Origin of the sequence: Oscillibacter sp. PC13, assembly GCF_900115635.1 — a bacterium.
GTDB lineage: Bacteria > Bacillota > Clostridia > Oscillospirales > Oscillospiraceae > Oscillibacter.
Window position 1 is genome coordinate 115,343 of sequence record NZ_FOXE01000002.1, and the last position, 53,862, is coordinate 169,204.

At 54.7% G+C, this 53,862-nt stretch carries 69 protein-coding genes (2 of these 69 only partly in view); 11 read left to right on the top strand and 58 right to left on the bottom strand.

The window, feature by feature from the left end; all coding sequences use genetic code 11:
• Positions 1-1,353, top strand: the 3' portion of a protein-coding gene (locus BMZ81_RS01460) for an ABC transporter substrate-binding protein (RefSeq protein WP_091127838.1). It extends 192 nt beyond the left edge of the window; the window shows 1,353 of its 1,545 coding nt (coding positions 193-1,545); its start codon lies off the left edge, out of view; it ends in the stop codon at positions 1,351-1,353.
• Positions 1,354-1,565: 212 nt separating this feature from the next.
• Here BMZ81_RS01460 and BMZ81_RS01465 read toward each other — a convergent pair whose 3' ends face one another.
• From BMZ81_RS01465 to BMZ81_RS01525, 13 genes are all read right to left on the bottom strand, one after another.
• Positions 1,566-2,621 carry a lipoate--protein ligase gene (locus BMZ81_RS01465; RefSeq protein WP_242942533.1) on the bottom strand — a complete coding sequence of 352 codons (1,056 nt, stop codon included), beginning with the start codon at positions 2,619-2,621 and terminating at the stop codon, positions 1,566-1,568.
• 26 nt (positions 2,622-2,647) lie between these two features.
• Entirely contained in the window at positions 2,648-3,424 is a 777-nt protein-coding gene (locus tag BMZ81_RS01470; RefSeq protein ID WP_091127840.1) for an enoyl-CoA hydratase-related protein, read from the bottom strand.
• Positions 3,425-3,513: 89 nt separating this feature from the next.
• Complete coding sequence (locus BMZ81_RS01475) at positions 3,514-3,978, bottom strand: cupin domain-containing protein (RefSeq protein WP_091127841.1); 465 nt, start codon at positions 3,976-3,978, stop codon at positions 3,514-3,516.
• 74 nt (positions 3,979-4,052) lie between these two features.
• Entirely contained in the window at positions 4,053-4,826 is a 774-nt protein-coding gene (locus tag BMZ81_RS01480; RefSeq protein ID WP_091127843.1) for an MBL fold metallo-hydrolase, read from the bottom strand.
• Between the two features lie 5 nt (positions 4,827-4,831).
• A complete protein-coding gene (locus tag BMZ81_RS01485) occupies positions 4,832-5,296 on the bottom strand; it encodes a PPC domain-containing DNA-binding protein (protein ID WP_091127845.1) in 465 nt (154 codons plus the stop codon).
• Between the two features lie 11 nt (positions 5,297-5,307).
• Entirely contained in the window at positions 5,308-6,693 is a 1,386-nt protein-coding gene (gene lpdA / locus BMZ81_RS01490; protein ID WP_143072721.1) for a dihydrolipoyl dehydrogenase, read from the bottom strand.
• Between the two features lie 17 nt (positions 6,694-6,710).
• Positions 6,711-8,246, bottom strand: a complete 1,536-nt coding sequence (locus tag BMZ81_RS01495; protein ID WP_177187152.1) for a 2-oxo acid dehydrogenase subunit E2 — start codon at positions 8,244-8,246, stop codon at positions 6,711-6,713.
• 63 nt (positions 8,247-8,309) lie between these two features.
• Positions 8,310-9,278: an alpha-ketoacid dehydrogenase subunit beta gene (locus BMZ81_RS01500; protein WP_091127850.1), complete on the bottom strand. Its 969-nt coding sequence runs from the start codon at positions 9,276-9,278 to the stop codon at positions 8,310-8,312.
• 36 nt (positions 9,279-9,314) lie between these two features.
• Positions 9,315-10,277, bottom strand: coding sequence for a thiamine pyrophosphate-dependent dehydrogenase E1 component subunit alpha (locus BMZ81_RS01505; RefSeq protein ID WP_091127851.1), 963 nt, complete (start codon positions 10,275-10,277; stop codon positions 9,315-9,317).
• A gap of 46 nt (positions 10,278-10,323) precedes the next feature.
• Positions 10,324-11,076: an SDR family NAD(P)-dependent oxidoreductase gene (locus BMZ81_RS01510; protein WP_207645601.1), complete on the bottom strand. Its 753-nt coding sequence runs from the start codon at positions 11,074-11,076 to the stop codon at positions 10,324-10,326.
• A 59-nt stretch (positions 11,077-11,135) separates the two neighbouring features.
• Positions 11,136-12,410, bottom strand: coding sequence for a TRAP transporter large permease (locus BMZ81_RS01515; RefSeq protein ID WP_091127853.1), 1,275 nt, complete (start codon positions 12,408-12,410; stop codon positions 11,136-11,138).
• Positions 12,407-12,928 (bottom strand): TRAP transporter small permease, encoded by a 522-nt coding sequence (locus tag BMZ81_RS01520; RefSeq protein WP_091127855.1) that lies wholly within the window; start codon positions 12,926-12,928, stop codon positions 12,407-12,409. Before BMZ81_RS01520 ends, BMZ81_RS01515 begins: the two co-directional genes overlap by 4 nt.
• A 130-nt stretch (positions 12,929-13,058) precedes the next feature.
• On the bottom strand, positions 13,059-14,090 hold the full coding sequence (locus BMZ81_RS01525) for a TRAP transporter substrate-binding protein (protein ID WP_177187153.1): 1,032 nt from the start codon (positions 14,088-14,090) through the stop codon (positions 13,059-13,061).
• A gap of 355 nt (positions 14,091-14,445) precedes the next feature.
• Here BMZ81_RS01525 and BMZ81_RS01530 point away from each other — a divergent pair, with 355 nt between their 5' ends.
• On the top strand, positions 14,446-15,141 hold the full coding sequence (locus BMZ81_RS01530) for a GntR family transcriptional regulator (RefSeq protein WP_091127859.1): 696 nt from the start codon (positions 14,446-14,448) through the stop codon (positions 15,139-15,141).
• A 69-nt stretch (positions 15,142-15,210) separates the two neighbouring features.
• Here the strand turns inward: BMZ81_RS01530 and BMZ81_RS01535 are convergent, their stop codons facing one another.
• Together BMZ81_RS01535 and BMZ81_RS01540 are read right to left on the bottom strand one after the other, a co-directional pair.
• Positions 15,211-15,675 (bottom strand): pyridoxamine 5'-phosphate oxidase family protein, encoded by a 465-nt coding sequence (locus BMZ81_RS01535; protein ID WP_091127861.1) that lies wholly within the window; start codon positions 15,673-15,675, stop codon positions 15,211-15,213.
• Positions 15,650-15,925 (bottom strand): GIY-YIG nuclease family protein, encoded by a 276-nt coding sequence (locus tag BMZ81_RS01540; protein ID WP_091127862.1) that lies wholly within the window; start codon positions 15,923-15,925, stop codon positions 15,650-15,652. The genes BMZ81_RS01535 and BMZ81_RS01540 overlap by 26 nt, the downstream gene beginning before the upstream one ends.
• A gap of 145 nt (positions 15,926-16,070) precedes the next feature.
• Here BMZ81_RS01540 and BMZ81_RS01545 point away from each other — a divergent pair, with 145 nt between their 5' ends.
• On the top strand, positions 16,071-16,274 hold the full coding sequence (locus BMZ81_RS01545; RefSeq protein ID WP_091127864.1) for a sporulation sigma factor SigK: 204 nt from the start codon (positions 16,071-16,073) through the stop codon (positions 16,272-16,274).
• On the opposite strand, the gene BMZ81_RS01550 is transcribed toward BMZ81_RS01545, so the two are convergent.
• Positions 16,261-17,892 carry a recombinase family protein gene (locus BMZ81_RS01550; RefSeq protein ID WP_091127866.1) on the bottom strand — a complete coding sequence of 544 codons (1,632 nt, stop codon included), beginning with the start codon at positions 17,890-17,892 and terminating at the stop codon, positions 16,261-16,263. The genes BMZ81_RS01545 and BMZ81_RS01550 overlap by 14 nt on opposite strands.
• A gap of 274 nt (positions 17,893-18,166) precedes the next feature.
• On the bottom strand, positions 18,167-18,844 hold the full coding sequence (locus tag BMZ81_RS01560) for a Crp/Fnr family transcriptional regulator (protein WP_091127869.1): 678 nt from the start codon (positions 18,842-18,844) through the stop codon (positions 18,167-18,169).
• Positions 18,845-18,975: 131 nt separating this feature from the next.
• Between BMZ81_RS01560 and hcp the strand changes: the two genes are divergently transcribed.
• Positions 18,976-20,616, top strand: coding sequence for a hydroxylamine reductase (hcp, locus tag BMZ81_RS01565; protein ID WP_091127871.1), 1,641 nt, complete (start codon positions 18,976-18,978; stop codon positions 20,614-20,616).
• Between the two features lie 65 nt (positions 20,617-20,681).
• On the opposite strand, the gene BMZ81_RS01570 is transcribed toward hcp, so the two are convergent.
• Positions 20,682-21,155, bottom strand: a complete 474-nt coding sequence (locus tag BMZ81_RS01570) for a TspO/MBR family protein (RefSeq protein WP_091127872.1) — start codon at positions 21,153-21,155, stop codon at positions 20,682-20,684.
• Between the two features lie 179 nt (positions 21,156-21,334).
• Between BMZ81_RS01570 and BMZ81_RS01575 the strand changes: the two genes are divergently transcribed.
• The 3 genes from BMZ81_RS01575 (at position 21,335) to mmuM (ending at position 24,427) form a co-directional block, all read left to right on the top strand.
• Positions 21,335-21,886: a sigma-70 family RNA polymerase sigma factor gene (locus BMZ81_RS01575; protein ID WP_091127874.1), complete on the top strand. Its 552-nt coding sequence runs from the start codon at positions 21,335-21,337 to the stop codon at positions 21,884-21,886.
• A 148-nt stretch (positions 21,887-22,034) separates the two neighbouring features.
• Positions 22,035-23,474, top strand: a complete 1,440-nt coding sequence (locus BMZ81_RS01580) for an alanine/glycine:cation symporter family protein (RefSeq protein ID WP_091127876.1) — start codon at positions 22,035-22,037, stop codon at positions 23,472-23,474.
• Complete coding sequence (gene mmuM, locus BMZ81_RS01585) at positions 23,474-24,427, top strand: homocysteine S-methyltransferase (RefSeq protein WP_091127877.1); 954 nt, start codon at positions 23,474-23,476, stop codon at positions 24,425-24,427. The genes BMZ81_RS01580 and mmuM overlap by 1 nt, the downstream gene beginning before the upstream one ends.
• Before the next feature lie 92 nt (positions 24,428-24,519).
• On the opposite strand, the gene BMZ81_RS01590 is transcribed toward mmuM, so the two are convergent.
• Together BMZ81_RS01590 and lexA are read right to left on the bottom strand one after the other, a co-directional pair.
• On the bottom strand, positions 24,520-25,152 hold the full coding sequence (locus BMZ81_RS01590; RefSeq protein WP_091127880.1) for a pentapeptide repeat-containing protein: 633 nt from the start codon (positions 25,150-25,152) through the stop codon (positions 24,520-24,522).
• A 21-nt stretch (positions 25,153-25,173) separates the two neighbouring features.
• Complete coding sequence (gene lexA, locus BMZ81_RS01595; RefSeq protein ID WP_091127881.1) at positions 25,174-25,797, bottom strand: transcriptional repressor LexA; 624 nt, start codon at positions 25,795-25,797, stop codon at positions 25,174-25,176.
• A 253-nt stretch (positions 25,798-26,050) separates the two neighbouring features.
• Between lexA and secG the strand changes: the two genes are divergently transcribed.
• On the top strand, positions 26,051-26,302 hold the full coding sequence (secG, locus tag BMZ81_RS01600) for a preprotein translocase subunit SecG (protein ID WP_091127883.1): 252 nt from the start codon (positions 26,051-26,053) through the stop codon (positions 26,300-26,302).
• A gap of 42 nt (positions 26,303-26,344) precedes the next feature.
• Here secG and BMZ81_RS01605 read toward each other — a convergent pair whose 3' ends face one another.
• The 35 genes from BMZ81_RS01605 to proS all read right to left on the bottom strand — a co-directional run bounded on the left by BMZ81_RS01605 (position 26,345) and on the right by proS (position 45,564).
• Positions 26,345-27,061, bottom strand: coding sequence for a polysaccharide deacetylase family protein (locus tag BMZ81_RS01605; protein WP_091127885.1), 717 nt, complete (start codon positions 27,059-27,061; stop codon positions 26,345-26,347).
• A 136-nt stretch (positions 27,062-27,197) separates the two neighbouring features.
• Positions 27,198-27,611, bottom strand: a complete 414-nt coding sequence (locus BMZ81_RS01610; RefSeq protein ID WP_091127886.1) for a hypothetical protein — start codon at positions 27,609-27,611, stop codon at positions 27,198-27,200.
• A 173-nt stretch (positions 27,612-27,784) separates the two neighbouring features.
• Positions 27,785-28,129, bottom strand: coding sequence for a 50S ribosomal protein L17 (gene rplQ / locus BMZ81_RS01615; RefSeq protein ID WP_091127888.1), 345 nt, complete (start codon positions 28,127-28,129; stop codon positions 27,785-27,787).
• Positions 28,130-28,188: 59 nt separating this feature from the next.
• Positions 28,189-29,139, bottom strand: coding sequence for a DNA-directed RNA polymerase subunit alpha (locus tag BMZ81_RS01620; protein WP_091127890.1), 951 nt, complete (start codon positions 29,137-29,139; stop codon positions 28,189-28,191).
• Positions 29,140-29,226: 87 nt separating this feature from the next.
• Complete coding sequence (gene rpsD, locus BMZ81_RS01625; RefSeq protein WP_091127891.1) at positions 29,227-29,829, bottom strand: 30S ribosomal protein S4; 603 nt, start codon at positions 29,827-29,829, stop codon at positions 29,227-29,229.
• 24 nt (positions 29,830-29,853) lie between these two features.
• Entirely contained in the window at positions 29,854-30,261 is a 408-nt protein-coding gene (gene rpsK / locus BMZ81_RS01630; RefSeq protein WP_091127892.1) for a 30S ribosomal protein S11, read from the bottom strand.
• Positions 30,262-30,276: 15 nt separating this feature from the next.
• A complete protein-coding gene (gene rpsM, locus BMZ81_RS01635) occupies positions 30,277-30,642 on the bottom strand; it encodes a 30S ribosomal protein S13 (RefSeq protein WP_091127894.1) in 366 nt (121 codons plus the stop codon).
• Between the two features lie 26 nt (positions 30,643-30,668).
• A complete protein-coding gene (rpmJ, locus tag BMZ81_RS01640) occupies positions 30,669-30,782 on the bottom strand; it encodes a 50S ribosomal protein L36 (protein ID WP_014116882.1) in 114 nt (37 codons plus the stop codon).
• A gap of 53 nt (positions 30,783-30,835) precedes the next feature.
• The gene (gene infA, locus BMZ81_RS01645) at positions 30,836-31,054 is read right to left on the bottom strand and encodes a translation initiation factor IF-1 (protein WP_091127896.1); all 219 of its coding nucleotides are present in this window, start codon (positions 31,052-31,054) and stop codon (positions 30,836-30,838) included.
• A 3-nt stretch (positions 31,055-31,057) separates the two neighbouring features.
• The gene (locus BMZ81_RS01650; RefSeq protein ID WP_091127897.1) at positions 31,058-31,342 is read right to left on the bottom strand and encodes a KOW domain-containing RNA-binding protein; all 285 of its coding nucleotides are present in this window, start codon (positions 31,340-31,342) and stop codon (positions 31,058-31,060) included.
• 10 nt (positions 31,343-31,352) lie between these two features.
• Complete coding sequence (gene map / locus BMZ81_RS01655; protein WP_091127899.1) at positions 31,353-32,105, bottom strand: type I methionyl aminopeptidase; 753 nt, start codon at positions 32,103-32,105, stop codon at positions 31,353-31,355.
• Positions 32,106-32,109: 4 nt separating this feature from the next.
• Entirely contained in the window at positions 32,110-32,742 is a 633-nt protein-coding gene (locus BMZ81_RS01660; RefSeq protein WP_091127900.1) for an adenylate kinase, read from the bottom strand.
• A gap of 16 nt (positions 32,743-32,758) precedes the next feature.
• A complete protein-coding gene (secY, locus tag BMZ81_RS01665) occupies positions 32,759-34,048 on the bottom strand; it encodes a preprotein translocase subunit SecY (protein ID WP_091127902.1) in 1,290 nt (429 codons plus the stop codon).
• 1 nt (position 34,049) lies between these two features.
• A complete protein-coding gene (gene rplO, locus BMZ81_RS01670) occupies positions 34,050-34,490 on the bottom strand; it encodes a 50S ribosomal protein L15 (RefSeq protein WP_091127904.1) in 441 nt (146 codons plus the stop codon).
• Between the two features lie 13 nt (positions 34,491-34,503).
• A complete protein-coding gene (gene rpmD / locus BMZ81_RS01675; RefSeq protein WP_091127905.1) occupies positions 34,504-34,686 on the bottom strand; it encodes a 50S ribosomal protein L30 in 183 nt (60 codons plus the stop codon).
• 13 nt (positions 34,687-34,699) lie between these two features.
• On the bottom strand, positions 34,700-35,200 hold the full coding sequence (rpsE, locus tag BMZ81_RS01680; protein ID WP_022288803.1) for a 30S ribosomal protein S5: 501 nt from the start codon (positions 35,198-35,200) through the stop codon (positions 34,700-34,702).
• Positions 35,201-35,220: 20 nt separating this feature from the next.
• Positions 35,221-35,580, bottom strand: a complete 360-nt coding sequence (gene rplR / locus BMZ81_RS01685; RefSeq protein ID WP_091127907.1) for a 50S ribosomal protein L18 — start codon at positions 35,578-35,580, stop codon at positions 35,221-35,223.
• A 14-nt stretch (positions 35,581-35,594) separates the two neighbouring features.
• Complete coding sequence (gene rplF, locus BMZ81_RS01690) at positions 35,595-36,140, bottom strand: 50S ribosomal protein L6 (RefSeq protein WP_091127909.1); 546 nt, start codon at positions 36,138-36,140, stop codon at positions 35,595-35,597.
• 16 nt (positions 36,141-36,156) lie between these two features.
• Entirely contained in the window at positions 36,157-36,555 is a 399-nt protein-coding gene (rpsH, locus tag BMZ81_RS01695; protein WP_091127910.1) for a 30S ribosomal protein S8, read from the bottom strand.
• A 185-nt stretch (positions 36,556-36,740) separates the two neighbouring features.
• Positions 36,741-36,926 carry a type Z 30S ribosomal protein S14 gene (locus BMZ81_RS01700; RefSeq protein ID WP_091127912.1) on the bottom strand — a complete coding sequence of 62 codons (186 nt, stop codon included), beginning with the start codon at positions 36,924-36,926 and terminating at the stop codon, positions 36,741-36,743.
• Between the two features lie 15 nt (positions 36,927-36,941).
• Positions 36,942-37,481 carry a 50S ribosomal protein L5 gene (rplE, locus tag BMZ81_RS01705; RefSeq protein WP_091127913.1) on the bottom strand — a complete coding sequence of 180 codons (540 nt, stop codon included), beginning with the start codon at positions 37,479-37,481 and terminating at the stop codon, positions 36,942-36,944.
• A gap of 17 nt (positions 37,482-37,498) precedes the next feature.
• A complete protein-coding gene (rplX, locus tag BMZ81_RS01710) occupies positions 37,499-37,804 on the bottom strand; it encodes a 50S ribosomal protein L24 (RefSeq protein ID WP_091127997.1) in 306 nt (101 codons plus the stop codon).
• A 19-nt stretch (positions 37,805-37,823) separates the two neighbouring features.
• Positions 37,824-38,192 carry a 50S ribosomal protein L14 gene (gene rplN, locus BMZ81_RS01715; RefSeq protein ID WP_091127915.1) on the bottom strand — a complete coding sequence of 123 codons (369 nt, stop codon included), beginning with the start codon at positions 38,190-38,192 and terminating at the stop codon, positions 37,824-37,826.
• Between the two features lie 14 nt (positions 38,193-38,206).
• A complete protein-coding gene (gene rpsQ / locus BMZ81_RS01720; protein WP_091127917.1) occupies positions 38,207-38,473 on the bottom strand; it encodes a 30S ribosomal protein S17 in 267 nt (88 codons plus the stop codon).
• A 17-nt stretch (positions 38,474-38,490) separates the two neighbouring features.
• Positions 38,491-38,694, bottom strand: coding sequence for a 50S ribosomal protein L29 (rpmC, locus tag BMZ81_RS01725; protein WP_091127918.1), 204 nt, complete (start codon positions 38,692-38,694; stop codon positions 38,491-38,493).
• Position 38,695: 1 nt separating this feature from the next.
• A complete protein-coding gene (rplP, locus tag BMZ81_RS01730) occupies positions 38,696-39,118 on the bottom strand; it encodes a 50S ribosomal protein L16 (protein WP_091127920.1) in 423 nt (140 codons plus the stop codon).
• Complete coding sequence (gene rpsC / locus BMZ81_RS01735; protein WP_091127921.1) at positions 39,118-40,008, bottom strand: 30S ribosomal protein S3; 891 nt, start codon at positions 40,006-40,008, stop codon at positions 39,118-39,120. The genes rplP and rpsC overlap by 1 nt, the downstream gene beginning before the upstream one ends.
• Positions 40,009-40,026: 18 nt before the next feature.
• Positions 40,027-40,371 carry a 50S ribosomal protein L22 gene (gene rplV / locus BMZ81_RS01740; protein WP_091127923.1) on the bottom strand — a complete coding sequence of 115 codons (345 nt, stop codon included), beginning with the start codon at positions 40,369-40,371 and terminating at the stop codon, positions 40,027-40,029.
• A gap of 19 nt (positions 40,372-40,390) precedes the next feature.
• Complete coding sequence (gene rpsS, locus BMZ81_RS01745; protein WP_091127924.1) at positions 40,391-40,654, bottom strand: 30S ribosomal protein S19; 264 nt, start codon at positions 40,652-40,654, stop codon at positions 40,391-40,393.
• Positions 40,655-40,669: 15 nt separating this feature from the next.
• Positions 40,670-41,503: a 50S ribosomal protein L2 gene (gene rplB / locus BMZ81_RS01750; RefSeq protein WP_091127926.1), complete on the bottom strand. Its 834-nt coding sequence runs from the start codon at positions 41,501-41,503 to the stop codon at positions 40,670-40,672.
• A 23-nt stretch (positions 41,504-41,526) separates the two neighbouring features.
• Entirely contained in the window at positions 41,527-41,823 is a 297-nt protein-coding gene (gene rplW / locus BMZ81_RS01755; RefSeq protein ID WP_091127927.1) for a 50S ribosomal protein L23, read from the bottom strand.
• On the bottom strand, positions 41,823-42,446 hold the full coding sequence (gene rplD, locus BMZ81_RS01760; RefSeq protein ID WP_091127929.1) for a 50S ribosomal protein L4: 624 nt from the start codon (positions 42,444-42,446) through the stop codon (positions 41,823-41,825). The genes rplW and rplD overlap by 1 nt, the downstream gene beginning before the upstream one ends.
• Positions 42,447-42,464: 18 nt before the next feature.
• On the bottom strand, positions 42,465-43,184 hold the full coding sequence (gene rplC / locus BMZ81_RS01765; RefSeq protein ID WP_091127930.1) for a 50S ribosomal protein L3: 720 nt from the start codon (positions 43,182-43,184) through the stop codon (positions 42,465-42,467).
• A 185-nt stretch (positions 43,185-43,369) separates the two neighbouring features.
• On the bottom strand, positions 43,370-43,684 hold the full coding sequence (gene rpsJ, locus BMZ81_RS01770; RefSeq protein WP_091127932.1) for a 30S ribosomal protein S10: 315 nt from the start codon (positions 43,682-43,684) through the stop codon (positions 43,370-43,372).
• 440 nt (positions 43,685-44,124) lie between these two features.
• Entirely contained in the window at positions 44,125-45,564 is a 1,440-nt protein-coding gene (proS, locus tag BMZ81_RS01775; protein ID WP_091127935.1) for a proline--tRNA ligase, read from the bottom strand.
• Between the two features lie 460 nt (positions 45,565-46,024).
• Here proS and BMZ81_RS01780 point away from each other — a divergent pair, with 460 nt between their 5' ends.
• A complete protein-coding gene (locus tag BMZ81_RS01780; protein WP_177187154.1) occupies positions 46,025-46,495 on the top strand; it encodes a GNAT family N-acetyltransferase in 471 nt (156 codons plus the stop codon).
• Positions 46,496-46,624: 129 nt separating this feature from the next.
• The gene (locus BMZ81_RS01785; RefSeq protein WP_091127939.1) at positions 46,625-47,629 is read left to right on the top strand and encodes a hypothetical protein; all 1,005 of its coding nucleotides are present in this window, start codon (positions 46,625-46,627) and stop codon (positions 47,627-47,629) included.
• Between the two features lie 80 nt (positions 47,630-47,709).
• On the opposite strand, the gene rny is transcribed toward BMZ81_RS01785, so the two are convergent.
• Together rny and BMZ81_RS01795 are read right to left on the bottom strand one after the other, a co-directional pair.
• On the bottom strand, positions 47,710-49,254 hold the full coding sequence (gene rny, locus BMZ81_RS01790; RefSeq protein ID WP_091127940.1) for a ribonuclease Y: 1,545 nt from the start codon (positions 49,252-49,254) through the stop codon (positions 47,710-47,712).
• A gap of 331 nt (positions 49,255-49,585) precedes the next feature.
• The gene (locus tag BMZ81_RS01795) at positions 49,586-50,329 is read right to left on the bottom strand and encodes an SH3 domain-containing protein (protein ID WP_091127942.1); all 744 of its coding nucleotides are present in this window, start codon (positions 50,327-50,329) and stop codon (positions 49,586-49,588) included.
• Positions 50,330-50,418: 89 nt separating this feature from the next.
• Between BMZ81_RS01795 and BMZ81_RS01800 the strand changes: the two genes are divergently transcribed.
• The gene (locus BMZ81_RS01800) at positions 50,419-51,648 is read left to right on the top strand and encodes a class I SAM-dependent rRNA methyltransferase (RefSeq protein ID WP_091127944.1); all 1,230 of its coding nucleotides are present in this window, start codon (positions 50,419-50,421) and stop codon (positions 51,646-51,648) included.
• Between the two features lie 70 nt (positions 51,649-51,718).
• Here BMZ81_RS01800 and BMZ81_RS01805 read toward each other — a convergent pair whose 3' ends face one another.
• A protein-coding gene (locus BMZ81_RS01805; RefSeq protein WP_177187155.1) for an S-layer homology domain-containing protein crosses the window boundary here: on the bottom strand, positions 51,719-53,862 show its 3' portion. Its footprint extends 157 nt past the window's final position; the window shows 2,144 of its 2,301 coding nt (coding positions 158-2,301); its start codon lies beyond the right edge, outside the window; the stop codon is at positions 51,719-51,721.

Consider the following 53,862-nt stretch of genomic DNA (forward strand, 5'->3'; position numbering starts at 1 on the left):
TTGGATCCCGTCACCTGTGCAGACGGAATGCAGCAAGTGGTGGGAAGCCTTTTGTATGAAAGCTTGTTTGAACTGGATGAAACCCTGGAGCCCCAGCCCGTGCTGTGCAGCAGTTATACCTACCAGCCCGAATCCTTCACCTATACCTTCACTCTGCGCGACGGTATTACCTTGTCCGACGGTTCGCCCCTTACCGCCGCAGATGTGGCGGCAACTCTGCAGCGGGCCAAAAACTCGGAGCGCTACCGTGCCCGTCTGGAACAGGTCATCTCCATCACCGGAAGCGGCCAGAATGTCACGGTAGTTCTAGGAACAGCCAATACCGGCTTTCCTGCCCTGATGGACATTCCCATTGTCAAGTCCGGCACGGAAGGCAGCCTAGCCCCGGTCGGAACAGGCCCCTACTGTCTGGCCCAGGAGGAGGGCTCCAGTGTCTGCCTGCGCCGCAACAGCAGCTGGTGGAAGGGGAAAAGCCAGCCGTTGGATCGCATGATGCTTTCCCCGGTCAGCGATCAGGACACCATGTTATATCAGTTCACTTCCCATGACGTGCAGCTGATTACTGCCGATCTCACCGGAACAGACTCTATCAGCGCCACCGGCAACGTCAGCTTTCAGGATGCGGATACGACGGTCTTGCAATACGTTGGTTTCAACACCCAGCGGTCCACTTTTCAGGATGCAGCCCTCCGAAGAGCGCTGAGTCTTGGCATTAACCGCAGTACCATTGTCAGTGCTTTTCTCTCAGGCCATGGTGTCGCCGCCCAATTTCCGCTTTCACCGCTGTCTCCTCTCTATCCGGAGGATTTGGAGACCGCATACTCCTATGACGCCTTTTCCAGCGCCATGGAAGCCAGCGGCCTCAACAGCGGCAAAAGCATCCATATCACGATGATCGTCAATGCAGAAAACAGTTTTAAGGTTTCTGTGGCAGAATACATCGCCGCAGCGCTGTCTGCTTTTGACCTGCAAATCTCTGTCAAGGCGCTGCCATGGGAAGAATATACTGCTGCTCTGGCCGCCGGAGACTATGATCTTTACTACGGCGAGGTTAAACTTACCGCTGATTGGAATTTAAAGGCACTGCTCGGAACCGCCGGAAGCCTGAACTATGGCCGCTGGTCGGATGCCCAGACGGATCTGCTTTTGACGGCATACGCATCTTCCAGTGCTCGAAAGGCCGCTATGCAGGCGCTGTGCGCCTATTTGCAGCAGCAAATGCCCATTGCGCCGGTGTGCTTCAAATCCACCTCTGTGCTGGTGCAGACCGGTGTGGCTGAGGGTCTGTCCCCTACCATGTCAAATCCGTTTTATAACCTGCCCTCCTGCTCCTTTCATCTGTCCGAGGAATAGCGGTTTTTATTTTCAAGCGGGGCTTGGAGATAAAACTTGTTCATCTGGAGTTCTCTGTGCAAACCACGATCATAAACCCTCAGTGCACACCGTCGAAGACGGCTTATGCGCATAAAAAGCAACGTAAAATATTCTTTTAAAATGAACAAGGCGTTGAGCTTCCAAATCGGATGCCTAACGCCTTGTTCTTCCTTTATGCCTTTCAATCCGTATTAAACCGCAAACATGGTATCCAAAACCTCCGTCTCTGTAATGGAGCCGAAGTAAGTCTGCAGCGGGGCGCGATCCAGCACTGCTGCCACGTCCTCTCTCCTGAAGGGGCAGCCCTGCAGCGCCTGCACCAGCGTATCCAACGGTGAAAGGGAGAGAAAATCACCATAAAATCGAATTTCCGAAATCCGCCCCGCCGCCACCTGCACGCCAATTTCTAAAATCCCCCCGTCCCACTTACGCTTGTTTGTTACGGTAAATTGGGGAGATCTGCCGAAATTCCACTCCCAAGTGTCATACTTCTCCGTCTTCAGCTGCCGGACCTGTTCCAGTTCTGCCGGTGTCAGGCGGCCAGGTTCCAGTTCTCCGCCGCCAAAACTGGTTTTCAAATACTCCCAGAATGCGGGCAGCTCCATGTCTTTTTTCAAAAAAGACCGAATATTTCCCACGCGGGTTCGAACCGATTGCGTGCTTTTGGATTGGAATTTAATCGGATCCGCCCGCAGGGCTCCGGCAATCATATCCGGATTGGAGTCAAACAGAAGCGTACCGTGGTGCAGTACCCGTTTTCCAAGCAGCCGCTGTGCTGTTCCGGAGACCTTCCGCCCCTCCACCAGGATGTCATTCCGTCCAGAGGCCTCTGCCTGGAGTCCCAATCCCTGCAATGCCTCTACCACCGGACGGGTAAACTGCTGATAGGTAATGGTTTCCGCATGTTCCACATCTGTAATAAAGGAATAGTTCAAGTTGCCCAGATCATGATAAACTGCACCGCCGCCGGTCGTCCGCCGGACCACGTGAATTCCGTGGGCCTCGACAAATGGCCGGTCGATCTCCGCTTCTGCATTTTGGTTTTGTCCGATGACAATGGTATTGTCGTTTTGCCAGAGGAGCAAATAAGGTCTGTCCTTCCGGTTTTGGAGAATAAATTCTTCAAAGGCCAGATTGTATGCCGGATCGACACTGCCCGTCTCCAAATACATGGTTTTGTTTTCTTTCATGGTGCTTCCTTCCGCCTTGTCACATAGCAGCAGGAACAGGGACGCACCTTTCGGCATGCCCTGTTCCTGCCATACAGTTCTTTTTAAAAATCGGTCAAATCAGCAGACCGCTTTTCCAGGAAGGCAGTCATGCCCTCTTTCTTGTCATGGGTGGAGAACGTGAAGCCAAAGGCATCCGCTTCCATCTTCAGGCCGTTGGTCAAATCCATATCCATGCCGGCGTTGATCACGCTCTTCGCCATGGAAACGGCATAGCTGCCCTTGCTGAGAATCTTTGCCGCCATCTTGCGGCAGGCGTCCATCAGTTCCTCGGCGGGAACCACTTTGTTGACCAGGCCGACCCGATAGGCCTCCTGTGCGTCAATTTTGTCGCAGGTGAAGATCAGTTCCTTGGCGCGGCCCTTACCAATCAGGCGGGCCAAGCGCTGGGTACCGCCAAAGCCGGGGATAATACCCAAGCCGCACTCCGGCTGCCCGAACACTGCATTTTCAGCCGCCACACGGATGTCGCAGCTCATGCAGATTTCGCAGCCGCCGCCCAGGGCGTAGCCGTTCACCGCTGCAATGGTCACCTGGGGCATGTTCTCCAGCTTGTTGAAGGTCTCCAGAGCCAAAAGGGACATGGCGCGCCCCTCTGCCGGTGTTGCATTGACCATTTCAGAAATATCCGCGCCGGCCACAAAGGACTTGGCACCAGCTCCGGTCAGAATCACCACCCGCACGTCCTTCCGCTTTTCCAGCTCCGTAAAGCAGGCATTCAGCTCGGTCAGCGTTTCGGTATTCAGGGCGTTCAGAGACTTCGGCCGGTTAATGGTGACGGTAGCAATTTGCTCCGCGACCTCCAGGATGACATTGTTCATGAGAACTCCTCCTTTTATCATTGCTTGTTAATTATCGAACAGATATGTTTATCATAGCGGTCTTCGCCAAGAAAGTCAATTGTCACCACTTATGAAAACGACTGCTTCCGATCGATATTTTGCTCAAAGGGACATACTGGATCAGGTACCCCTTTTCTCCTGCTGCATCCGTATTTTTTCTTCACCTCTGTGATGAATCGACCGTGGAACCAGCAGGCCCGGTAACAGACAGACTGCATAATCTCCTTGTCCGCCCAAATAATCCGGCAGTCCTCCCATGCTGTGATTGCGGTCTCCGCCAAGCAGTTTTCTGTGTTTTCCGCCCACGGCACCGCAAAAACAGCACCGCTGGCGATGTCAGCTGTCTCTTTGCCGCACGACAGACGCGCAGAACCGGAGAGTAGATATCCGATCCGGCTGCCAATGGCAGCTGTTCTCCCCTCCGGAAGCCGTTCAGCCTCCATGTCAAAGCAATTCGACAGGACGTTCAGCTCCGCTTCTCCCATCCAACTGAACAATTCCTCTTTCAGAAGTTCCTCCATGGGAAGTTTCATAGAATGTTTTCTCCTTTTGGTCCGTCCATTGCGGATTGCACCTGCTTTTCAACACCGCGTTTTTCTCACTTTTCTCAGAATAGAAGTGTCTGTTCCGGGTCTGTCAGAGCTTTCAGCTGAAAGGAATTTGTTCCTTGAAGTTCTCTTTCCGTCATTGGCCGCAGGCTGGTCACGTCATCCTCTGCAAAGGGGATGTGATAGAGCACCGTCGTCTCCGGGCGAACGGCCTCCAGCAGGTGCCGCCCGTCGGGATGCGCAAAGAATAAGGGCGTCACAAACATCGCCGTCAGATTTTCAAGTGCGCAAAGCGCCTCCCGGTTTTCCTGGGATCCGTCCGCGTCCGCCGCAAAGAGAAATTGTTTTTCCCCCAGTGTCAGCGAAACGGCGCAGTGCTCCACCGCCGCATAGGTTCTCCAGTCCAGATGCCGGCTGGAAATGTAGGTGGCACTGCATCCGTCTGCCAGCGGAATGCAAAGCCGCCCCCCACCCTGCAGGTGGATCTCATGAAGAACGCCCTTGGCAGCAGCCTTGGGCAGCGGCCTCCGATCCTCCAAATAGGAGTCCGGATCCTCTCCCGCCCGTGGAACAAACAGTCCCCGCAGGCGGTTGTTGGCCGCATACTCATCCGCATAGACCGCGCTGAAGTGATCGGTATGCCGGTGGGTAAACAGCAGAAACTCCACACCCCGAAAAGGGCTGTTCATTCCAAATACGGCTTTTTGAATCTCTTTCCGGGGCGGCGTAAAGTACGGATTGTTCCCATAAATTCCGTCTATCAGGAACCGCAGCCCACGGTACTGTACCAACACGCCGGAGTTGGCCACCAGCTGTATGGATACCGTCGTCATCTGTCTTACAGCTGAATTGGTTCGAAGACCTTAACGCCTCTGTTGGGCTCCAGACGGCGGCTCATATTGATGTGATCCATCTCGCCGATCACCATCTCCACGGTTGTAAGAACACGGTTGCCCTCCTTAAAGTGTCCGCCGTATTCCTTGCCGCTCTCATCGGCAAAGGATGCGTGGATATGCAGGGAAATAGCTCCGTCCTCCTCTGTGCAGATGATGCCGCCCATGGAGATCAGTTCAATCGGGCAGGGCAGTTCAATGGGATCGCCATAGGCATACAGCCCCGGCTTATCGGCCAGCTCCTCCGGATCAAAAAAGCTGCAGCCCTGCAGGCTGCCGATGGCGGAGATAATCACGCCGTGGCCGATTCTATTGTCCTCGCAGAATTTTTGGAGGCCCAGCATGACATCCTCACCCGGTTCAAAGCGCACCGCGTAAATATTCTTAAAAGAACCCTTTGCAAATTTCATGATGTTCCTCCTCAGGCGTGAATGGCTCTGCCAAGTGCATCCAGGCAGGCCTCCCGGATGGCCTCCGCCACGGCTGGATGGGGATAAATGGTGCACTCCACATCCTCCAAAAGCAGCTCAGAGGCAATCAGCTGTGTTCCAACGGTCACCAGCTCCGCTGCGCAGGGTCCCTCCATATGCATTCCCAAAATGGCGTGGTCCTTCTTCTCAGAGACAATCTTCACAAAGCCCTCATTTTTGCCCATGGCCAAAGACTTGCCGTTGCCCACCAGATTGAAGTTCCCTACCAGCACGTCATAGCCGGCGGCCCTGGCCTCCTCTTCCGTCATACCGACGGAGGCCACCTCATTGTCCACGAACACCACCTTGGGCACTGCGTTGAGGTTCAGCTCCCGATTTCCACCGGCGATGTTCTCCACCGCTACCGTGCCGCCCTCAAAGGCGGTGTGGGCCAGCATGCCCTGTCCTGTGATGTCGCCGGCCGCATAGATGCCGGAAACGGAGGTACGCATGCGGCTGTCCACCCGAATAAAGCCGCGGTCCATGCGGATTCCCAGCTCCTCACAGCCAAGGCCCGCGCTGTTGGCCCTCCGGCCGGTGGATACCAGCACATATTCTGCGGTGACGGTGCCCTCGGCGCCGTTCTTTTCGTAAGTCACCACCTTCTGGCCGCCCTGGTCGCCAACGGATTTCACCTTGGCCCCCAGTTCCACCCGGATATGCTCCTTGGCAAACTGCTTGGCCGTGGCCTCCGCCAGGGCGCTGTCCATATTGCCCAGCAGGTGGGGCAGCATCTCAATCACCGTAACCTGGCAGCCGAAGGCGTTCAGGATACTGGCGAACTCACAGCCGATGACGCCCCCGCCAATCACAGCCAGGCTCTTGGGCATGTCCTGCAGGGACAGCAGATCCGTGCTGTCGATGACCCGCTCGCCCTTCAGTCCCGGGATTGGCGGCACTGCATTGGAAGATCCTGTTGCAATCAGAATATTTTTGGTCTGATAGACCATTCCGCTTTTGGTGTCCTTCACCTGCTTTGCGGAGAGGAGCTTGGCCTCTCCAAGAATCACATCTACCTTATTTTTCTTCAGAAGGTATCCGACACCGTTCACCAGCTGCTTTACAACGCCGTTCTTGCGTTGAATCACCGCGGAGAAATCCACGCCGCTCAGCGCGGACTGAATACCGTACTTCCCGGAATCCCGGATTGTATTGGCCACTTCCGCACTTTGGAACAATGTCTTAGTCGGAATGCAGCCCACATTCAGGCAGGTGCCGCCCAGGTGCTCCCGTTCCAGAACGGCAGTCTGCAGCCCCAACTGGGCGGCCCGGATGGCCGCCACGTAACCGGCGGGACCGCCGCCAATTACCATTAAATCATATGTTTTATTCGTCACAGTCGATGCTTCCTCTCTCACTGAACCAGAAACAGCTCCGGATTTTCCAGATACTCCTTCATCGTCTTCATGATGCTTCCAACCTCACCGCCGTCAAATACACGGTGGTCATAAGTCACGGAGAGGACCATCATCGTACGGATGCAGATTTCGCCCTGGTACACGGCGGGCTTTTCCACGCACCGGCCAAAGCCGATGATGCAGGACTGGGGTGATGGAAGAATCGGGTTGAAATCGTCCACCGGGAAGATGCCCATATTGGTCAGGGTAAAGGTGCCGTCCCTTTGATCATCGGCAGTCAGCTTTTTATCCCGTGCCTTCACAGTGATCTCATGAAGCGCCCGGCTCAGCTCCACCAGGGACATCTGATCGGCATCCCGCACCACGGGGGAGGTCAGGCCGTAATCCGTGGCCACCGCCATGCTGAGGTTGACATAGGGATAGCTGATAATATCGGTATCTGTATAAGAAGCATTCGCCAGCGGATGGGTTTGAATCATCTTGACCGCCGCATAGCTGAGCAGGTCGTTGATGGTGATTTTGGTCCCCAGCAGTTCCTGCTTCTCCACCAGCTTTTTCCGCAGGTTCATCAAATCCGTCACGTCAATTTCCACAGAGTCAGAGGTCTGCGCCATGGTGCGCAGGCTGTTGAACATGTTGCGGGCAATGGCCTTGCGGATCGGTGTCAGCGGAATGCGGACAGGCTCGCGGGATGCGGCAGGCGCCCGGCTGACGGCCGTGGCAGCCGGCTGATATGCCTCCACGTCCTTCGCCACAATGCGGCCGCCCGGGCCTGTGCCCGTCAGAAGCGCCAGGTCAATCCCCTTTGCAGCGGCCCGCTTGCGGGCCAGGGGAGATGCGATGATACGGCCGCCCTTGGGAGCAACCGGCGCCTGCGCAGCCAACGTGGGAACCGGTGCCGCAGCAGCAGGCACGCTTTCGGCAGCAGCGGCTGGTTTCATCCCCCGGGCCGCACAGGCAGCCTCATAGCCGGCCTTATCGGCCGCCAGATATGCAATCACACCGCCGACCGCCACCGTGTCGCCCACCTTTGCCACCAGATGGATGATGCCGTCCTCCGGGCTTTCAAAGGGCATCGTGGTCTTTTCACTTTCAATTTCCGCCAGAACCTGGCCTTTCTTCACGGTGTCGCCCTCCGAAACGCTCCAGGCGTCCAGCGTGTTCTCCGTATTGGTCAGGCCGGTTTTGGGCATCAGAACCTCTGTGGCATCCACCGCTGCCGCAGCTGCAGCGGATGCCGGAGCTGCGGCCGGGGCGGACGATCCCTTTGCCGCACACATCGCGTCATACTCCGCCTTGTCGGCCGCCAAATGCGCGATGACGCCGCCGACTGCCACCGTGTCGCCGCTCTTTGCCGCCAGGTGGATGATGCCGTCCTCCGGGCTTTCAAAGGGCATTGTGGTCTTTTCACTTTCAATTTCCGCCAGAACCTGGCCTTTCTTCACGGTGTCGCCTTCCGAAACGCTCCAGGCGTCCAGTGTGTTCTCCGTATTGGTCAGACCGGTCTTAGGCATTACAATTTCCATACTCATATATGCTTTCGCCATCTGCACAGGCGGCAGACAGCATATGCCTCCTTACTTTCGATAAATGGATCAGAAGAGCGCCTTGACCGCCGCCACGATCTTGTCCGGGTTGGGGACCGCGCGAGCCTCTAGTCCCAAGTTGTAAGGCAGGGGAACATCCAGAGAAGCCACCCGCTTGACGGGAGCGTCCAGCTCGTCAAAAATCTCTTCCTGAATCATGGATGCCCACTCGGCGCCAAGGCCGCCGCGCAAATTGCTCTCCTCCACGATGACACAGCGATGTGTCTTGCTGACGGACTGGAGCGCCGCCTCCTTATCGAAGGGGGCAATGGTGCGGGGATCCAAAACCTCACAGCTGATTCCCTCGGCAGCCAGCTTGTCCGCGGCCTCCAGGGCTTTTTGAACCATGAGGCCAACGGCAATCACGGTCACATCCGTGCCCTGGCGCTTGATGTCCGCCTTGCCGATGGGCAGGACATAGTCCTCCTCGGGAATCTCCATCTTCGTCTTGTAAAGCTGCTTATGTTCAAAGAACAGCACGGGGTTGTCGCTGCGGATGGCGGCCTTCAGCAGACCCTTTGCATCATAGACGTTGGAGGGTGTGATAATCGTCAGACCGGGCGCGTGGTTGAACAGGCACTCAAAGGTATTGGAGTGCTCGGCGCCGGCACCGAAGGAATATCCGCTGGCACAGCGGACCACCAAAGGCAGCCGATACCCTTCTCCGTGAAGGTATCTCCACTTTCCGCAGGAGTGAAACAGCTCGTTAAAGGCCACCAGCTGGAAATCGGAATACATCAGCTCGACACAGGGGCGCAGACCGGTCATGGCCGCGCCGATGGCGCTGCCCACAATGGCGCCCTCTGAAATAGGGGTGCTGATGCAGCGCTTGGGGCCGAACTCCTCCAGGATTCCCTTGGTGGCGCAGAAGATGCCGCCCATCTCCGCCACGTCCTCGCCGTAAACGAGGACGGTATCATCACGGCGCATCTCTTCGCTGATGGCAGCACTGATGGCCTGTGCAAAACTTTCTTTCATAAGAGTTCCTCCGTTATATGATAGTGAATATCCAAATCAGGCGTACAGGCCGTCAAAGATGCTGTCGGGATCCGGCTCCGGGCTGGTCTCGGCAAACTCCACTGCCTGGTCCAGTTCCAAAGCAATCTCTCTGCGCATCAGTTCGATGTCCTCAGCGTTCAGAATTCCGTTGTCCAACACGTACTTTTCCAAATTGGCAACGCAGTCCTTCTTGTGTTCTTCTTCTGTAATTTCCTTGTCGCGGTAGGCGCACTGGTCTCCTTCGAAATGTCCTCTCCAGCGGTAGCACTTCACTTCCAGCACCGCGGGACCGTTGCCTGCACGGATATAGTCCGTCAGCTCTTTGGCTGCGTCATATACCGCCAGGGCGTCGTCCCCATGCACCACCCTTGCAGGCATTCCATAGCCGGCAGCCCGGTCCGCGCCGGGATTGGGCACGGAGATGGTGTTGGCGTGGTTGGCAGAGATGGCAAACTGGTTGTCGTCACAGATGAACAGCACCGGCAGCTTCCAGATGGCGGCCATGTTCATGGCCTCATGGACATTGCCGCGGCTGTGGGTGCCGTCGCCGTTATAGCAGTAGACAATCCGGCCGTTTTCCAAATACTTGGCGGACAGGGCCGCGCCGATGGCAACCTCCGTGTCCACGCCCAGGGAACCGGCCGTGCCGATGACGCCCTTGTCCATACGGGCAATGTGGTTCACACCGCCGCGTCCGTGAGAGGTACCGGTTTCCTTTGCCAGGATTTCCGCGAAGATCTCATTGAAGGTCACCCCCGTGGCATGGACTGCAGAGACCACGCGGTGGGTTCCCTTGTAGTAATCATTCTCATTGCGGGTCATCAGCGGCGCAATGTATGCCGCCTCTTCGCCCACGCCGCTGTGAATGTGGCCGGGCACTTTTCCAAGGGCATAGATCTCCACCAGCTTCTCCTCGGCCATCCGTACACTGAGCAGTTCTTTATAGAGATCCGCCACCATTTTTTCTGAATACTTCATAATACTCTCCTATCCATGCAATTGAAGTTTGCGGTGTTTCCGTTTCTCAGTCCATCCGCAGGCCGCCGTCGGCGTTGCCGATTTCACCGGTGACAAAGCTGGCCAGGTCCGAAGCGTAGAACAGAATCAGGTTGGCGATCTCCTGGGGATCGGCAGGACGGCCCAGAGGAATCTGGCTGAGGATGCGGTTGTGTCGGTCCATATCCATATTTGCCGTAATGGCTGTCTTGGTATAGGCGGGGCAAACGCCGCAGCAGGCCACATTGAACGGGCCGCCTTCCTTTGCAACCGCTTTGATCAAGCTGTTCACGCCGCCCTTGGACGCGGCATAGACACTGGTGCCCAGCAGACCGCCGCCCACCTGAGCCGCCACGGAGGATACCACGACGATCCGGCCGTAATTGTGCTCCTTCATGTTTGTGAAGACGCTCTGAATGCTGGCATATACGCCGGTCAGGTTGATGGCAATCACACGATCCCATTCCTCCTGGGTAACATCCTCAAATTTAGGTGTGCTGACCACACCCGCTACACAAATCAAGCCGTGGATCTGGCCGAATTCCTCCACCAGCTTGCCGAACTTCTCGCGGATCTCCGCAGGATCGGCCAGATTGACATTGGCAACGGAAACCTTGTCCTTGCCGTACTTCTCCTGGTATTTGCGTGCGGCGGTCTCGTTGATATCCACAATAATGGCATGGCCGTTGCCGGCCACAATGCCGTCTACCACAGCGCCGCCGATTCCGCCGGCACCGCCGGTTACAATGTAGTTCTTGCCGCTGTAATCCATAGAAATCATAATTATGAGCTCCTTCATTGAAAAAGATTTGAATAATTTAAATGAGGCTGCTTAAATCATTAATTGAACAGGCCGGGAAGCCAAGTGGTAACTGCCGGGACATAGGTCACCAGCAAAAGCACAACCAGTCCAATTCCCAACATGGGCATCGCGTTCTTCAACGTCCGCTCCAGTTTGGCGCCGGCAATCTGATTGCCCAGCAGCACGCATACGCCAACCGGCGGGGTCATCAGGCCGATATACAGGTTTACGCACATCATCATGCAGAACTGAATGTCCGTCAGTCCCATGGAGAGCATCAGCGGACGCAGCAGCGGGGTCATCATGACCACGGCGGCATTGGCCTCCATCAGCATGCCAATCAACAGGAACAGCAGATTGATCAGCAGAAGGATGATGTACTTGTTGTCTGTCAGATTCGTAAAGAAGTCCAGCACCGCCTGCGGCAGACCGGAGGTCGTCACCACATAACTGGAGGACTTGGACAGGCCAACCAGCACCAGGATCACCGCGGTGGAAATACCGGCATCCGCCATAGAGGGAAGCAGTTCCTTCAGCTTCATGTCCTTATAGACAAAGAAGCTGATGAAGAGGGCATAAACCACGGAAACGGCTGCCGCCTCCGTAGCGGTAAACACACCTCCGAAAATACCGCCCAGGATGATGACCGGCATCAGCAGCGCCCAGATACTGCTTTTAAATGTATTGGCAATCTCTTTTCCGCTCATCTTGGGATGGGCCGGCAGATCCTTCTTCTTGCCGTAGATCAGGCAATATGCAATCAGCATCAGGCACAACAGCAGTCCAGGAACAACCGACGCCTGGAACAGAGCGGAAATAGAGGTCTCTGTTGCGCTGGCATAAACAATCAGGGTAATGGAAGGCGGAATCAGGGGCCCAAGCACAGATGCCATGGAGGCAATCGCGGCAGCGAAGGAGTCGCTGTAGCCCTCTTTCTTCATGGCGGGGATTGTCATACCTCCGATTGCGGAGCAGGTGGCCACAGCGGAACCGGAAATGGCACCGAACAGCGTGGAGCCGAGCACGGTAACCACGGCCAGACTTCCCTTCACCCATCCAATCAATGCATTTGAAATATCCACCAGCTTCATGGTGATGCTGCGGGACATGATGTTGCCGGCCAGCATAAAAAACGGGATGGCCAGCAAAGCGGTAGAGTTCATGCCGGCAAACATCTTCTGTGGAATGACCACCAGCGGCATTCCGCCCAGGCTCATGGCCGCCAGCGTCGCAATGCCCAGGGAGAGGAAGATGGGGATACCGCAGATAGACAATATCAGCAGTCCAAAAATAGTAATCAGTCCGACGTTCATGCCTGCACCTCCTTCTTCTCATGCCCAAGATCAATAAACTTCGTCAATTCCTTCAAAATCACTTCAACAGATGCCAGGATCATCAAAATACCGCCGATGGGCAGGCAGGCGTAGGCATAGCTCATGGGAATTCCCGTGCCGGAGGATGTACTGTTGGCTGTGTTCAAGCACAAATCAATGCCGTACTGGCAGAAGAACACCAGGAACACAATGCCCGCCAAGGTACAGATTGCAACAGCAATGCAGCGAGCCCGTGCAGGCAGCATGTTCAGTGCAAAATCCACCTGCAGATGAGAGTATTTGCGTATCGCAACCGCAGCACCCAGCAGCACCACGTAACACATCAGATAACGGGCCAGCTCTTCACTCCAGATATTGGAGGCATTCAGCACATAGCGGAGAATCACCTGGTAGAAAATGATCACCACCATGATCACCATGGCAATTCCAATCAGCAGGCGCAGAATGCGCTCCACCACATCCATGCCCTTTGAAAAATAATGCAAAACTGTTTTCATAAGTTCTCCTCAATTAAAAGTTCTCGGGAGATGCGTCCTCCGCATCTCCCGAGACGCACAATCACTTAAATTTAAAGGAAATTACTTTCTTTTTTCATTGGAACGGTGCGTACGCAGATCAATGGGTAAATCAGGCCATTGCCCGGATACCGTCGGCCCATTCCACCAGGTTCGGGAATACTTCATCCACAAAGCCGTCAAACTTATCCATGAATTCCTTCGTATCCACATCCACGATGGTGACACCCGCATCGATGGCCTTCTGCTCAACCTCAGCCTCACGCTCCACCATCTGGCCATTCCGCCATTCAGAAGCTTCCTTGGCAGCGCGCTCAGCAATTTCCTGGGCCTCCGCGGGCAGTTCGTTAAAGAAGTTCAGATCCATGAAGAAGCAATCCTGGCTGTACACATGGTTGGTCTTGATCCAATAGGGGCAAACCTCGTAGAAACCATAGTTCCAGCATTCGCTGATGGGGTTTTCCTGGCCGTCCACCGTACCCTGCTGAATCGCAGTATAGGTTTCCGTAATTGCCAGCGGGGTCGGAGTAGCTCCCAGCCATTCCCAAGTCTTCACATACACATCAATGCCGGGTGCCCGCAGCTTGAAGCCTTTGAAATCATCAACGGTCTTCATCTCTTTCTTGGCAGTTGTGATACGGGCGCCACGGTACATACCGCCCAAGATCTTAAAGCCAGCGTCCTCGCCAATCGTGGTCCGCATCTCTTTGCCCAGATCGCTGTTCCAGGTTTTGATGAAGTGATCATAGCCGCTGTACAGATAGGGAACGGCGTCAATGTTGGCATAGTCAGAGAAGGGCGCCAGGGTACCGATGCTCTCCGCATACACATTGGCCACGCCATAGGACATGCCCTCCAGCAGTTCCTGGCCAGATCCCAGCTGTGTGCCGCCGTACAGGTCACAGGTAATGCTGCCGTTGGAGTACTCCTCTACCAGGTCGCAGAACTTTGCCACAGCTTCATAAAGGATGTCGCCTTCGGACGTATTCACTGCAACAATCCAGTTGCCCGTATAGGCGCCGTCCTCTGCGGGAGCGGCTGTATCGTCGTCAGCAGGTTTTTCCGTATCTGCCCTGCCGCCGCAGCCAACCAAGAGCGTAGCCATCATCAGGAGTGCCAGGGCAAGACTTGCGATTCTTTTCATAATCTTTTTCCTTTCCATCTTTCTTCTAAAGTGATTTTGAATTCATTTTTGTTTAAAATAAATTCGTTAACTAACGAATAGAATTCATTTCACATTTTGTCAATCAAAACTTTGTTTCCAAAAAAAGTTCGTCTAAGTGCACAATAATTTTCATTTTTTTGTACATGTTAAGAAAGTTTGATTTTTTTAGCCGTTTTCTCTTTTTCCCTTTCTATATTAATTGAGTTTATTTTAAACAAAAATCTGTTCTTCCCCTTGTAATAGAATTTATTTTATGTTATTATATTAAAAAATAAATTCAATTTATTTCGGAACATCTGGACTCTGCAGAACCCGAAAACCGGAGGGACTATTTATGCCTACAGACACCGTCAAGAAATCGCCTTCCTTAGCGGAATATGCATATGGGGAAATTAAGCAATTGATTCAAAACGGCACCTACCTTCCCGGGTCCAAGCTGGTTACCCAGGATATCGCGAACCGTCTGGGGATTAGCCGCACCCCGGTCGTAGCCGCCGTCAACCGCCTGGCCGCAGAAGGATATGCCGATTCCATTCCACAGCAGGGAACCTTTGTAAAAAAGCTTTCTGTGAAAATGATTCGGGATATTCTGGAGCTCCGCCTAATGATTGAGCTCTATTCTGTCGACGCAGTAATCCGGAATATGGTATTTGACACGGAGGCCGTTCAGGAACTGCGAAGCGCTGTGGAGGGATATCGCAATATTGGTCCCCGCGACTATAATAAAGCGATGGAGGTGGAGTGTAATTTCCATCACATTATTATCCGTTTGGCCGAAAATGCGGAAATTCTGCGAGTTTACAGAACCAGCCGCTGCATCGAAACCACTTACCAGATGTATCGAATGGCCAATATGGAACTGGCTACGGTTCAAAATGCTTACCAGGAACACGAAAAAATTGTGGAGCTGTTGGAGGCTGGAAATCAGGACGCCGTCAAAACGCTTTTGGAGAAGCATATCCGTCTGCCGCTGAATATGCTGGACTGGCTGGTCAGCACTGGCCGTCCGCTGGGGAATCTGTCTCTTTAAGCCGCTTTCCTCACACAAGAGAATCAAACATCCGGGAATTGCAAAAGCAATTCCCGGATGTTTGATTCTCTAATGCCCGCTTTTCCCGCTGATTTCTTCCACAGTGACCCTCCAGACAGCGGTCCGTTCAATGCCGCTGGCAATTACCTCTTCTGCTTTTTTCAAATAGTCCGGCGCATGCCTCTGGCACAGCATCCGCAGGGCTTCGCACTTTTTCTCTTTATCTGTCACCTCTGTGACCGTACCAAAAATCACAGCAGAAGTATACTGCATGGTGAACCGCTCCTGAACTGCCTGTGCATCGCTGACGCAAGTTAAGCATATATTCGGGTTCTTCCGCAAACACTCTGCTTTCCTCCCCTCCATCGCACTGTGAAAGTAAATCGCATCTCCATCGCACACAAAATTTACCGGTACCGCATATGGGGTTCCGCCCTCTGCAACCATCGCCAGAACCCCATAGACACACTGTTCCGCCGCCGCCCAGGCGGCCTCCACCGATATCTGCTTATCTGCTCTCCGCATCTTTGTCATAGATACCCTTCTTCTGAATCAGTAATAGTTTTTGTGTCCTGCTGAACCGTTTAATTTCCGCCTCACGCCGCAGAGCCGACGGCCAATCTGGTACTTCCTCCTGATAGGCCAGCTCCACCGGCAAATGGCTGCGGGTATATTTTGCTCCTTTCCCGCTTTGGTGCATGGCCAGACGGTGCGGTACATGGTTGGTGGAGCCTGTATATAAAGATCCGTCACCGCATCGGAGCATGTATACAAAGTAAGCCATAAAATCACGCTCCCATCCCTTTTACGCAAGTATAACATGCTGCTTTATGTTGCGCAACAGTCCGTCCTCTTGCCGGAATTGTTCAAGCCGTCTGCTGCATGTGGACTGCCCCGTTCCGCATAGGAATGGCACAAGGGGGGATTGTATGCTGTCTGCCACATTATTGCTGCTCGCCAATACGCTGCTGTTTTCACTCCGACTTTCCGGCGGTGGTTCTTTTCCGAAACCCTTATCTGCCACGGAGGAGCGGGAATATCTCGAGCGTTACGCCAAAGGAGATTTGGAAGCCCGGGATATTCTGATTGAGCGAAACCTGCGCCTGGTAGCGCACATTATTAAAAACGGTTGAAGCGGTAGGAGGAATTTTTCCGGTCAAAAACAACCCCACAGGGGCCGCCGAATTTCAGGTGGATATCCAAATGCACTTCTTCCTTGGTACTGTCTTTTTTGACCACGATGTGATCCAGAATGGTGGTCACCAGCTCGGAATTGATGCCGTTCTCAAAGGATAGCTCCTGTTCGAGGGCAGCTTTGATTCTGTCCAGCTGCTCTACGGACTGCTTGCTTTTTTGCTCCTCCGCCTTTAGGAGCTCTAACCGTTCCTCCAGTTCTTTGATATGATCGTTAAAGCCGTTATTGCGGCGCTTGAACTCCTCGATGGTGATAGCCTCCGCCATGCTCATTTCCAGCAGGCGGTCTTTTTTTGCATAAATTGCGGACAAGTCTTTCTCAAGCCGTAAAGCATCCTTTGTGTAATTGTGCTCGTCGGGGACCGATTGGATAATTTTTACCACTGCGTCAATGATAATCCGTTTATTCGGGACCAGCTGGCCGAAAATGCGAGCCATGACCTGATCCAACTCCCGGGTGGCAAGTTGTGGGGCGGAACAGGCCGTCCGTCCCCGTTCACGATATACCCGGCACTGCCAGACCTCTTTCGTTCCCTTGGCGCTTTTCAGTACCTGTCGGTGGAAGCTGGTGCCGTGCTTTTCACAAAGAAGCTTACCGCTGTATGGATAGCGGTTATGGAACTCAGCTGCACTTTGATGGGCCCTCATCTGCTGGCTGCGCCGCTTGTAGAGGGCGTTGGCCCGGTCCCACAGTTCCTCCGATACAATGGCGGGAATGGAAGGATCCGGATACATGACCCACTCGCTTTCCTCCAGAATAATCTTCCGCTTGCTGCGGTAATCCACTGTCTGGCTCTTGTTGGCGCAGTACCAGCCCTTGTACTTCGGGTTCTCCAAAATATGCCGGATGGTCAGCACATTGAAGGCGTTGCCCCTCCGGCTGGTAACCCCCTCATCATACAGCGTCTTGGAAATACGCCGTATTCCCATTTGCTGGTTGGCGTAGAGGTCAAAGATTCGGCGGACCGCCCGGGCCTCCTCCTCGTTGATGGTCAGCACGCAGTCCTTCTTGTCATAGCCCCACAGCTTGTCGTTGCCCAGCACATGTCCGTTTTTAATGGCTTGGCGGAAACCGAATTTCAGCCGCTCGGAGAGTTTCCGCACCTCATCCTGGGCCACGCCGGCCATGACCACCAGCCGGAATTCGCTGTCGCTGTCCAAGGTGTTGATATTGTCATTCTGGAACAGCACCCCCACGTCGTGCTCCAGAAGCTCCTGAGTGTACTGGATGCTGTCCAGCGTGGAACGGGAAAAGCGGGATATTTCCTTCGTGATAATGAAATCAAAACATCCCGCCTTGGCGTCCTCAATCATTCGAAGGAAGCTTCCCCGCTTTTTTGTGCTTGTTCCGCTGATGCCTTCATCGATATACCCGGGAATGTATGTCCAACTGGGTTTTGACTGAATGAGCTCTGTGTAGTACTGCACCTGATTTTCCAGGCTGTTCAGCTGTTCATCCTTGTCCGTGGATACTCTGGCGTAAAATGTCACACGCAGAGGCAGCTCAAAAATGCTTTTTCCGTTCTGCATCTCATTCCGTATTCCGCGTATATTCATATGCACTCGCCTCCCCCGTCAAGCGCACAGGATAGCGAAACAGTTCTGGGACGTCTATCAGGGCGTGTACCACATCCATGGATTCGGAATAGGTGTTTTTCGAAATAAGCCCACAGGAAAAAAGGTGTCCCAGCAAAACGCTCAGCAACTCTCTCTGTGCGTTTTCCAAATCACATCACCTCTCCTCCAGAGTATGCAGGCAGGTGTATAAAAATAACGCCCCCCGTCTGTATGATGGATGGATATCCTTTTTTAGGCCGGCGTCTATCCATCCTTATATTTCAAATTCCCGGCTCTCCTCCATCAGCTCAAAATGACTTCTATCCACCTTCAGCATGCCCTCCTTTTGCATCTTGCTTAACTCGTTGGACAGTGCACTCCGGTCTACATTGAGATAGTCAGCCAGTTGCTGACGGTTGAAGGGGATGGTAAAACTGCGTCTCCCGCTGCGGACGGCCTGATAGGACAGATAAGACAGCAGCCGCCCACGAATTGTCTTGGAGGCAGTGTGAAAAATTTTCCGGGACAGGTTCAAATTTTTCTGGGCGGAGATGGCCAGCAGGTTGCGAATAAGTTTGTTATGGTAGGTGCAGGTGTGGGAACAGAGCTGGAGCACCCGGTTCATATTCAGGAAAAGCACCTCTGCAGATCCGGCCGCTACCACGTTGACCATCAGCGGTTCGCCGGAGGTGCATGCGTATGTCTCCGCAAAAATCTGCCCCGGCCCAACGCTGTCCAGAACGGTGGTATTGCCCCACAGGTCGTTGTTTTCAATCAAAACGCTGCCAGACAGCACCATCCCCAAGTCTGTAACTACATCTCCAGTTCGGCAGAGGCTTTCGCCTTTTGAAAAATGACGCTGTTCCGCGCCCAAACAGAACAGCATTTCCTCCACTTCCAAGGGGGTGATGCCGCGAAAAAGGGCTGTCTTTGATAAGCTGATTACGTCCATATTTTTCTCCTTGCGTTGTTATACAAACATACTTGTTGTTTTAAATATATTATACTGTGCCCAAGACGTCAAGAAACACAAAATTTTTGCTATAAAAATATACGTATGAGTTTGATAAGGAGGAAATGATTATGGAACACAAAATGTTTTGCTATCAGTGCCAGGAGACCGCCGGCTGCACGGGCTGCACACAGTCCGGTGTCTGCGGGAAAACGCCCGACGTGGCGGCTATGCAGGATCTTCTGATCTATGTAACAAAGGGAATCTCTGCCGTAACGACGCAGCTTCGGGCCGAAGGAAAGGACATAGATCTGGACGTAAATCACCTAGTTACTTTGAATCTGTTCACCACCATCACCAACGCCAACTTTGACAAAGACGCCATCATTGCGCGCATCCACGCCACATTGGACGCCAAACAGGGGCTCCTGTCCCAGGTCGCAAATCCTGATACCCTGCCCGAAGCTGCTGTCTGGACTGCTGACGCTTCTGATTTTGAGGCCAAAGCCGCCCGGGTGGGAGTGCTGTCCACCGAAAACGAGGACATTCGCTCTCTGCGGGAACTGATTACATACGGTCTGAAGGGCCTGTCCGCTTACTCCAAGCATGCAAACGCTTTGCTGCAGGAGGATGCCGGGGTGGACGCCTTCCTGCAACGGGCTCTGGCCGCCACGTTGGACGACAGTTTAACAGCCGACAGCCTGGTGGCCCTGACACTGGAAGTCGGTAAATACGGTGTCAGCGGTATGGCCCTGCTGGATAAGGCCAACACCGAAACCTATGGCAATCCCGAAATAACCAACGTGAACATTGGTACGGGTACACGGCCCGGCATTCTAGTCTCCGGGCATGATCTGCGGGATCTGGAAATGCTTCTGGAGCAGACACAGGGCACTGGCATAGATGTCTATACCCATTCTGAGATGCTCCCTGCCCACTACTACCCCGCCTTTAAAACGTACCCCAACTTTGTGGGCAACTACGGCAACGCCTGGTGGAAACAGAAAGAGGAGTTTGAGTCCTTCAACGGTCCCATCCTGATGACCACCAACTGCATTGTGCCGCCCAAGGCCAGCTATCAAAACCGCATGTACACCACCGGTGCAGCAGGTTACCCCGGTTGTAAGCATATTCCCGATGGCATTGGGGACGAAAAGGATTTTTCCGCGCTGATCGAGCACGCCAGACATTGCGCGCCCCCAACAGAGATTGAACAGGGCGAAATTACCGGAGGCTTTGCCCATGCGCAGGTACTGGCCCTGGCGGATAAAATTGTAAACGCCGTCCAAAGCGGCGCCATCAAAAAGTTTGTCGTCATGGCTGGCTGCGATGGCCGGGCCAAGAGCCGCAATTACTACACAGAATTTGCCAAGGCACTGCCCCATGATGCTGTTATTCTTACGGCCGGCTGCGCTAAATACAAGTACAATAAGCTGAACCTGGGGGATATCGGCGGTATTCCCCGGGTACTGGATGCTGGACAGTGCAACGACTCCTACTCCTTGGCTGTCATTGCCCTGAAGCTCCAAGAGGTCTTTGGCGTAGAGAATATCAACGACCTGCCCATCATCTACAATATCTCCTGGTATGAGCAAAAAGCAGTCATTGTCCTGTTGGCCCTGCTGTATCTGGGGGTAAAGAATATCCACCTAGGCCCCACTCTTCCCGCCTTCCTCAGTCCCAATGTTGCCAAGGTGCTGGTGAAGAACTTCGGAATTGCCGGTATCGGCACTGTGGAGGATGACCTGGAGCAGTTCTTTGGTAAGGCGTAACAAACGTTCATTCATATGGAAAGGCGGTGGACCGGAACAGTCCACCGCTTTTCCTATTTGGAGATTCAGTTCAGCATCCATACGCCAAGGTTTAGATACGCCGCGAACGTAACCCAGAGCAAATACGGAATCTGCAGCCACGCCGCCACAGGATCTACCTTGCGGAACGATAGGATCATCCATAGAATCAAAAGCCACAATGCAATCAGCCAAATAAAGGCCAATCCAAAATTTTGGAAATTGAAAAAAATAATGCTCCAGAAAAAGTTAAACGCCAGTTGAACCAGGAAGAGCAGCAGGCTGCGGGAACGGGCTTCGGACGCAGGACTCCTATAAATACGGGCGATTCCGATACCCATTAATGCGAATAGAATCGTCCAGACAATCGGAAACACCATACTGGGCGGCGATAAAGGCGGCTTTGTAACCGTTTCTGTGTAGAGTTGTGTTCCTCTTCGTGTCAGCCATCCGGAAAGAGCGCCGACCGCTTCTGTCAAAAGAATCCAGAAGGCGTATCGCTTCCATGTGTGTTTTTTCATACGGCATCACCCCAAACATGAATATGTGAAGCTCCTCATAAATTATACATGACTGTGCTGTGCAGTACGCCCTTTCACCATAGCAGTCTTAAATCCGGCTTGTCCCTGAGCATCATGTATTCGTATATTGGTATGCAGCAGGCTGCTCTCAAACTGACTTTCCTGCCGGTTTTCTCCTTTTGCTATCTCCGTTAAAAAAGTACTACACGCAAAACGGAGATCAAGAGGACCTCATCTCTATTGGAACCATCGGTCTCATCAAAGGCATTACCAGCTTTAATCCGGAAAAAGGAGCAAGGCTCGCCACCTATGCTGCACGGTGTATTGAAAATGAAATTTTGATGTATTTCCGCAGCCAAAAAAAGCTCCAGGGCGAAGTTTCTCTCTCAGACTCCATTGAGACAGACAAAGAGGGAAATGCCCTGCAGCTGATGGATGTCGTCGGCGTGGACGACACCATGCTGGACGACATCCACGATCGGGACAGCGCTCTGCAGCTGCGCAGGCTGATCCGGGAGAATCTCACAACCCGCGAAGCGGAGATCATCCGGCTGCGCTATGGGCTGGGCGGTACGGTTCCTTTGACTCAGAGGGAAGTTGCCTCTTCTTTCGGAATCTCCCGTTCCTATGTATCGCGCATTGAAAAACGGGCTCTGGAAAAGCTTCGAAGTGAGCTGCAGGAATCCCCCATCCCCAAAAATCACGGCCGGGAGCTTCCATCTGCAAATTAGGCGGTCGCTATGCGCTTTTGCCGGAAAGCGCTGCTGTTCATGGCCTTATTTTGTAAAAGTTTCTGTTGACGTTTCTCCTCCTTACATGTTACATTTGATTTAATGTGTTAAAGTCTTACGTGGACTTTATTTCGAGAGGAGGAGCAATATGATCCTGTTGGAAATTCTATCTGCAATTTCCGATTTCTTATGGGGCACACCTATGACTGTGGCTCTGGTGGGAACAGGGCTTTATCTTGGTTTCCGGTTCGGATGGCGATATAACTTCCGGAAAATTGGGTTCCACTTTCAAAACACTTTTGGAAAGATGTTTCAAAAGGGGGATGGCGCCGGTACCGTGTCCGGCTTTGCCGCAGCCTGCACGGCCATGGCTAACACCATCGGCGTAGGCAACATCGGCGGCGTGGCCACCGCTATCGTATCCGGCGGTCCGGGAGCTGTTTTCTGGATGTGGGTCTCCGGTCTGCTGGGGATGTCCACCAAGGCCTGTGAAATCATCCTTGGCCAGCGGTATCGGGTAAAGTACAGCGAGTCCATGGACGAATACATGTGTGACCGCTCCTTTGTCATGAAGAACGCCCTTGGATGGAAGAGGGGCGCTGTGGTGCTGGCTGTTGCCTGCTTTCTTCTGGGGCCGTGGACTTGCTGCGTACAGACCGAATCCGTTACCAGCTCTCTGCAGGAGGGCTTTGGTATTGATCCGCTTCTTTCCGTCATTGTACTTGGCGTCACCTGTTTTGCCACCATCGCCGGCGGACTGAAGCGTATCTCCGCCGTGATGGAAAAGGTTGTTCCCCTCATGGCTTTCATCTATATTCTCGGCGGCCTCGGCATTTTACTGATGAATGTCACCGCAGTCCCCGCTGCCTTTGGTCTCATCTTCAAAAGTGCCTTCACCCCCATGGCCACGGTAGGCGGCTTTGCGGGTGCCACCGTCCGGGATGCCATTCGTTACGGAATCGCCCGGGGGCTGTACTCAAATGATGCCGGCACTGGCTACGGCATTATCGCCCACGCCTCTGCCAAGACAGATCACCCTGTCCGTCAGTCCTCCTGGGGCTGGGGTGAAGTATTTCTGGACACCATCGTGGTCTGCTCTGTCACCGCCCTGTCCTTGATTCTCACAAACGCTTACATCGATTATCCCAATATCGACTCCGCCCAGTTGACCACAGTGGCCTTTAAGGTGGCCTACGGCCCCTTCGGCGGCTGGTTTATGGCGATCGCCATTGCCATCTTTGCCTGGACCACCATCATCGGTATGTACTACAGCTGTGAAAAATCCGTCAACTATGCGTTCGGTGATACCAAAACCAACCGCAGAGCCACCTGGGTGTACATGGTCTATTACATGCTGCCCTGCGTCTTGTTTTACAATATTGAGGCAGATGCCCTTTGGGCCATGACTGATTTGCTCTCCGCCATCTATGTTATCATTACCCTTCTGTTTATCTATACTCAGCAGAAGGAAATCCTCCGCCTGTTCCATGACTTCTGGAATCGGTTTCTTCCCGCCAAGGAACAGGGGGAACATCCCGAACCTGTGATTTATGGTGCAGTGGATAAAAAGGCAAAGGAGGTGCAGTGATGCGTGCAGCACTGGCGGATGCCCTGCGGGAAACAGGTATCCTTGTCATCGACGGATCGATGTCCACAGCCCTGGAAGCTATGGGCTGCAACTTAAACGACAGGCTTTGGAGTGCCAAAGCCTTGGTGGAAACACCGGATCTGGTACGCCGGGTTCATATGGATTACTTCCGTGCCGGGGCAGATTGCGGCATTACCGACAGTTATCAAGCCACCATTCCCGGCCTGCTGGCCAAGGGATATTCCGAAAAGGAAGCGGAGGCATTGATCACCCGATCTGTGGAACTGTTTATAGACGCCCGGGACACCTGGTGGAACGCTGAGGGGCTGGGCAGCGGCCGGGTTTGGCCGCTGTGCTTGGGCGCGGTTGGCCCGTATGGTGCTTATCTGGCTGATGGATCTGAATACCGCGGCAATTACGGTGTCAGTGATGATGATTTGAAGGATTTTCATCTGCGCAGAATGGAGCTTCTCTGGAATGCCGGGGCGGATCTGCTACTGATAGAAACGCAGCCTTCTCTCCATGAGGCCCTGCTTGAGGCAGAAATCGCCGAGTCCCTGGGCGCGGACTACTGGATTAGTTTTTCCTGCCGGGATGGCAGCCATATTCACGAGGGAGATCTGATTCGTGACTGTGCCAAAACACTGGCAGTTGGTCATCCCCATCTGAAAATGATCGGCGTCAACTGCACGCCGCCTCAGTTTGTGGAGCACTTGATTCTGGAACTGAAAATGGGATGCGACCTGCCGGTCGCGGTCTATCCAAACAGTGGAGAAGAATATGACCCCGCCACGAAGACCTGGCACGGCAACCGAGACGGCATCACCTTCGGAGACTATGCCCGTCGCTGGATGCGGGCCGGGGCCAGCGCTGTGGGCGGCTGCTGCCGGACAGTGGACAATCACATCCGGGAGGTTGCTAAAGCCCGGACAATTTATCAAAAGATCGGCTAATTCAAATACAAAAAGGACTATGGCAGTGCCATAGTCCTTTTTGTATTTGAATTCTCTTCTGTCCGCTGTCAAAATACTGTCAGAGCAGTGTCCTATATCACCTGAACGCCCATGAGCTTTGCCAGTACAGCGGCCTGCGCCGCATCGATGGTACTCCCCCTCAGCTCCCGGAGCGACTCCGAGACTGTAATTCCCTCAATGGAGCAGGTGGAGAGATCCACATTCTTCAGCATCGTCTGAAAAAAATCCACCTGCGAGACATCCACACGTTCCAGCCGAATTTTGGAAAACCGCATGGCGGAGAGGACAGCCTCCCGGAGATTGCAGTCTGTCAAGTCGGTTTTCTCCCAAACCCCTTCGAAAAAATTGGCATAGCGCAAAAAGCATCCATTCAATGTGCAGCTTTTCAGGCGGCTTTTTCGGAAATCGCAGCCATCCGCTTTTGTGTCCCGGAACTGGCACTCCTTCCAATAGGTACTGCCGAAACAGCAGCCTGAAAAGCTGCAGCCGCGCAGAAGCGTTTGATAAAAGGCCGTCCCTGTAAATGCGCAATTGGTAAATTGACAGCCGTCAAAGATGACATGGCTGCATTCCAGGTCTGTAAAATCAAAATTTTCTACTTCCTCCCCCAAAAAGGCGGCAGAGGAAATCCGTTCATCACTCTCTCTGGCCTCTGACAGGAACTTGGTCAGTCTCTTTTCTTGTTTCCCCGCTTGTTCCATCATCGGTATACTTTCCCTGCATGCTCAGTAACGCCGAACCACAGCCGCCACTTTTCCTAAAATCTGCGCGTAGGTCCCATCAATGGGCGAATAGGCATCATTTTCCGGCAGCAGCCAAATCCGGCCGTTTTTTCGGGAAAGCCGCTTTACTGTAGCTTCGTCTTCAATCATGGCCACTACGATCTCTCCGTGATTGGCAGTTGGCTGCCGGCGCACCACCACTAAATCACCCGGCAGAATCCCTGCGTTCAGCATAGACTCTCCCCGGACCCGCAGGGCAAAGTATTCCTCACTCCGGCCGCCGGTATCAAATGTCAGGTAATCCTCAATACACTCTTCCGCCAGGATGGGGCTGCCAGCAGCTACATTACCCACAATCGGAATTTGAGCAAATTCCTTTTCCTGAATGACGGGTGCCTGGGGCTGCGCAGAAGAAGGGTGCGTCAGTGAAATCGCGCGTCCCTTTCCCTCCCGCTTTTCAATAACACCAGCCTCTTCCAAATGCTTCAGGTGGAAGTGAACGGTAGAGGGAGATTTTAACCCCACCGCCTCCCCAATTTCACGCACAGAAGGTGGGTACCCTTGCTCCTGGATGCAAGATACGAGATAGTCATAGATCTTCTGCTGCATTTTAGAAAGCTTTGCCATAAGGCCCTCCTGTTTTCACAACAACGGCTCTTCTAAATTTCTTATGGCTGATTGTAACATATTTCTGAAGAGAATGCAAACATTTGTTCCACTTTTTCCAAAAATTTGCATGATTGTATTTCTGAACAGTCCACAAATATTTTGGCGGATATTTTTCAAAATTCCCTTGAAAACCAATAAAAAATATGGTAAACTAAGTGCCTATGAACAAGTATAAATGCCGATGGTATGGCTGAATTTTGGAGGTATCCCCATGGAAATTTTGACGATGGTAGTTACAATACTGCAGTTGCTCTGCGGCTTGGTGATTATTTTGGCCGTTCTGTTTCAATCCGGCAAGAGCGCCGGCCTCTCTGGTGCTATTGGTGGCGTGGCTGACTCTTTCCTGGCAAAAAACAAGGCCAAAACCATGGATGCCAAGCTGGCCCGGGCTACCAAGTGGATTGGTGCCGTGTTTCTGATTTTGACGCTGGTTCTGCTGATTCTCCAGGGCCGTGCAGCATAAGTCTTTTGCTAAAACACCTGCGGCAGTTGCCGCAGGTGTTTTTTATAGCGGGTCACCGGATCGATAAATCACACCAAGCTGTGGTTTTATCCCGTTCAGTGCCAGCAATTCTTCCACGGTGACAAAAACGTATCCCTCTTTCTGCAGTACGTCCACAATTTTCAACGCTGCCTCTACCGAGGTGGGGTAGATATCGTGCATCAAAATAATGGCATTGGGATGTGCCTCCTGCAGAACCGACTGTGCGGCCTTCGCCGCATTCAGAGACTCCCAGTCCCGGGAGTCAATGGACCAGGTGACCATTGGAACGGTAATTTGCTTCTTCTGTGCTTCTTGAATACGTCCGTATGGCGGTCGGAGCCAGTAGGTTCCCTCTCCCAGAATACTGACAAGCAAATCGTTCGTTTTTTTAATTTCCCACGCAACGGTACCAGCATCCGCTCCTTCCAATTTTGCATGACTCCACGTGTGGTTTCCCACCTGATGCCCCTCTGCTTTCATCCGTTCCACCAGTTCCCGGTTGGCCTCTATCTGCTCTCCTACCAGGAAAAAGGTGGCGCTGGCTCCCCGTTCCCGCAGACCATCCAACAATTTGGTGGTGGTGCTTTTCCGCGGGCCGTCATCAAAAGTAAGCGCGATATACTTTGTCTCCGCCGGAATCGCTGCCGGGGCATCTGCCAAAATTGCTCCATCGCTGTGGGTACATGGAAGCGCTGTCAGCAAGACTAAACACAAAAAAATCAGACGCCGTTTCCACATTTAACTCCATTCCCCCCATGTTCATTCGAAACTAGTTTGCTCGGACATGCGGAAATTACACCCGTTAAAATTTTTTCCCGGCTGTTTCATTGAATAAAAAAGAGCTCTGTGCTTTTGGCACAGAGCTCTTTCTGATTTAGAAAAAAATATAGAAGAAATTGGCCAGTATATTCAGCGCAATGATACCAAAAATAATCCCAACCAAAATTCCCAGTTCATTTTTGGATTCTTTTTGAGTGCGAGAACCCGTGATACGGAGTGCCATTTGGAATTGCTGCCCCCTCTGCCGTCCAGTTACCGGCCTCTGCAATCGCCGGGCCCTCTGCTCCATGCCGCCCCGACGCCGCTCCTCGTCCTCCGCATGGAGCTCTCGATGAACGAAAGAGTCTGCATGGTTGCGCTCGTTGATTCCGTCCACTCTGACAACTGCGCCGTCCGGGCTGATATGCGCAGTTCTCGGCGGCTGATTAAAGGCTCCGCATGCGGGGCAGAAGCCATCCTCATCATAGTCATACTGTTTGCCGCATTCATAACAGCGTACTTTCCGCATGGCGTGCCTCCTTTTTTAAGTAAAACCATGATAACACACATACCGCAGTTTGAAAAGCAAAATACCATGAAGGTTTATTTGTTGAGATCATACACGATGTCAAAAAGCCCTTTGCCACAGGTCCTAGGTTCCCATGGCAAAGGGCTTTTTTGAATACTTTTGCTGAAATGCAGTTATTTTACAAGTTCAATAATTGCTGTCTCAGCAGCATCACCACGGCGTACGCCAGTGCGGACAATGCGGGTATAGCCGCCGTTGCGCTCCGCATAGGTGGGGGCAATCTCCTTGAAGAGCTTTTTGCACACATCCTCGCGGGTGATGAAGCTCATGGCCTGCCGATAAGCAGCCAGATCGCTCTTTTTACCAAGGGTGATCATTTTCTCAGCCAGAGGCTTGATTTCCTTGGCACGGGTGACGGTGGTCTCCATCTTGCCATGATCCAGGAAATCGGTGACCTGCTGACGCAGCATTGCCATACGCTGGTCAGTAGTCTTACCGAGCTTACGAGTTCCGGGCATTTCGGTTTTCCTCCTTGTAAGGATTTTGGTCAGCCGGGATCAATTTCTCCGGCATCAAATCAGTTGTTTTCTTCATCGGCCAGGTGGAGGCCCATCATCGCCAGCTTGTTGATGACTTCCTCCAGTGACTTGCGGCCCAAGTTACGAACCTTCATCATTTCATCTTCCGTCTTGGAGATCAAATCCTCAACGGTATTGATGTTGGCGCGCTTCAGGCAGTTGAAACTGCGGACCGAGAGATCCAGTTCCTCAATGGTCAACTCCAGTACCTTGTCCCGCTGGGCTTCCGCCTTCTCCACCACAGTCGGCTTACTGCCTACATTTTCAGAGAGATCCGTGAACAGGGTGAAATGGTCGCACAAAATCTTGGCGCCCAAGGAAACAGCGTCCCGGGCAGAGATGGTCCCGTCGGTCCAAACCTCCAGTGTCAGCTTGTCAAAGTCACTGGACGTTCCCACACGGGTAGGCTCCACCGTGTAATTCACCTTGTATACCGGGGTATAAATGGAGTCCACAGCAATGGTACCGATGACATTCTGCTGGGGCTTGTTGCGGTCTGCAGGCACATAGCCCCGGCCATGGGATAGGGTGATCTCCATATTGAGGGTGGCGCCATTGTCCAAGGTGGCAATGTGCAGGTCAGGGTTTAATACTTCCACCTCACCGTCGGCCTTGATATCACCGGCAGTAACCTCACAGGGACCAACCGCTTCGATATAGACCGTTTTTACGGTCTCGCTGTGCAGTTTCGTCAGGAGGCCCTTCACATTCAAGACGATCTCCGTCACATCTTCTTTCACACCGGGAATGGTGGAAAACTCATGCTGAACACCGGCGATCTTGATAGTGGTCGGTGCGGTGCCGGGCAGAGAGGAAAGCATAATGCGGCGAAGCGCATTGCCCAGAGTCGTGCCATAGCCACGTTCCAGGGGCTCTACTACGTACTTGCCGTAAGTAGCGTCACCCGGGGTCTCGATACACTCAATCTGGGGCTTTTCAATTTCGATCATGCAGTTACCCTCCTTCATCTTCTTGTCGCGGCTATACAAAACTGCATGCCGCCGAATGTTCCTGTCATCCTCGAGGGTATCCTCCGCTTACTTGGAGTACAACTCAACGATCAGGTGCTCCTCAACGGGAGTATCGATCTCCTCGCGGACGGGAAGGCGGGTCACAGTACCCTTCAAAGTGTTCTTCTCACGCTCCAGCCAAGGGGGCAGCAGGAACATGGGCGCATCCTGGCCAACCAAGCGCTTGAACACCTCAGAGGAACGGCTGCTCTCAGCCACTTCAATGACATCTCCGGCCTTTACCAGATAAGAAGGAATGTTCACCTTCTTGCCGTTGACCGTGAAGTGGGCATGGGATACCAGCTGACGCGCCTGACGGCGGGTCATGGCGAAGCCCAGACGGTATACCACGTTGTCCAGACGGCGCTCGACCGTGATTAGCAGGTTATCGCCGGTCTTACCGGGAGCGGCAGCGGCTGTCTCATAATAAGAGTGGAACTGCTTTTCCAGAATGCCATAGATAAACTTGACCTTCTGCTTTTCGTTCAGCTGGATGCCATATTCGCTCTTCTTCTTTCTCATCTGACCGCCGGGATTGCGATTGGTATTCTTTTTCGCATAGCCCATTTCGGCAGGAGAAATACCCAAAGCCTTGCAGCGCTTGGTAATCGGCTGCATATTCTTTGCCATATTGCTTGTTACCTCCTCTTTCGATTAGACGCGACGACGCTTGGGGGGACGGCAGCCATTGTGGGGGATGGGAGTGACGTCCTTAATCATGGTCACTTCCAGGCCCACTGCCTGCAGGGCGCGGATAGCGGCCTCGCGGCCCTGACCGGGACCCTTCACGAAGACTTCAACCGTCTTCAGGCCATGCTCCATAGCTGCGCGGGCGGCCGTCTCAGCAGCGGTCTGTGCCGCGAAGGGCGTGGACTTCTTGCTGCCGCGGAAACCCAAGCCACCGGAGGAAGCCCAGGAAAGGGCGTTACCCTGGCTGTCGGTAACAGTTACCATGGTGTTGTTGAAAGAAGAGCGGATGTGGACCTGGCCACGTTCAACGTTCTTCTTCTCACGGCGGCGGCGAATGACTTTCTTACCGCCGGATGCTTTTGCAGTTGCCATACCTGATCTCCCTCCTTACTTCTTCTTGTTCGCAATGGTCTTCTTGGGACCTTTGCGGGTACGTGCGTTCGTCTTGCTGCGCTGGCCGCGGACAGGCAGTCCTCTGCGGTGCCGGATGCCGCGATAGCAGCCGATCTCAGTCAGCCGCTTGATGTCCAGAGCAGTCTGGCGGCGCAGGTCGCCTTCAACGGTATAGGCGTCGATGGCGTCACGGAGCTTCTGCTCCTCAGCGTCGCTCAGGTCCTTGACGCGGGTGTCGGGGTTAATGCCCGTCTGCGCCAGGATGTCCTTGGCGCTCTTTCTGCCAATGCCGTAGATATAGGTGAGGCCGATCTCGATACGCTTATCCTTCGGCAGGTCAATACCGGCAATACGTGCCATACTCTTAAAGCACCTCCAATTAAATGTTAGCCCTGTCTCTGCTTATGCTTGGGGTTCTCGCAAATGACCATGACACGGCCTTTGCGGCGAATAACCTTGCACTTTTCGCACATGGGCTTCACGGACGGTCTTACTTTCATAGTTCGTAACCATTCCTTTCAGCGGTTTGTGTCATTTACTATTCGCCCGGCGCCTACTTGCTGCGCCAGGTGATCCGGCCGCGGGTCAGGTCGTACGGGGACATCTCCACCGTCACCTTGTCGCCGGGCAGAATCCTGATGAAATTCATTCTGAGTTTTCCGGAAATATGTGCCAAAATCGTGTGTCCATTTCCAATGTCCACCTGGAACGTGGTGTTGGGCAGGGCTTCCACCACAACGCCTTCCACTTCAATCATGTCGGATTTTGCCAAACGTTATCCCTCCTGGTCCGGATGAACCTCCTCGCGATACGCCGCGAGGGTCCTGCGAAGCTCACTGTTTGTGATTTTCGCGTCGCCTTTAATTTTTTCAGAGAGGCGGGTGTCTTCCGCTGCCACAAACAGCACATGTCTGCGCTTTTTGCGCTTGGGAGTTTCCACCTTTCGTCCCTTTCCGTCCGCCAACAGGAGATATTCGCCTTCCACCGCAAGAACGACGAAAAGCTTTCCCTTATCTCTGCCGGCATCGGATCGGACAATATTTGATTTTGCAATTTCCATACGCTTCTTCTTATATGGCGGGAGCCGTCAGAATCTCGGGCTCGCCGTCTGTAATCAGGATCGTATTCTCATAGTGTGCCGCCCATTTGCCGTCCAGTGTCTTGACGGTCCAGCCGTCACTCATCTGCTGGATAGCCGCCGAGCCGGCATTCACCATCGGTTCAATTGCAAGGGTCATGCCCCGGAGAAGCCGCGGTCCCCGGCCGGGATGGCCGTAGTTTGGAATCTCCGGAGATTCGTGCATCTGGGCGCCGACCCCGTGGCCGACATACTCGCGGACAATGGAATATCCGTGACTTTCCACGTATTCCTGAATTGCCGCAGAAATATCCAGAAGCCGATGTCCTTCCTTTGCAAACTGAATTCCTTCAAAAAAGCTCTGCCTGGTCACATCAATCAAGTCCTGAGCCTCCGGAGAAATTCTGCCGCAGGGGAAAGTTGCGGCACAGTCGCCGTGAACCCCTCCAATGTAGGCACCGACATCTACGCTGACGATATCACCCTCAGCAAGCACCCGTTTGCCAGGGATGCCATGAATGATCTCATCGTTGACGCTGATGCAGGCGCTGGCCGGATAGCCATTGTAATGCAGGAAGGATGGGACTGCGCCCTGTTTACGGATAAAATGCTCCACTGCGCTGTCGATCTCCTGGGTTGTTACGCCGGGCCTTACCATTTCCCCTGCCAAGGCACGGGCAGCCGCGGTAATTTTCCCGGCCCGGCGCATCAGTTCGATCTCGTGGGAGGATTTGAGCGTAATCATGCTCTCATCTCCCCAGCGCATGCAGAATCGCCTGGGAGGTCTCTGCCACAGAGGACTGATTCTCCACAGACTTCAGGAGTCCCCGCTGGGCATAGAAATCCTTCAGCGGTTCCGTCTCCTTATGATAGACCTCAAGACGCGCTTTCACGGTCTCGGGGGCATCATCTTTACGCTGGACAAGCTTGCCGCCGCAGCTGTCGCACACGCCTTCCTGCTTGGGGGGAACAGCTACCACATGGTAACTGGATCCGCAGGCTTCGCAGACGCGGCGTCCACTCATGCGCTCCATGATAGTCTCGTCAGAGATCTCAATGGAAACAACAGCGTCAAACACAATTCCGGCCTTCTCCATGGCTTCAGCCTGAGCGATGGTGCGGGGCACCCCGTCCAGAATATATCCGTTTTTGCAGTCCTCTTCCGCCAGTCGCTCGGTGATGATACCGATGATGACCTCATCGGGCACCAGCTTGCCTGCGTCCATAAAGCTCTTGGCTTTCAGGCCCGTAGGCGTACCGTTTTTGATGGCAGCGCGGAGAATATTGCCAGTGGAGATGGTAGGAATACTCAACTCTTTGCAAAGGATCTCAGCCTGAGTTCCCTTGCCGGCGCCTGGGGCGCCCAACAGAATCAGTTTCATACGAAACGCCTTCCTCTTATTCCAGGAAACCCTTATACTGACGCATCAGCATTTGGGATTCCAAAGCCTTCACCGTCTCCAGGGCAACGCCCACGACGATGATGACGGACGTGCCGCCGATGGACAGGGCCGGATTGTCAACGAACTTGCCCACAATCAGCGGGCAGATCGCCACAATGCCCAGATAGATGGCACCAAACAAGGTGATCTTATTCAGCACCCGCTTGATGAAATCCACAGTGGGCTTGCCGGGACGGAAGCCCGGAATAAAGCCACCCTGCTTTTTCAGGTTATTTGCAATCTCCACGGGATTAAACTGGATGGTGGAGTAGAAATAACTAAAGCCAATGATCATGATGAAGTACACCACCATATAGATGAAGGACTTGGTATCAATGGCATCATAGATGGACCGGGAAACCGTTCCCTCTGCCGGAATGCCGATGAAGCTCCAGATGGTGATGGGCAGGGATGCAATGCTCTGGGCAAAGATGACCGGCAGGACGCCGGACATATTCACCTTCATGGGCAGATGCGTGCTCTGGCCGCCATACATCTTCCGGCCAACCTGGCGCTTTGCATACTGAACGGGAATCCGGCGCTCAGCATCGTTGATGAATACGATGAAGATAATAAGTGCCAGTCCACCCACCAGCAGCAGAGCAATCCAAAGCCAGTTGACAGCCGCTTCCATGCCGAAAGCAATTCCAGCGGAAACCATGTTGGGGACACGGGACAAAATGCCGGCGAACAGGATAATGGAAATACCATTCCCTACACCGAACTCTGTCACCTGCTCGCCCATCCACATGACGAAGGAAGAGCCTGCCACGAAGGAAACAATAATCACCAAGGCGTGCCAGATGGTAGGATCGCTTACAGCCAACAGATTGTAGCGCTGCATCATCATATAGTAGCCGAAGCCCTGCAGGACAGCAATGCCCACGGTCGTGTAGCGGGTGATGGACTGAATTTTCTTCTTGCCCTCTTCCCCGCCGTCCTTTGCCAGCCGCTCCAAGGCAGGAATGGCAATGGTCAGCAGTTGGATGATGATGGAGCTGTTGATATAGGGCTGAATGCTCAGTGCAAAGACCGTCGCGGTTGCAAATGCGCCGCCGCTCATGACATTATACAGGCCCAGGATCGTGGCACCCATCGCCTCCAGCTGTGCTTCCAGCGCTTGTACGTTCACGTAGGGGACCGTAATTGCGTTGCCGATTCGGAAAATCAGCAGAATGAGGAGTGTAAAAATGATCTTCTTCCGCAGCTCGGGGATTCCCCACGCCTTGCGAATCGTTTGGATCACGTTACATCACCTCTGCCTTTCCGCCAGCTGCCTCGATGGCCTCTTTGGCAGACGCGGAGAAAGCAGAAGCCTTGACAGTGACCTTCTTGGAAACCTTGCCGTTACCCAGAACCTTAAAGCCATACTCACATTTGGAAAGAATTCCCTTTTCCAGCAGTGCCTCGGCTGTAACGGTCTCGCCGTCCTCAAATGCATTCAGGGCGCTCAGGTTGACAATCTCCATGGGCTTTGCAAAGATGTTGTTGAAGCCGCGCTTCGGGATACGGCGGGCCAAAGGCATCTGGCCGCCTTCAAAGCCGATACGGACCTTACCACCGGAACGGGCCTTCTGGCCCTTATGGCCGCGGCCGCCGGTCTTACCATTGCCGGAACCAGCGCCCCGGCCCTTGCGGTATGCCTGGCGGACAGAGCCCTCGGCGGGAGACAGTTCGCTCAATTTCATTATTCGTGCCTCCTTACTTCACTTCGGTCACCTGCAGCAGATAGCCAATCTTGGCAATCTTGCCGCGGGTTTGATCGTTGTCGGGCTGCACGGTGATGTCACCAATCTTGCGCAGGCCCAGGGAATTGGCCGTAGCAACCTGCTTCTCCAGACGGCCATTCAGGCTCTTGACGAGCTTAATATTTAAGTTTGCCATGTTTTGCGCCTCCTTAACCCACGATCTCTTCGACGCTCTTGCCGCGAATCCGGGCCACAGCCTCAGGACCGCGCATGGACTTCAAGCCCACGAAAGCAGCAGCGACGACATTGTTAGGGTTGTTGGAACGCAGGCACTTGGTACGAATGTCCTTAATACCTGCGGCCTCGACGACGGCACGGACAGCACCGCCAGCAATCACTCCGGTACCGGGAGCAGCGGGCTTCATCAGCACGCGACCGGCGCCGGCCTCACCGATGGTCTCATGGGGAATGGTGCTCCCGGAGAGCGTCACGGTGATCATGTTTTTCTTGGCAGCCTCGATACCCTTGCGGATGGCCTCGGGAACTTCCGCGGCCTTACCCAGGCCGTAGCCCACCTTACCCTTACCGTCACCCACGACGACCAGGGCAGAGAATTTCATCACGCGGCCGCCCTTGACAGTCTTGGAAACACGGTTCAAGGACACAACTTTCTCAATATACTCGCTCTGTTCTCTTTCAAATCTAGGCATTTTGTTGTTCCTCCCTCCGATTAAAACTTCAGACCGCCCTCACGGGCGCCCTCGGCCAGTGCCTGCACGCGGCCGTGGTACAGGTAGCCGCCGCGGTCAAAAACCACGTTCTCGATACCCTTGGCCTTGGCGCGTTCAGCCACCAGCTTGCCAACGGCGGTAGCAGCAGCGATATTGCCGCCGTATCCCTCGATGGCCTTATCCAGAGAGGAAGCGGAAACCAGTGTTACACCATTGACATCATCGATGACCTGGGCGTAGATGTTGGCTTCGCTGCGGAACACATTCAGACGCGGCATCTCGGGAGTGCCGGAGATCTTGGCGCGCACTCTCTTATGGCGCTTCAGGCGCTGGGCATTGGTATTCGGTCTCTTAATCATATCGGCACACCTCCTTACTTCTTGGCGCCGGTCTTACCGACCTTACGGCGGATGACCTCGTCAGCATACTTGATGCCCTTACCCTTATAGGGCTCGGGGGGACGCTTCTCGCGGACTTCTGCGGCAAACTGGCCCACAGCCTGCTTGTCGCAGCCGTTAATCACGATTTTATTGGGAGCTGGGACATCAATGGTGATGCCCTCAATCTCAGAAACGATCACCTGATGAGAGAAGCCCAGGTTCATAACCAGGTTCTTGCCCTCCTTCGCCACACGATAGCCGACACCATTGACCTCCAGCTCCTTCTTGAAGCCATCGGTCACACCGACAACCATATTATGAAGAAGTGTACGGGTCAGGCCGTGCAGGCTGCGATGCAGCTTGTCGTCGGAAGGACGGTCCACGGTGATCGTAGTGCCTTCCTGCTTAATAATCATCTCGGGGCGCAGTGCACGAGTCAGCTCGCCCTTGGGTCCCTTCACGGTAACCACATTACCCTCGGCGATGGAAACGGTCACGCCGGCGGGAACGGTAATGGGCATTCTGCCAATTCTAGACATTGTTCAAATACCCTCCTTACCAGACAAATGCCAGGACTTCACCGCCGACATGCAGCTCGCGGGCTTTCTTGTCGGTCATGACGCCCTTGGACGTAGAGATGATGGCGATACCCAAGCCACGCAGCACGCGGGGCAGCTCATCGGCACCCACATAGACGCGCAGGCCAGGCTTACTTACGCGGCGCAGGCCAGTGATGACCTTTTCCTTGCCCGCGTTGTACTTCAAGGTAATGTGGATCATGCCCTGCAGGCCGTCTTCCACCACCTGGAAGTTTTTGATATAGCCCTCATCCAGCAGAATCTGAGCAATGCTCTTTTTCATGTTGGAAGCGGGAACATCAACGGTTTCGTGCTTCGCACTGTTGGCATTGCGGATACGGGTCAGCATATCCGCAACCGGATCGGTGATATGCATAAATAAATTCCTCCTATTTTAGAGTTGCGGTTCCAGAGAAACCGCTCCGGCAGCGAGGTATCATGGCCAATGGAGCAGTCCGCTCGCGCGTGGTGCCCAATTGGTCATGACCTTTCGCCATCCGTTTATCCAAGGGCCCATATCAAAGCCCACGGGTACAAAAATGATTTGGCGCAGGGCTTTCCTCAGAAGGAAGCCTTTCTCACACCGGGGATCTCGCCCTTGTAAGCCAGCTCACGGAAGCAGATACGGCACACGCCGTAGTCCCGCAGGTAGGCATGGGGACGGCCGCAGAGCTTGCAGCGGTTGTACTTCCGGGAAGAGAACTTCGCGGGAGCCTGCTGCTTCAAAATCATGGATTTCTTAGCCATTTTGTTCTCTCCTCCTTATTTCGCGAAGGGAGCGCCGACCTGCTGCAGCAGGGCACGGGCCTCTTCATCGGTTTTTGCAGTGGTGCAAATCACCACATCCATACCACGGATCTTGTCGATCTTGTCGTACTCGATCTCAGGGAAGATCAGCTGTTCCTTGATGCCCAGGGCATAGTTGCCGCGGCCGTCAAAGGAATTGGGGTTGATGCCCTGGAAGTCACGGACGCGGGGCAGAGCCACATTGAACAGGCGGTCCAGGAACTCCCACATCTTGGCGCCGCGAAGGGTAACCTTCGCGCCGATGGGCATCTCCTCACGGAGCTTAAAGTTTGCGATGGACTTGCGGGCCTTGGTAATGATGGGCTTCTGGCCGGTAATCTTGGACAGGTCGCCGACAACATTCTCCAGGACCTTGGAGTTCTCGCGGGCTTCACCACAGCCCACATTGACAACAACCTTGTCAATCTTGGGAATCTGCATGACGCTCTTGTAGCCGAACTGCTTCATCAGGGCGGGAGCGACTTCGGCGGTATACTTTTCTTTCAGTCTAGCCATTGGTCAGCTCTCCTTTCTCACAGTTCAGCGCCGCAGTGCTTGCACACGCGGGTCTTCTTACCGTCGGCCACATTGTGGGCGACACGGGTGCCCTTGCCGCACTTGGGGCAAACCACCTGCACCTTGCAGGAGGCAATGGCAGCTTCGCGCTTGACGATGCCGCCCTCCTCGCCCTGACGGCGGGGCTTCACGTGGCAGGTCACCATATTGATGCCCTCCACGACGACCTTGCTGGAGCCGGGAACGGTGCCAAGCACCTTGCCCTGCTTACCCTTGTCCTTGCCGGACAGGACGACAACGGTATCGCCCTTCTTGATATTCATAGCCATTTCGTTGCCCTCCTCAAATCACTTCGGGGGCGAGGGACAGGATTTTCATGTAATCCTTGTCGCGCAGCTCACGAGCCACCGGCCCAAAGATACGGGTACCTCTGGGGTTCTTGTCGTCCTTAATCAGGACGGCGGCGTTGTCATCGAAGCGGACATAGGTGCCGTCCGCGCGGCGGACGCCCTTTGCGCTGCGGACGATGACGGCCTTGACGACCTCGCCCTTCTTCACGGTACCGCCGGGAGTGGACTTGCGGACGGAAGCCACGATCACATCACCGATGTTGCCGAACTTCCGGCTGGAACCGCCCAGGACCCGGATGCACTTAATCTCCTTGGCGCCGGTATTATCGGCGACTTTCAGAAAAGTTTCCTGCTGAATCATAACTCGGCACCTCCTTACTTCGCTTTTTCAATGATCTCGACCACGCGCCACCGCTTGTCCTTGGACAGAGGGCGGGTCTCCATCACCTTGACCTTATCGCCGATACCGCAGGCGTTCTGCTCGTCATGAGCCTTCAGCTTATAGGTGCGGCCAACGATCTTCTTATACAGGGGATGAGCCACGCGGTCCTCGATGGCGACAACCACGGTCTTATCCATCTTATCGGAAACGACCTTGCCAACACGGGTCTTCCGAGAGGAAGTTCTCTTCTCTTCGTTCATGTTCGATTACCTCCTTCTCACTGCTTGTCGGAAGCCGCAGAGAGCTCCGCCAGCACGGTCTTGACTCGGGCAATGTCGTGCTTGGTCTCCCGGATCTTCACAGGGTTATCCAGCTGATTGGTGGCATGCTGCATGCGCAGATAGAACAGGTCCTTCTTCAGGCCCGCCAGCTTTTCATTCAGCTGCTCAGGGGTCATCTTACGGATTTCACTTGCCTTCATCTTACTCACCTGCTTCCTCGGTGCGGGCGACGATCTTCGTCTTAATGGGCAGCTTGTGGCTGGCCAGACGCAGCGCCTCGCGGGCAACATCTTCGGGTACACCGGCGATCTCAAACATGACACGGCCGGGCTTTACGACAGCAACCCAGAACTCGGGGGAACCCTTACCGGAACCCATGCGGGTTTCAGCGGGCTTCTTGGTCACGGGCTTGTCGGGGAAAATCTTGATCCAGACCTGACCACCACGCTTGGTGTAACGGGTCATGGCAATACGGGCAGCCTCGATCTGATTGCTGGTGATCCAGGCGGGCTCAGTGGCGACCAGGCCAAACTCACCGTAGGCAAGCGTGTTGCCCCGGGTGGCCTTACCGGTCATACGGCCACGGTGAACGCGGCGATATTTGACTCTCTTCGGCAAAAGCATTACTGGGCTCCTCCTTCCTTAGGTGCCGTAGGGGCTGCGGGGGCAGCCGGGCGGGTGTTGGTATTGGGGCGGAAACCACCCTGGGGACGGCCCTGACCGCCGCGGTTGAAACCGCCCTGGCGGTCACGGTTGAAGCCACCCTGACGACGGTCACCGCCGAAGCCGCCCTGACGGCGGTCGCCATCCCGGCGGGGACGGCGCTCACGGCGCTCCTGATAGGGCTTGGAGGTGTCCATGGTGCGGGGAGTGGTGCGCAGGGTCTGAGAGAGAACCTCGCCCTTATAGATCCACACCTTCACACCGATGCGTCCAAAAGTAGTGGCAGCCTCAGCAAAGCCATACTCAATGTCGGCACGGATGGTCTGCAGAGGAATGGTGCCCTCGTGATAATGCTCCACGCCGGCGATTTCACGTCCGCCGAGACGGCCGGAGCAGCAGACTTTAATGCCCTTGGCACCAGCGCGCATGGCACGTGCCATGGAATTTTTCATGGCACGGCGATGGCTGATACGCTTCTCCAGCTGCTGGGCAATGTTCTCAGCAACCAGCTGGGCATTCATATCGGGGTTGCGGACCTCGACAATGTTCAGCTTCACCTTCTTGCCGATGAGCTTTTCAACGGCCAGACGGTACTGTTCAATCTGCTCGCCGCCCTTGCCGATGACCACACCGGGACGGGCGCAGTGCAGATAGATGGTGACGACTTCACTGCTCCGCTCGATCTCAATCTTGGGAACACCAGCGCCGTACAGGGCCTTCTTCAGGTATTTACGGATCTTTTGATCCTCGACGATCAAATCGCCGACTTTCTCATCACTGGCATACCAACGGGAATCCCAGTCTTTGATGACGCCCACGCGAAGACCGTGGGGATTTACTTTCTGTCCCATAAACTGTTCTCCTCCCTCTTATGCCTTTTCCGTCACAGCCAGGGTGACGTGAGAAGTTCTCTTATTGATGCGGTAGGCGCGGCCCTGAGCCCGGGGCATCATCCGCTTCAGGATGGGGCCGGGAGTGGCGAACACCTCGGACACCACCAGATTGGCGGGATCCATGCCAAAATTATTTTCGGCATTGGCGCAGGCGCTCTTCAAGAGCTTCATCAGAGGCTCAGAAGCGGCCTTAGGGGTCTGCATCAGGATCGCCATGGCAGTGCCGGCGTCCTTGCCGCGGATCAGATCACAAACGATCTGAATCTTGCGGGGAGCGATGCGGACATAGCGCAGATACGCTTTTGCTTCTTTCTTTTCCATGTTCTGCATCCTCCTTCAATTAAGAATCTTTCCGATGGCCGCGGAAGGTACGGGTGGGAGCGAACTCACCCAGCTTGTGGCCGACCATATCCTCCTGGACATAGACAGGCACATGCTTCCGGCCATCGTGGACAGCGATGGTGTGACCGACGAAGGCGGGGAAGATGGTGGAGCTGCGGCTCCAGGTCTTCAAAACCTTCTTTTCATTTTTAGCGTTCATTTCCTCGACCCGCTTCAGAAGCTCCGGGGCAACATACGGGCCTTTTTTAATGGATCTGCTCATATTGTCTTGCCTCCCTTACTTCTCGTTGCGACGCTTCACGATGAATTTGCTGGTGGGATTCTTGCCCTTGCGGGTCTTGTAGCCCATGGCGGGCTTACCCCAAGGAGTCACAGGGCCGGGACGGCCGACGGGCGCGCGGCCCTCGCCGCCGCCGTGGGGGTGATCGTTGGGGTTCATAACGCTGCCGCGGACGGTGGGACGCCAACCCATGTGGCGCTTCCGGCCGGCCTTGCCGATGTTGATGTTCTCATGCTCGATATTACCAACCTGACCGATGGTGGCCATGCAGTTGGTGCGCACGATACGCACCTCGCCGGAAGGCATACGGATCTGGGCATCGTTACCCTCTTTCGCCATCAGCTGGGCAGCAGTACCGGCGGAGCGCACCAGCTGGGCGCCGTTGCCGGGATGCAGCTCCACATTGTGAATCACCGTACCAACAGGGATGTTGGCGATGGGCAGTGCATTGCCGGGCAGGATGTCAGCGTCGGGACCGGTCATAATCTTGTGGCCGGCCTTCAGGCCAACAGGTGCCAGGATGTAGCGCTTCTCGCCGTCCTCATACTGAATGAGGGCGATGTTGGCGCTGCGGTTGGGATCATATTCCAAGCGGATGACAGTGGCAGATCCGACCTTATCGCGCTTGAAATCGATGATGCGGTACTTGCGCTTGCTGCCGCCGCCGCGGTGGCGGACGGTGATGCGGCCATAGCTGTTGCGGCCAGCAGACTTCTTCAGGGAAGTGGTCAGGCTGGGTTCTGGCTTAGCCTTTTTGTCAATGCCGTCGAAACCGGAGACTGTCATCTGACGTCTGGAGGGAGTCGTCGGCTTAAAAGTTTTGATAGACATATCGCTTTACTCTCCTTCCGTTATCAGACCATGCCTTCGAAGAACTCGATGGTCTTGGAATCAGCAGTCAGCTGAACATAGGCCTTTTTCCAGGCCCTGGTCATGCCGAGACGGCCGGTGCCCATGCGCTTTTCCTTGCCGCGCATGGTCAAGGTGTTGACAGACGCGACCTTCACACCGAAGATCTCCTCAACCGCCTTTTTGATTTCGATCTTGCCAGCATCCTTCGCAACCTCGAAGACATACTTCTTGTCGGCTGCGCCGGACATGGCGCGTTCGGTGATGATGGGGCGGATGATAATGTCGTATGCGGTAGCCATTATGCGTACACCTCCTCGATTTTTGCGAGGGCGTCCTTATCTGCCACCAGATACTGAGCGTTGATGATATCATATACGTTCAGGTTGTTGGCGGGAGTGGTCAGCACGCCGGGGATGTTCCGCGCGCTCTTGACGACAATTTCGTCAATAGCGGGGGTGACAACGACGGCCTTGCCGTCGCACTTGACAGCGTCCAGGAATTTGCGGAAGGCAGCGGTCTTGATGGCGTCCATGTGGATGGAGTCGATCACAATCAGCTTGCCCTCGGCAGCCTTGGCGGACAAGACAGACTTCAGCGCCAAGCGCTTGACCTTCTTGTTCAGCACATAGCTGTAATCCCGGGGCTTGGGGGCAAACACGATGCCGCCGTGGGTCCACTGGGGAGACCGGGTGCTGCCCTGGCGGGCGTGTCCGGTGCCCTTCTGTCTCCAGGGCTTCTTGCCGCCGCCGGAAACCTCGGCGCGGGTCAGGGCGCTCTGGGTGCCCTGTCTGCAGTTGGCGAGGTGGTTTTTGACAACCTCGTGGACGACGGTCTGGTTGGGCTCGATGCCGAAGATTGCGTCGTTCAGCTCCACAGTGCCGACGGTCTCGCCGGCCATGTTCAACACGTTCATAGAAGACATTACTTAAGCACCCCTTTCTTACTTGTTTCTGGCGGAAGCCTTCTGCGGGTTGCGGCCGGAAGCCTTCTGCGGGTTCTTGCTGATGTCAGCGCCGGCCTGCTTGATCTTGTGGACCTTGACCGTGCTCTTAATGGTGACCAGGCCGCCCTTGGGGCCGGGCACCGCGCCGCAGACCACCAGCATGTTCAGCTCGGGGTCAACCTTCACAACGCTCAGGTTCTGGACAGTGACCTGATCAACGCCCATGTGGCCGGCGCCATCGCGGCCCTTGAAGATACGGCCGGGATAGGTGCCTGCAGCCAGAGCGCCCTGATGACGGTGGACAGGGCCGCCGCCGTGGGTCATTCTCTTGATAGCCGCGCCGTGGCGCTTTACAACGCCCTGGAAGCCGTGGCCCTTGCTGGTACCGGTGACGTCGACGAAATCGCCGACTGCGAAGGTGTCAGCCTTGACAACATCGCCGATGTTCAGCTCGGCGGCGTTCTCCAGGTTGAATTCATGCAGATGCTTCTTGGGAGACACGCCGGCCTTGTTCAGGTGGCCCATCTCGGGTTTGGTGAGCTTGCGCTCGGCAACATCCTCAAAGCCGAGCTGGACAGCCTCGTAGCCTTCCTTTTCGGAAGTCTTCTTCTGGGTGACGACGCAGGGACCCGCCTCGATGACGGTGACGGGAATCACATGGCCGTTCTCGTCAAAAATCTGAGACATGCCCACTTTTTTGCCGATGATTGCTTTCATGTATGTTCCTCCTTAAAGGTTATTGGTCGGCTTAGATACACGCGAAAGGGTTTCCGCTGCATTGCTCTGCCGACATGACCCGTCCGCCCCGCAAGTTGGCGGACATGGGACAGCAAACTTCTTACCAAATCGTGCCCGCATTCATCGGGCAGCGGTTTGAGAACAATGGAATACCAGGAACCGCCTTACAGCTTGATCTCAATTTCCACGCCGGCGGGCAGCTCCAGGGCCATCAGGGCCTCCACCGTCTTGGGGGTGGACTTGGTGATGTCGATGAGGCGCTTGTGGGTGCGGCGCTCAAACTGTTCCCGGCTGTCCTTATACTTATGGACAGCCCGCAGGATGGTGACGATTTCCTTCTTGGTGGGCAGAGGGATGGGGCCGGAAACCTCGGCGCCGGTGCGCTTGGCGGTCTCGACAATCTTCTCTGCGCTCTGGTCGATGACCTGGTGGTCATAGGCCTTCAGACGGATGCGAATCATTTCTTTCTGTGCTGCCATGGTTGTTTCCTCCTGATTTCGTAGGTTGTTTTACACGCAGTCTCGACGACCTACGGCGAGAGAATTTTCTATACGCTTAACCGTGCGTATCATTCCAGCTCATGAAAAATACCGGCGCAAAAACGGCCGGTATCCAGACATGGCGCAGCGATCTACGCAACGTACAGATTCCTTCTCAGCCGCCCGATTATCGGACATACTCCCCGGAAGTTACCTCTTTCGAGCAATCTCCCGGTTCATCGCAGATTCGCGCAACAGGACAACTTCCTGCTTTCGCGGACTTATCTATCATAAAAGAAAATTCCTTGGATGTCAAGAGGATTTTCTCTGTTTTTCATGAATTTTTGAAGATTTTTTTGACAGAAGGAAATCCCTGCCAAAATTTCCAATTTTATGGTCATTCCCGTCCAAAAGAGGAGGGCAAACGCCCTCCTCTTTTCTCAATATGCCACGCCCCAATAAATGTCTGTCGTACATGTCTTTCCGCACACGGGGCATGTGCCCTCTTTGCCGCTTTGCACCAGCGGCATGCAGCGGGAGCTGACGCCGGCCTGCTCCTTCATGGCCATCTCGCACGCAAGATCTCCACACCACTTGGATCGCAGGAAACCGCCCTTGCCCTCGGCAATGGCCTTGGCTTCCGCGGGCGTCTTAATGTCAAAGGTATTGTCCTCACGGTTCTTCAGCGCCATCGCATACATGTTTTCATGGACTGCATCCAGCAGCCCGGCAGCCCTGGCCTCCAGTTCGGCCAGCGGCACAGATATCTTCTCGCCGGTATCCCGGCGGGCAATGACGCACTGTTCCTTTTCCATGTCCTTGGGTCCAATCTCCACCCGCAGGGGCACACCCTTCATCTCATACTCCGCAAACTTCCAGCCAGGAGAATTGTCAGAGTCGTCCATTTTGGCGCGGATGCCTGCCGCTGCCAGGCGATCCCGCAGCGCTGCGGCAGCATCCAAAACACCGGGCTTGTGGGATGCCACAGGAATCACCACCGCCTGGACAGGGGCAATACGGGGCGGCAGCACCAGACCGTTGTCATCTCCGTGGGTCATGATGATTCCGCCGATCATCCGGGTGGACACGCCCCAGCTGGTCTGATGGGGATGGTGCAGCTGGTTGTCTTTTCCGGTAAACGTGATATCAAACGCCTTGGCAAAGCCATCGCCGAAATAGTGGCTGGTGCCTGCCTGGAGCGCCTTGTGGTCATGCATCATGCACTCCACGGTATAGGTCTCCTCAGCGCCCTTGAACTTCTCTTTCTCCGTCTTGCGGCCCTTGATAACCGGCATAGCCAGGACATTTTCCATGAAATCCGCATAGATGTTCAGCATCCGCATCGTTTCTTCCCGGGCATCTTCGGCAGTGGCGTGCATGGTGTGGCCCTCCTGCCACAAAAACTCCCGGTGGCGCAGGAAGGGACGGGAGGTCTTCTCCCACCGCAGAACGCTGCACCACTGGTTGTACAGCTTGGGCAAATCACGCCAAGAGTGAATGATATTGGCGTAATGCTCGCAGAACAGGGTCTCGGATGTGGGACGCACACACAGGCGATCATCCAGTTTTTCGCTGCCGCCCATGGTAACCCAGGCACACTCCGGCGCAAACCCCTCTACATGATCTTTTTCTTTCTGAAGCAGAGACTCGGGAATCAGCACAGGCAGATACACGTTTTCGTGGCCCGTCTCCTTAAATTGCCGGTCCAGCTCCTTCTGAATATTTTCCCAAATGGCATAGCCATAGGGCCGGTAAATAAACATACCCTTTACAGAGGTGTAATCAATGAGCTCCGCCTTTTTGCACACGTCCGTGTACCACTGGGCAAAATCAACATCCCGGGCGGTAATGGCGTCTACTTGTCTTTTATCCTGTGCCATGATTCTCCATTCCTTTGCATCAAATTCAATCTATCATGTATCGCGCATGCTGTCGTCACTGAATTCTTATTGTATCCACTCCCATGAAAAATGTCAACCATCCATCCCGGCAGACCTTTTTGATCTATTTGTGCACGCTTAAAATTTCCGGCAATTTGGCCTCCTTGAAAAAGATCCCTTGCGATGATAAGCGGGAGCAATCACCGAATATCAGAATGCACCCCCGTAATTTAGAACCTTTGCAGAATCTCATCGTCAAGTCCTGAACTTCGGATAAAAGGAGCGGTTTCCACGCTCCCTTGACACATCTGTTTTTCTTTGGTACACTGAAAACAATTAAATATAAAAGAACCGTCGATGCGACAAGCATAGAAGGGCTTTTAAGTATTTTTACTGTGAGGTAAGCGATATGAAGAAAGCCGCTTCTATTTTTTTACGTGCGGAAATATATCCTCAGGATGTGGAACACCTGATCAAATGGATGAGCAATCCCCGGATTGTCCGGTATCTTCACGAGGATCCCGATGTCGTACGAGAACTTCAACGGCTTCTTGTGACGGTTCCGGCACCCATGTTGACTTTTCAGTTCAACCGCTGGGGCCGCTTTTTTATTGTCTGTGACCCCCAAGGCAGCGCCATCGGATTTGTGAAGATGAAATCCATGGCATCCCAGGGCACCTACGAAATTGTGTTCGTTATTGGGGAAGAGGGCCTCTGGGGAAACGGATATGGCAAGAATGCCATCCGTGCGGCCTTATCCACTGCCTTCTTTGAATGGCGGGCCAAAAAGGTTGTTGCAAAGATCTATGCAGGCAACGGCCGATCCATCCGCTCCGTGCAGTCCTGCGGCTTCAGTTGTGAGTACCACGAAGAGCCCCTGTTCCGTTACAGCATTACGATGGACGATTATCTGGATCGCCTGCGGGCATAGCTTTACGGAAGGCATGGGGATTTTCTGTTTTTTTCATGCTACCCGCAGCTGCGCAGCAATCAACTGTTTCTATTTTGTAACGACACAGCCCCGGCTTTCTGCTATGTTCGAGAAAAAGGAGGGAGCCTTATGAAGTGCGTTACCGCCCTGCTGGCATCCCTGCTGCTTCTCACCAGCTGCAGTGCGCCGCCGGAGGCAGCATCCAGTCTGGGTGCCGCGCAAAAAAGTAATGGTGCAGCAGTGCAGGCCGCCGTTACCTCAGAAGAAGAGGTCCGTGCTCTGTACGCAGCAGACACAAATAGCTACCGCGCCGTTCAGTCGGTCACGCCCTATGAGGGGGATTTCCTGGTCTGTCTGGGGGACAACGGCTATCCCACCCGCTTCGACTGGGTATATGGCGCCACCGGCATCCGCCGCCCCTTGGCCTTTGACTACGAAGGCGTGGTGCAGGTGGAGATCCTGGACACCGCCTCCATTCAGGCGCTGACGGACGGAGTCAGCACCATCAACGGCTACCGGAGCTTTCCTCACTGGGTCTATGCGGACCTGTCGGGTCTCTATGACGGGACCGGACAGACAGGAACGGACTACGATCCCTACGCTTGGCCGCCCACTGCCTATACGGAGCCATATTGGGCGGCGGTGACGGAGCCGCACTCCTTCGGCATGTTTGGCCGCAGGGAGGCAGTATCCTTCGCCCAAGTGGAATGCAGCGGCTTTGCTCTGTCCTTCGCGCCTCTGGCGGATGGCAGCGATTTCTCCTCTGCCTTCTGTGCGCCGCCGGGGACAGACATCGCCTATGATGCGCTCAGCCGCACTCTGACCGTCACCTGCCGCGACACCTTCCTGGACAGCGGTGAGCTGGATCCAGCCATGGCAGAGGCAGGCTACACTGCGGAATGGCTGCAGGAAAATAACTCCCTGTACCCGGAGGACTTCCCCTCCGGCTCCCTGGCCGGCAGCTGTCCCCTGGTGGAGTCTGCCGCCATTGCCCAAGTGGGAAATGATGCGGTGGTGACGCTGGTGCTGATGGCAACGGACGATCCCCTGTTCTACACTGTGGAAGAGGGATATCAAGGCCCTGCAGACACCGGGCCCTACTTCCGCCTGAAGCTGCGGGCAGGCAGCTGGTGACCCGGTGCTGTCTGCCATTCCTTATATTGTTTTACCGGAACAGCAAAAGAGAGGAGCGCAGTGCGCCCCTCTCCGCTTTTTTATTTTGCGTACTCGACGACCTTGGTCTCCCGGAGGACATGGACCTTGATCTGACCAGGATATTCCATTTCCTCTTCGATCTTTTTGGCCAAATCCCTGGCCAGAATCACCATCTGATCCTCGCTGACCTGCTCCGGCTTCACCATGACACGGACCTCGCGGCCGGCCTGGATGGCGAAAGCCTTGTCCACACCGGGATAGGTACCCGTAATGGTTTCCAGCTGTTCCAGACGCTTAATGTAATTCTCCAGATTTTCGCGCCGGGCACCAGGACGGGCGGCGGAAATGGCATCCGCTGCCTGGACAAGGCATGCCACAATCGTCCGGGGCTCCACATCATTGTGATGGGCCTCGATGGCGTGGATAATATCCTCCCGCTCCTTGTACTTGCGGGCAAATTCCACACCCAGCGCCACATGGGTGCCCTCCATCTCATGATCCACAGCCTTACCCAGGTCGTGAAGCAGACCTGCGCGTTTGGCAGCCTGAACATCAGCGCCCAGCTCTGCAGCCATCATACCGGCGATATGGCTGACTTCCACGGAGTGCTGCAGCACGTTCTGGCCGTAGCTGGTGCGGTAGTGGAGGCGGCCCAGCATCTTCACCAGCTCCGGGTGCAGATTGCGGACTCCGCATTCAAATGTCACGCGTTCGCCCTCGGCCTTGATGGTAGCTTCCACCTCGCGGCGGGCCTTCTCTACCATCTCCTCAATGTGCGTGGGATGAATCCGGCCGTCGGCAATCAGCTTCTCCAATGCCAGGCGGGCAATCTCCCGCCGCACCGGCTCAAAGCAGGAGACCGTGATAGCTTCCGGCGTGTCGTCGATAATCAAATCCACGCCGGTCAGTGTCTCAATGGTGCGGATGTTGCGGCCCTCACGGCCGATGATACGGCCCTTCATCTCGTCATTGGGCAGGGGAACCACACTGACGGTCATCTCAGCCACCTGATCCGCCGCACACCGCTGGATGGCCTGTGCCACCACTTCCCGCGCGCGGGTCTCACATTCTTCCTTCATCCGGGACTCAACCTCTTTGATTTTGAGGGCAGTCTCGTGGGTCACTTCAGACTCCACCTGGGCAATAAGGTATGCCTTTGCCTCCTCAGCAGTGAAGCCGGAAATGCGCTCCAGCATTTCCGTCTGGCTGCGTTTGATGGTTTTAATCTCCTCAGTTTCCTTGTCGATGGCCGCATGTTTTTGGGCCAGGGACTCCTCTTTTTTCTCAATGGACTCGGTCTTTCGATCGAGGTTCTCTTCCTTCTGCTGCAGGCGGTTCTCCTGCCGCTGCAGATCGGCTCTGCGTTCTTTTACTTCCTTCTCATACTCGCTGCGGTTCTTTAAAATCTCTTCCTTTGCTTCCAGCAGGGCCTCGCGCTTCTTGGATTCAGCGCTTTTAATGGCCTCGTTGATGATGCGCTTTCCCTCATCTTCTGCGCTTGAAATTTCCTTCTCAGAGACATTCTTCCGGTAGCGAATACCGAGTGGGAAGCAAATCACACCGCCGGCCACCAGCCCGATCAGGGCGGCGATGATGGGGTTCATGATTTGCACTCCTCCTAATTCATACGGTATTGGTTCGCTCTATATGCAGATCAGTTGATCGCATGCTTTTAGAAAACAATCGGCCGGCACCCCTGTTGCCCTCCGATAATTATCCTTTTTTAGTTTAGTCGTTTGTCGGACACCTGTCAAGAAAAACCGTATAAATGCTCCAAATATACACTCATTTTTTTGGCGTGTCCCTATATATCGGATACATACGCAGTTTTATAATCTATATTTAGTCATTTTTAGGCCAATTTCATACAAATCGTCGGGTGCATCCCGTCAGTCCGTTTGTTTCCATCGCCGCGGATTTTGACGAACGGATTGTTTACGGCGTATCGATATACGCTGCCGCCGCATACCCCACATAGCCGCCGTAATGCACTACATACCAGCCCTGCCATTCGCCGTAAACCGTAACGGCGGCGCCATTCGGCATGTTGGCAATCACCGTCCCCTGATGAGATGGGTAACTCCGCAGATTCAGCGTCCCATACCCTACCGTCACTGTGCCTGAGAGCGGATCCATGGGGTAGATGAAGGGCAGTCCGAAAAATTCCGTCAGGGCCCTGGCCAACTGCTGTGCGATGGCGTCAAAATGGCTCTCCAGCCAAAGGGCGTCGCTGTAGTTGTCGTGATAGCCAATCTCCACCAAGACAGCCGGCGCCCTGGACAGGCGTACCTCTCCAAGGGTTGTGGTTGCCCGGGTGGTAACCCGGTTTGGCAGTGGATAAATTTTCCGCAGTTCATCTGCAATTAGTTCCGCAGCCCGCTGTCCCTCGCTGCTGCTTGGATAGTAAAATGCAATAATGCCCCGGTTTTCTCCATAGTGCCCCTCTCCGGATGCATTGGAATGCAGCGCCAGATAAAAATCATAATAACCGGCGTTGGCCTCCCGGATGGAGGAGGCAGCCGTCATTTCCGGGCGGTTGCGCGTGTACTGGATACCATTGGAGAGTAAATAAGGTACCAGCGCATCTGCCAGCAGGTTCATGTTATACTCTTCCGATCCGCTGCCGGTGACATACTGGTTCCACTCTTGCGTGGATGGACTCAAATAGATAATAGGCATGGTGGTTCCTCCTTCCCTTCTATTTATATGGCTTTTCCACGGAATATGTGATAAACTGTTTCAGAAAAAAGCCGGAAAGGATCAATACCATGAAAGCAGATCGCAGTTATCCCCAATATACCGTCACAGCCAAGGCAGAAGCCGCCATTTTGCGGGGACATCCCTGGGTGTATGATGCCGAAATTCTGCATGCAGAGGGCGAAACCGTCAACGGCGGCCTGGTGGACGTTCTCAACAAAAAAGGGCGGTACTTGGGTACAGGCTTTCTCTCTGAGGCATCCAAGATCCGGGTACGCCTTCTCTCCCGCAATGCCAACGACCGGTTCGACAGCGCCTTCTGGACGAGAAAGCTCCGCTGGGCCTGGGAATACCGCAAGGCGGTCATGGCGCCCGCGGATCTGGATTGCTGCCGGATCATCTTCGGTGAGGCAGACGCCTTCCCCGGGCTGACCGTGGACAAGTTCCATGACCTGCTTTCTGTGCAGGTTCTGTCCGTGGGTATGGAGCGCATCAAGGGCATGCTGCTCCCCGCCCTGGTGGAGATCCTCCGCCAGGATGGGCAGGACATCCGTGGTGTCTATGAGCGAAACGATGTGGCTCTGCGGGAAAAAGAGGGCCTTTCCCAGTACAAGGGATGGTTTCCCATCCCGGACGAGGCTCCCCCATCCTCGCCGGTTACGGAAATCACCGAAAACAGCATCCGTTATCTGGTAGATGTGGAAAACGGTCAAAAGACCGGATTCTTTCTGGACCAGAAATACAACCGGCAGGCCGTCGCCCGTCTGGCCAGGGGAAAGACGGTGCTGGACTGTTTTACCCACACCGGTTCTTTTGCCCTGAACGCAGCGATGGGCGGAGCCGCCCATGTCACCGCAGTGGACGTATTGGAATCAGCCGTAGAGATGGCACGGGCCAATGCGGAGCGAAATGGCCTTGGCAGCATCGTGGACTGCGTGGCAGCGAATGTGTTTGAGCTGCTGCCCGCCCTGGAAAAGGATCCTGCGAAATATGATTTTATCATTCTGGATCCCCCGGCCTTTACAAAGTCCCGAAAAACCGTCCACAACGCGCTGGCCGGGTACAAGGAGATCAACTACCGGGCCATGCGGCTGCTTCCCCGGGGCGGATACCTCGCCACCTGCTCCTGCTCCCACTTTGCCACGGAAGAGAAATTTGCTGCCATGCTTCACGATGCCGCCAGGGATGCCGGCGTCCAGCTTCGGCAGATTGAGGCCCGGCAGCAGAGTTGTGACCACCCCATTTTGTGGGGCGTGGAGGAGACCAGTTACTTGAAATTCTATCTGTTCCAGGTCATTTGATCATAAAAGGGGACGGCGCCAAATGGTGCCGTCCCCTTTTATGATTGTTTCAGAGCAGAGCCGTGTTGGATCAGTCTACCTGAATGGCCCGAACCACGCTGTCCTCCACGTACAGATCCGCCTCTTCCGTATAGGCGTGAGCCGCAGAAAGGCTCATCCATGTTCCGGTGGTACGATTATAGCAGGGAACGTCACTGGGAACTGTATAAGTCCGTCCGCTGACGGTCACGGCCCCCTCGCCGCTCCAAGCACTGTTGGGCACATCCCGCAGGCGGGTCAATGTCTTCAGGCTGGAGTAACCAGTACCGCGGCCATTCAGTGTCACTGCCACATAGGATCCATTGGTGACATTATAGCCAGTCTGGAAGGGGCCAACGGATTTGCCGTTGCCGTATTCCACCTCCAGCGTGGTCTTGCCGTTGACGGTCTCATAATGGCCGTTGACGCCGGGAGCCGGTTCCTCGTCCTCGTGTCCTTCATCAGGCACCCAGATCTTGCTGTCATCCCCGGCGCGAACAATTGCGCGGCCATAGTAGACCACACTGCCGCCGGCACTGCCCAGCACGATGATTTTTACCCGGCCGGCCCAATCCGTGGCGGCATAGGCAATTTGGTTGGAGGGAATCAGCGCTCCGCCCAGCTGGCTGAGGCTGGTGGACTCCAGTCCATCCGCTCCCTTTTCAAAAATCATCACATTGTCAGCCAGGGCTTTACCGCCAAGTTTCTTGGCTGTGACGTCCAAGTCGCCGGAAACGCCGCCCGTCAGCCGGGTCAGCGCCAGTCCGTTCTTGTTGGAGCTGACGCGCACCAGCTGGCCGTCCAACTGTTCCGCTGTGGACTGGGAGATGCTGAGATCGCCCGTAACAGTGATGCCGCACAGCAGATTCACTGTAGCGCTGGAGGCAGAAATAGACTTCACGATACCCATGGCATTGCCGGCGGCACCGCCTCCGCTGGCTTCAATGGCGCCTGCTACCTGATTGTCTTCCGTCAGCAGCAGGGTGATCTGGTCACCGGGTCGGAATTCGGACAACGTGTCCATCGCAGTGGACAGCACCTTGAACGAGTGGCCCATTACGGTGATCTCCGAGGGCTCCTTGGGGCTGGGCGTGCCGCTCTCATAGTAGCCGGTAATCCGGGTGTCGCACACACGGATTGTATTGGTGGCACTGGAGTAGGTGGCCACGTCGTACTTACGCATATCGCCGCCGCCCGCTTCCAGGCCGTTTTTATAGATTTTATAGCCGGTGGCGCCGCCAGCCAGGGAAGAAAAGCCTGTGGTGGAGCGGTCACTGTAGACAATCACCGCGGAGCTGGCAGTGCTTCCGCCGCCCACAAACACATACTCCACGCTGCCGCTGGAGCCCAGATACAGGGTAATGGAGGTGCCTGCATTCAGCCAGGAGTATGCCTCGCCCCAAGTGGTTTCCTTGCCGTTGTAGTACGTGGAAATGTCGCTGGACATCGTGTATTTGTTGCCGTTGATGTCCGTCAACTGCGTGGCCTTTGCAGTGGACAGGGTAATCACGCGGCTGGTGCCCACAGCATCCGGTACAAAGGTCAATACCTTCCCCTGCTTATCCAGAATCAATGTCCCCTTAAAGCCATTGAGCGAACCATTGGAGGTCTTTCCGGAGGCCAGTTGGTAGATCTCCCCGCTGGACAGCTCCAGGGCATTGTCCTTTCCATCCGGGCCATCCGCAGTAGCGGAAATCAGCATGGTGTTTGTGATCGTCTGTCCCAGTGTGGCGGCATATGATCCGCCCTCTGCCATGTCCGCCCGCAGCAGGTTCAAAAACAGCCTGGCCGCCTGGCCCCGGTTCAGTGCCGCGTAGCCGTCAGTGGAGACGCCGTCAGTAAGGCCGATGATGGCCGCCTCCGCCATGTAGCTCTCCGGCCAGATACCGCCCAGGTTTTCATCCTTGTATCCCAGAAGGCGCATCAGAATGGTCACCGCCTGGCCCACCGTCACCGTACGGTCCGGATGGAACTTTCCGTCGGCATAGCCGGCAATAATGCCCTTGCCCTTGGCGGCCATATTGATGTAGGCCGCCGCCCAGTGGGAGGGCTTCACATCCGGAAACACCGTCACCGTGCGGTAACGGCCCAGTTCCCCCTCTCCATTCATGGCGTATACCGCCATCTTGCAGAACTGGGCGCGATTGAGCGCTGTGCCGGGGCGGAAAGTCCCGTCGCCGTAACCATCCACCACAC

Coding starts and splice junctions, on each gene's coding strand:
- BMZ81_RS01465 (WP_242942533.1), bottom strand. CDS start 2,621: ATGCCGAAAGGTGCGTCCCTGTTCCTGCTGCTATGTGACAAGGCGGAA.
- BMZ81_RS01470 (WP_091127840.1), bottom strand. CDS start 3,424: ATGAACAATGTCATCCTGGAGGTCGCGGAGCAAATTGCTACCGTCACC.
- BMZ81_RS01475 (WP_091127841.1), bottom strand. CDS start 3,978: ATGAAACTTCCCATGGAGGAACTTCTGAAAGAGGAATTGTTCAGTTGG.
- BMZ81_RS01480 (WP_091127843.1), bottom strand. CDS start 4,826: ATGACGACGGTATCCATACAGCTGGTGGCCAACTCCGGCGTGTTGGTA.
- BMZ81_RS01485 (WP_091127845.1), bottom strand. CDS start 5,296: ATGAAATTTGCAAAGGGTTCTTTTAAGAATATTTACGCGGTGCGCTTT.
- BMZ81_RS01495 (WP_177187152.1), bottom strand. CDS start 8,246: ATGAGTATGGAAATTGTAATGCCTAAGACCGGTCTGACCAATACGGAG.
- BMZ81_RS01500 (WP_091127850.1), bottom strand. CDS start 9,278: ATGAAAGAAAGTTTTGCACAGGCCATCAGTGCTGCCATCAGCGAAGAG.
- BMZ81_RS01505 (WP_091127851.1), bottom strand. CDS start 10,277: ATGAAGTATTCAGAAAAAATGGTGGCGGATCTCTATAAAGAACTGCTC.
- BMZ81_RS01510 (WP_207645601.1), bottom strand. CDS start 11,076: ATGATTTCTATGGATTACAGCGGCAAGAACTACATTGTAACCGGCGGT.
- BMZ81_RS01515 (WP_091127853.1), bottom strand. CDS start 12,410: ATGAACGTCGGACTGATTACTATTTTTGGACTGCTGATATTGTCTATC.
- BMZ81_RS01520 (WP_091127855.1), bottom strand. CDS start 12,928: ATGAAAACAGTTTTGCATTATTTTTCAAAGGGCATGGATGTGGTGGAG.
- BMZ81_RS01525 (WP_177187153.1), bottom strand. CDS start 14,090: ATGAAAAGAATCGCAAGTCTTGCCCTGGCACTCCTGATGATGGCTACG.
- BMZ81_RS01530 (WP_091127859.1), top strand. CDS start 14,446: ATGCCTACAGACACCGTCAAGAAATCGCCTTCCTTAGCGGAATATGCA.
- BMZ81_RS01535 (WP_091127861.1), bottom strand. CDS start 15,675: ATGACAAAGATGCGGAGAGCAGATAAGCAGATATCGGTGGAGGCCGCC.
- BMZ81_RS01540 (WP_091127862.1), bottom strand. CDS start 15,925: ATGGCTTACTTTGTATACATGCTCCGATGCGGTGACGGATCTTTATAT.
- BMZ81_RS01545 (WP_091127864.1), top strand. CDS start 16,071: ATGCTGTCTGCCACATTATTGCTGCTCGCCAATACGCTGCTGTTTTCA.
- BMZ81_RS01550 (WP_091127866.1), bottom strand. CDS start 17,892: ATGAATATACGCGGAATACGGAATGAGATGCAGAACGGAAAAAGCATT.
- BMZ81_RS01560 (WP_091127869.1), bottom strand. CDS start 18,844: ATGGACGTAATCAGCTTATCAAAGACAGCCCTTTTTCGCGGCATCACC.
- hcp (WP_091127871.1), top strand. CDS start 18,976: ATGGAACACAAAATGTTTTGCTATCAGTGCCAGGAGACCGCCGGCTGC.
- BMZ81_RS01570 (WP_091127872.1), bottom strand. CDS start 21,155: ATGAAAAAACACACATGGAAGCGATACGCCTTCTGGATTCTTTTGACA.
- BMZ81_RS01580 (WP_091127876.1), top strand. CDS start 22,035: ATGATCCTGTTGGAAATTCTATCTGCAATTTCCGATTTCTTATGGGGC.
- mmuM (WP_091127877.1), top strand. CDS start 23,474: ATGCGTGCAGCACTGGCGGATGCCCTGCGGGAAACAGGTATCCTTGTC.
- BMZ81_RS01590 (WP_091127880.1), bottom strand. CDS start 25,152: ATGATGGAACAAGCGGGGAAACAAGAAAAGAGACTGACCAAGTTCCTG.
- lexA (WP_091127881.1), bottom strand. CDS start 25,797: ATGGCAAAGCTTTCTAAAATGCAGCAGAAGATCTATGACTATCTCGTA.
- secG (WP_091127883.1), top strand. CDS start 26,051: ATGGAAATTTTGACGATGGTAGTTACAATACTGCAGTTGCTCTGCGGC.
- BMZ81_RS01605 (WP_091127885.1), bottom strand. CDS start 27,061: ATGTGGAAACGGCGTCTGATTTTTTTGTGTTTAGTCTTGCTGACAGCG.
- BMZ81_RS01610 (WP_091127886.1), bottom strand. CDS start 27,611: ATGCGGAAAGTACGCTGTTATGAATGCGGCAAACAGTATGACTATGAT.
- rplQ (WP_091127888.1), bottom strand. CDS start 28,129: ATGCCCGGAACTCGTAAGCTCGGTAAGACTACTGACCAGCGTATGGCA.
- BMZ81_RS01620 (WP_091127890.1), bottom strand. CDS start 29,139: ATGATCGAAATTGAAAAGCCCCAGATTGAGTGTATCGAGACCCCGGGT.
- rpsD (WP_091127891.1), bottom strand. CDS start 29,829: ATGGCAAAGAATATGCAGCCGATTACCAAGCGCTGCAAGGCTTTGGGT.
- rpsK (WP_091127892.1), bottom strand. CDS start 30,261: ATGGCAACTGCAAAAGCATCCGGCGGTAAGAAAGTCATTCGCCGCCGC.
- rpsM (WP_091127894.1), bottom strand. CDS start 30,642: ATGGCACGTATTGCCGGTATTGACCTGCCGAAGGATAAGCGTATCGAG.
- rpmJ (WP_014116882.1), bottom strand. CDS start 30,782: ATGAAAGTAAGACCGTCCGTGAAGCCCATGTGCGAAAAGTGCAAGGTT.
- BMZ81_RS01650 (WP_091127897.1), bottom strand. CDS start 31,342: ATGGAAATTGCAAAATCAAATATTGTCCGATCCGATGCCGGCAGAGAT.
- map (WP_091127899.1), bottom strand. CDS start 32,105: ATGATTACGCTCAAATCCTCCCACGAGATCGAACTGATGCGCCGGGCC.
- BMZ81_RS01660 (WP_091127900.1), bottom strand. CDS start 32,742: ATGAAACTGATTCTGTTGGGCGCCCCAGGCGCCGGCAAGGGAACTCAG.
- rplO (WP_091127904.1), bottom strand. CDS start 34,490: ATGAAATTGAGCGAACTGTCTCCCGCCGAGGGCTCTGTCCGCCAGGCA.
- rpmD (WP_091127905.1), bottom strand. CDS start 34,686: ATGGCAAACTTAAATATTAAGCTCGTCAAGAGCCTGAATGGCCGTCTG.
- rpsE (WP_022288803.1), bottom strand. CDS start 35,200: ATGCCTAGATTTGAAAGAGAACAGAGCGAGTATATTGAGAAAGTTGTG.
- rplR (WP_091127907.1), bottom strand. CDS start 35,580: ATGATTAAGAGACCGAATACCAATGCCCAGCGCCTGAAGCGCCATAAG.
- rplF (WP_091127909.1), bottom strand. CDS start 36,140: ATGTCTAGAATTGGCAGAATGCCCATTACCGTTCCCGCCGGCGTGACC.
- rpsH (WP_091127910.1), bottom strand. CDS start 36,555: ATGCATATCACCGATCCGGTTGCGGATATGCTGACCCGTATCCGCAAT.
- BMZ81_RS01700 (WP_091127912.1), bottom strand. CDS start 36,926: ATGGCTAAGAAATCCATGATTTTGAAGCAGCAGGCTCCCGCGAAGTTC.
- rplE (WP_091127913.1), bottom strand. CDS start 37,481: ATGGCTAGACTGAAAGAAAAGTATACCGCCGAAGTCGCTCCCGCCCTG.
- rplX (WP_091127997.1), bottom strand. CDS start 37,804: ATGAATATCAAGAAGGGCGATACCGTTGTCGTCCTGTCCGGCAAGGAC.
- rplN (WP_091127915.1), bottom strand. CDS start 38,192: ATGATTCAGCAGGAAACTTTTCTGAAAGTCGCCGATAATACCGGCGCC.
- rpsQ (WP_091127917.1), bottom strand. CDS start 38,473: ATGAACGAAGAGAAGAGAACTTCCTCTCGGAAGACCCGTGTTGGCAAG.
- rpmC (WP_091127918.1), bottom strand. CDS start 38,694: ATGAAGGCAAGTGAAATCCGTAAGATGACCCCTGAGCAGCTGAATGAA.
- rplP (WP_091127920.1), bottom strand. CDS start 39,118: ATGCTTTTGCCGAAGAGAGTCAAATATCGCCGCGTTCACCGTGGCCGT.
- rpsC (WP_091127921.1), bottom strand. CDS start 40,008: ATGGGACAGAAAGTAAATCCCCACGGTCTTCGCGTGGGCGTCATCAAA.
- rplV (WP_091127923.1), bottom strand. CDS start 40,371: ATGGAAAAGAAAGAAGCAAAAGCGTATCTGCGCTATGTCCGCATCGCT.
- rpsS (WP_091127924.1), bottom strand. CDS start 40,654: ATGAGCAGATCCATTAAAAAAGGCCCGTATGTTGCCCCGGAGCTTCTG.
- rplB (WP_091127926.1), bottom strand. CDS start 41,503: ATGTCTATCAAAACTTTTAAGCCGACGACTCCCTCCAGACGTCAGATG.
- rplW (WP_091127927.1), bottom strand. CDS start 41,823: ATGGCTACCGCATACGACATTATCATCCGCCCCATCATCACCGAACGC.
- rplD (WP_091127929.1), bottom strand. CDS start 42,446: ATGTCTTCTATGAACGTGTTGAACATGGCCGGCGAGACCGTCGGCACT.
- rplC (WP_091127930.1), bottom strand. CDS start 43,184: ATGAAAGCAATCATCGGCAAAAAAGTGGGCATGTCTCAGATTTTTGAC.
- rpsJ (WP_091127932.1), bottom strand. CDS start 43,684: ATGGCAGCACAGAAAGAAATGATTCGCATCCGTCTGAAGGCCTATGAC.
- proS (WP_091127935.1), bottom strand. CDS start 45,564: ATGGCACAGGATAAAAGACAAGTAGACGCCATTACCGCCCGGGATGTT.
- BMZ81_RS01785 (WP_091127939.1), top strand. CDS start 46,625: ATGAAGTGCGTTACCGCCCTGCTGGCATCCCTGCTGCTTCTCACCAGC.
- rny (WP_091127940.1), bottom strand. CDS start 49,254: ATGAACCCCATCATCGCCGCCCTGATCGGGCTGGTGGCCGGCGGTGTG.
- BMZ81_RS01795 (WP_091127942.1), bottom strand. CDS start 50,329: ATGCCTATTATCTATTTGAGTCCATCCACGCAAGAGTGGAACCAGTAT.
- BMZ81_RS01800 (WP_091127944.1), top strand. CDS start 50,419: ATGAAAGCAGATCGCAGTTATCCCCAATATACCGTCACAGCCAAGGCA.